Origin of the sequence: Nocardia otitidiscaviarum NBRC 14405, assembly GCF_000308635.1 — a bacterium.
GTDB classification, from domain to species: Bacteria; Actinomycetota; Actinomycetes; order Mycobacteriales; family Mycobacteriaceae; genus Nocardia; species Nocardia otitidiscaviarum.
The window spans coordinates 1-57,671 of sequence record NZ_BAGD01000050.1 but is presented as its reverse complement, the minus strand read 5'-3'; the positions used below and the strand labels follow the sequence as shown (position 1 = coordinate 57,671).

Annotated in this window: 52 protein-coding genes and 1 tRNA gene (1 of these 53 running past the window's edge); 23 read left to right on the top strand and 30 right to left on the bottom strand. The window is 69.6% G+C overall.

All coding sequences use genetic code 11. From position 1 onward, the window contains the following. Positions 1-564 carry the 5' portion of a YdcF family protein gene (locus tag ON31_RS09255; protein WP_039811593.1) on the bottom strand. The gene continues 450 nt to the left of window position 1, outside the view, so 564 of the gene's 1,014 nt are visible here — the first part of the coding sequence; it begins with the start codon at positions 562-564; its stop codon lies off the left edge, out of view. A 282-nt stretch (positions 565-846) separates the two neighbouring features. Here ON31_RS09255 and ON31_RS09250 point away from each other — a divergent pair, with 282 nt between their 5' ends. Both ON31_RS09250 and ON31_RS09245 read left to right on the top strand, forming a co-directional pair. Further along, a complete protein-coding gene (locus ON31_RS09250; protein ID WP_147287175.1) occupies positions 847-1,875 on the top strand; it encodes an FAD-dependent oxidoreductase in 1,029 nt (342 codons plus the stop codon). Positions 1,876-1,915: 40 nt separating this feature from the next. Continuing rightward, positions 1,916-2,842, top strand: coding sequence for an NAD-dependent epimerase/dehydratase family protein (locus ON31_RS09245; RefSeq protein WP_039811587.1), 927 nt, complete (start codon positions 1,916-1,918; stop codon positions 2,840-2,842). Positions 2,843-2,901: 59 nt separating this feature from the next. Here the strand turns inward: ON31_RS09245 and ON31_RS09240 are convergent, their stop codons facing one another. The 3 genes from ON31_RS09240 to ON31_RS09230 all read right to left on the bottom strand — a co-directional run bounded on the left by ON31_RS09240 (position 2,902) and on the right by ON31_RS09230 (position 4,366). Continuing rightward, positions 2,902-3,420 carry a DnaJ family domain-containing protein gene (locus ON31_RS09240; protein ID WP_039811584.1) on the bottom strand — a complete coding sequence of 173 codons (519 nt, stop codon included), beginning with the start codon at positions 3,418-3,420 and terminating at the stop codon, positions 2,902-2,904. A 13-nt stretch (positions 3,421-3,433) separates the two neighbouring features. Further along, positions 3,434-3,700 (bottom strand): DUF2277 domain-containing protein, encoded by a 267-nt coding sequence (locus ON31_RS09235; RefSeq protein WP_039811582.1) that lies wholly within the window; start codon positions 3,698-3,700, stop codon positions 3,434-3,436. Between the two features lie 78 nt (positions 3,701-3,778). Next, positions 3,779-4,366: a DUF4352 domain-containing protein gene (locus ON31_RS09230; RefSeq protein ID WP_039811579.1), complete on the bottom strand. Its 588-nt coding sequence runs from the start codon at positions 4,364-4,366 to the stop codon at positions 3,779-3,781. Positions 4,367-4,684: 318 nt separating this feature from the next. Here ON31_RS09230 and ON31_RS09225 point away from each other — a divergent pair, with 318 nt between their 5' ends. Next, a complete protein-coding gene (locus ON31_RS09225) occupies positions 4,685-6,712 on the top strand; it encodes a TerD family protein (RefSeq protein ID WP_085996365.1) in 2,028 nt (675 codons plus the stop codon). A gap of 46 nt (positions 6,713-6,758) precedes the next feature. Here the strand turns inward: ON31_RS09225 and ON31_RS09220 are convergent, their stop codons facing one another. After that, a complete protein-coding gene (locus ON31_RS09220) occupies positions 6,759-7,136 on the bottom strand; it encodes a hypothetical protein (RefSeq protein WP_147287176.1) in 378 nt (125 codons plus the stop codon). Positions 7,137-7,343: 207 nt separating this feature from the next. Between ON31_RS09220 and ON31_RS09215 the strand changes: the two genes are divergently transcribed. The 4 genes from ON31_RS09215 to ON31_RS09205 all read left to right on the top strand — a co-directional run bounded on the left by ON31_RS09215 (position 7,344) and on the right by ON31_RS09205 (position 8,829). Then, positions 7,344-7,655, top strand: a complete 312-nt coding sequence (locus ON31_RS09215) for a hypothetical protein (RefSeq protein WP_051037018.1) — start codon at positions 7,344-7,346, stop codon at positions 7,653-7,655. A 238-nt stretch (positions 7,656-7,893) separates the two neighbouring features. Continuing rightward, complete coding sequence (locus ON31_RS09210) at positions 7,894-8,226, top strand: hypothetical protein (RefSeq protein WP_147287177.1); 333 nt, start codon at positions 7,894-7,896, stop codon at positions 8,224-8,226. Between the two features lie 74 nt (positions 8,227-8,300). Then, on the top strand, positions 8,301-8,531 hold the full coding sequence (locus tag ON31_RS36555) for a hypothetical protein (protein ID WP_147287178.1): 231 nt from the start codon (positions 8,301-8,303) through the stop codon (positions 8,529-8,531). A gap of 16 nt (positions 8,532-8,547) precedes the next feature. Then, positions 8,548-8,829: a hypothetical protein gene (locus tag ON31_RS09205; protein WP_147287179.1), complete on the top strand. Its 282-nt coding sequence runs from the start codon at positions 8,548-8,550 to the stop codon at positions 8,827-8,829. A gap of 266 nt (positions 8,830-9,095) precedes the next feature. Here ON31_RS09205 and ON31_RS09200 read toward each other — a convergent pair. Then, a tRNA-Asn gene (locus ON31_RS09200) sits at positions 9,096-9,168 on the bottom strand. 186 nt (positions 9,169-9,354) lie between these two features. Between ON31_RS09200 and ON31_RS09195 the strand changes: the two genes are divergently transcribed. After that, on the top strand, positions 9,355-9,600 hold the full coding sequence (locus ON31_RS09195; RefSeq protein ID WP_029932092.1) for a hypothetical protein: 246 nt from the start codon (positions 9,355-9,357) through the stop codon (positions 9,598-9,600). Positions 9,601-9,617: 17 nt separating this feature from the next. On the opposite strand, the gene dnaG is transcribed toward ON31_RS09195, so the two are convergent. Further along, positions 9,618-11,534: a DNA primase gene (dnaG, locus tag ON31_RS09190; RefSeq protein WP_039811566.1), complete on the bottom strand. Its 1,917-nt coding sequence runs from the start codon at positions 11,532-11,534 to the stop codon at positions 9,618-9,620. 109 nt (positions 11,535-11,643) lie between these two features. Between dnaG and ON31_RS09185 the strand changes: the two genes are divergently transcribed. From ON31_RS09185 to ON31_RS09175, 3 genes are read left to right on the top strand one after another with little or no spacing between them, the layout of a single operon-like run. After that, a complete protein-coding gene (locus ON31_RS09185) occupies positions 11,644-12,234 on the top strand; it encodes an energy-coupling factor transporter transmembrane component T family protein (protein WP_039811563.1) in 591 nt (196 codons plus the stop codon). 60 nt (positions 12,235-12,294) lie between these two features. Continuing rightward, a complete protein-coding gene (locus tag ON31_RS09180) occupies positions 12,295-12,843 on the top strand; it encodes a biotin transporter BioY (protein WP_039811561.1) in 549 nt (182 codons plus the stop codon). Continuing rightward, on the top strand, positions 12,840-13,514 hold the full coding sequence (locus ON31_RS09175; protein ID WP_039811558.1) for an energy-coupling factor ABC transporter ATP-binding protein: 675 nt from the start codon (positions 12,840-12,842) through the stop codon (positions 13,512-13,514). The genes ON31_RS09180 and ON31_RS09175 overlap by 4 nt, the downstream gene beginning before the upstream one ends. A gap of 13 nt (positions 13,515-13,527) precedes the next feature. Here ON31_RS09175 and ON31_RS09170 read toward each other — a convergent pair whose 3' ends face one another. From ON31_RS09170 to ON31_RS09150, 5 genes are all read right to left on the bottom strand, one after another. After that, entirely contained in the window at positions 13,528-14,205 is a 678-nt protein-coding gene (locus tag ON31_RS09170) for a 2OG-Fe(II) oxygenase family protein (RefSeq protein ID WP_039811555.1), read from the bottom strand. A gap of 183 nt (positions 14,206-14,388) precedes the next feature. Continuing rightward, entirely contained in the window at positions 14,389-15,102 is a 714-nt protein-coding gene (locus ON31_RS09165; protein WP_039811552.1) for a HalD/BesD family halogenase, read from the bottom strand. Between the two features lie 125 nt (positions 15,103-15,227). Beyond that, a complete protein-coding gene (locus ON31_RS09160) occupies positions 15,228-16,481 on the bottom strand; it encodes a deoxyguanosinetriphosphate triphosphohydrolase (RefSeq protein ID WP_039811550.1) in 1,254 nt (417 codons plus the stop codon). A gap of 3 nt (positions 16,482-16,484) precedes the next feature. Further along, the gene (locus tag ON31_RS09155) at positions 16,485-17,150 is read right to left on the bottom strand and encodes a YdcF family protein (protein WP_051037031.1); all 666 of its coding nucleotides are present in this window, start codon (positions 17,148-17,150) and stop codon (positions 16,485-16,487) included. Positions 17,151-17,179: 29 nt separating this feature from the next. Then, positions 17,180-17,875: an MBL fold metallo-hydrolase gene (locus tag ON31_RS09150; RefSeq protein WP_039811547.1), complete on the bottom strand. Its 696-nt coding sequence runs from the start codon at positions 17,873-17,875 to the stop codon at positions 17,180-17,182. A 65-nt stretch (positions 17,876-17,940) separates the two neighbouring features. Between ON31_RS09150 and ON31_RS09145 the strand changes: the two genes are divergently transcribed. Together ON31_RS09145 and ON31_RS34565 are read left to right on the top strand one after the other, a co-directional pair. After that, entirely contained in the window at positions 17,941-19,941 is a 2,001-nt protein-coding gene (locus ON31_RS09145; protein ID WP_039811546.1) for a TPM domain-containing protein, read from the top strand. Between the two features lie 72 nt (positions 19,942-20,013). Next, positions 20,014-20,454, top strand: coding sequence for a DUF6247 family protein (locus ON31_RS34565; RefSeq protein WP_051037017.1), 441 nt, complete (start codon positions 20,014-20,016; stop codon positions 20,452-20,454). A 20-nt stretch (positions 20,455-20,474) separates the two neighbouring features. Here the strand turns inward: ON31_RS34565 and ON31_RS09135 are convergent, their stop codons facing one another. From ON31_RS09135 to ON31_RS09120, 4 genes are all read right to left on the bottom strand, one after another. Next, entirely contained in the window at positions 20,475-21,917 is a 1,443-nt protein-coding gene (locus ON31_RS09135; RefSeq protein ID WP_147287180.1) for a molybdopterin-dependent oxidoreductase, read from the bottom strand. A 79-nt stretch (positions 21,918-21,996) separates the two neighbouring features. Further along, positions 21,997-35,517: a non-ribosomal peptide synthetase gene (locus ON31_RS09130; protein ID WP_051037016.1), complete on the bottom strand. Its 13,521-nt coding sequence runs from the start codon at positions 35,515-35,517 to the stop codon at positions 21,997-21,999. 6 nt (positions 35,518-35,523) lie between these two features. After that, positions 35,524-36,171 (bottom strand): DUF6875 domain-containing protein, encoded by a 648-nt coding sequence (locus tag ON31_RS09125; protein ID WP_051037015.1) that lies wholly within the window; start codon positions 36,169-36,171, stop codon positions 35,524-35,526. Positions 36,172-36,429: 258 nt separating this feature from the next. Then, a complete protein-coding gene (locus tag ON31_RS09120) occupies positions 36,430-37,821 on the bottom strand; it encodes a glycine--tRNA ligase (protein WP_039811543.1) in 1,392 nt (463 codons plus the stop codon). Between the two features lie 201 nt (positions 37,822-38,022). On the opposite strand from ON31_RS09120, the gene ON31_RS09115 reads away from it, so the two are divergent. Beyond that, a complete protein-coding gene (locus ON31_RS09115; RefSeq protein WP_228807276.1) occupies positions 38,023-38,418 on the top strand; it encodes an ArsR/SmtB family transcription factor in 396 nt (131 codons plus the stop codon). Positions 38,419-38,420: 2 nt separating this feature from the next. Continuing rightward, positions 38,421-38,840 carry a Fur family transcriptional regulator gene (locus tag ON31_RS09110; RefSeq protein WP_172544842.1) on the top strand — a complete coding sequence of 140 codons (420 nt, stop codon included), beginning with the start codon at positions 38,421-38,423 and terminating at the stop codon, positions 38,838-38,840. Positions 38,841-38,948: 108 nt separating this feature from the next. Here ON31_RS09110 and ON31_RS09105 read toward each other — a convergent pair whose 3' ends face one another. Next, positions 38,949-39,917 (bottom strand): hypothetical protein, encoded by a 969-nt coding sequence (locus tag ON31_RS09105; protein ID WP_039811541.1) that lies wholly within the window; start codon positions 39,915-39,917, stop codon positions 38,949-38,951. 104 nt (positions 39,918-40,021) lie between these two features. Between ON31_RS09105 and ON31_RS09100 the strand changes: the two genes are divergently transcribed. Next, positions 40,022-40,639, top strand: a complete 618-nt coding sequence (locus ON31_RS09100; RefSeq protein ID WP_029932074.1) for a TetR/AcrR family transcriptional regulator — start codon at positions 40,022-40,024, stop codon at positions 40,637-40,639. Positions 40,640-40,660: 21 nt separating this feature from the next. On the opposite strand, the gene ON31_RS09095 is transcribed toward ON31_RS09100, so the two are convergent. From ON31_RS09095 to recO, 4 genes are all read right to left on the bottom strand, one after another. Next, positions 40,661-41,341, bottom strand: coding sequence for a TetR/AcrR family transcriptional regulator (locus tag ON31_RS09095; RefSeq protein ID WP_051037014.1), 681 nt, complete (start codon positions 41,339-41,341; stop codon positions 40,661-40,663). Between the two features lie 76 nt (positions 41,342-41,417). Next, positions 41,418-41,822 carry a CesT family type III secretion system chaperone gene (locus tag ON31_RS09090; RefSeq protein ID WP_039811540.1) on the bottom strand — a complete coding sequence of 135 codons (405 nt, stop codon included), beginning with the start codon at positions 41,820-41,822 and terminating at the stop codon, positions 41,418-41,420. Further along, on the bottom strand, positions 41,819-42,583 hold the full coding sequence (locus ON31_RS09085) for an isoprenyl transferase (protein WP_039811539.1): 765 nt from the start codon (positions 42,581-42,583) through the stop codon (positions 41,819-41,821). Before ON31_RS09085 ends, ON31_RS09090 begins: the two co-directional genes overlap by 4 nt. Before the next feature lie 152 nt (positions 42,584-42,735). After that, on the bottom strand, positions 42,736-43,512 hold the full coding sequence (recO, locus tag ON31_RS09080; protein WP_039811538.1) for a DNA repair protein RecO: 777 nt from the start codon (positions 43,510-43,512) through the stop codon (positions 42,736-42,738). Between the two features lie 365 nt (positions 43,513-43,877). Here recO and ON31_RS09075 point away from each other — a divergent pair, with 365 nt between their 5' ends. The 5 genes from ON31_RS09075 (at position 43,878) to ON31_RS09055 (ending at position 47,676) form a co-directional block, all read left to right on the top strand. Then, on the top strand, positions 43,878-44,375 hold the full coding sequence (locus ON31_RS09075; protein WP_039811536.1) for a methylated-DNA--[protein]-cysteine S-methyltransferase: 498 nt from the start codon (positions 43,878-43,880) through the stop codon (positions 44,373-44,375). After that, positions 44,372-45,106, top strand: a complete 735-nt coding sequence (locus ON31_RS09070; RefSeq protein ID WP_039811534.1) for a 2OG-Fe(II) oxygenase — start codon at positions 44,372-44,374, stop codon at positions 45,104-45,106. The genes ON31_RS09075 and ON31_RS09070 overlap by 4 nt, the downstream gene beginning before the upstream one ends. 43 nt (positions 45,107-45,149) lie before the next feature. Further along, the gene (locus tag ON31_RS09065) at positions 45,150-45,404 is read left to right on the top strand and encodes an Ada metal-binding domain-containing protein (protein ID WP_039811531.1); all 255 of its coding nucleotides are present in this window, start codon (positions 45,150-45,152) and stop codon (positions 45,402-45,404) included. Between the two features lie 174 nt (positions 45,405-45,578). Further along, complete coding sequence (locus ON31_RS09060) at positions 45,579-47,003, top strand: amidase (protein ID WP_039811528.1); 1,425 nt, start codon at positions 45,579-45,581, stop codon at positions 47,001-47,003. A 295-nt stretch (positions 47,004-47,298) separates the two neighbouring features. Beyond that, positions 47,299-47,676 (top strand): DUF1304 domain-containing protein, encoded by a 378-nt coding sequence (locus ON31_RS09055; protein ID WP_218007300.1) that lies wholly within the window; start codon positions 47,299-47,301, stop codon positions 47,674-47,676. Here ON31_RS09055 and ON31_RS09050 read toward each other — a convergent pair. Continuing rightward, complete coding sequence (locus ON31_RS09050; RefSeq protein ID WP_039811523.1) at positions 47,663-48,505, bottom strand: helix-turn-helix transcriptional regulator; 843 nt, start codon at positions 48,503-48,505, stop codon at positions 47,663-47,665. The genes ON31_RS09055 and ON31_RS09050 overlap by 14 nt on opposite strands. A 119-nt stretch (positions 48,506-48,624) precedes the next feature. On the opposite strand from ON31_RS09050, the gene ON31_RS09045 reads away from it, so the two are divergent. Further along, positions 48,625-49,689: an aldo/keto reductase gene (locus tag ON31_RS09045; RefSeq protein ID WP_039811520.1), complete on the top strand. Its 1,065-nt coding sequence runs from the start codon at positions 48,625-48,627 to the stop codon at positions 49,687-49,689. An 18-nt stretch (positions 49,690-49,707) separates the two neighbouring features. Here ON31_RS09045 and era read toward each other — a convergent pair whose 3' ends face one another. The 6 genes from era to ON31_RS09015 all read right to left on the bottom strand — a co-directional run bounded on the left by era (position 49,708) and on the right by ON31_RS09015 (position 55,128). Continuing rightward, a complete protein-coding gene (era, locus tag ON31_RS09040) occupies positions 49,708-50,634 on the bottom strand; it encodes a GTPase Era (protein WP_039811518.1) in 927 nt (308 codons plus the stop codon). After that, positions 50,631-51,041: a cytidine deaminase-like protein gene (locus ON31_RS09035; RefSeq protein WP_081592315.1), complete on the bottom strand. Its 411-nt coding sequence runs from the start codon at positions 51,039-51,041 to the stop codon at positions 50,631-50,633. Before ON31_RS09035 ends, era begins: the two co-directional genes overlap by 4 nt. Next, positions 51,034-52,410 (bottom strand): hemolysin family protein, encoded by a 1,377-nt coding sequence (locus ON31_RS09030; protein ID WP_039811517.1) that lies wholly within the window; start codon positions 52,408-52,410, stop codon positions 51,034-51,036. Before ON31_RS09030 ends, ON31_RS09035 begins: the two co-directional genes overlap by 8 nt. Further along, positions 52,407-52,961 (bottom strand): rRNA maturation RNase YbeY, encoded by a 555-nt coding sequence (gene ybeY, locus ON31_RS09025; protein ID WP_029932059.1) that lies wholly within the window; start codon positions 52,959-52,961, stop codon positions 52,407-52,409. Before ybeY ends, ON31_RS09030 begins: the two co-directional genes overlap by 4 nt. Positions 52,962-52,983: 22 nt before the next feature. Continuing rightward, positions 52,984-54,045: a PhoH family protein gene (locus ON31_RS09020; protein WP_029932058.1), complete on the bottom strand. Its 1,062-nt coding sequence runs from the start codon at positions 54,043-54,045 to the stop codon at positions 52,984-52,986. Between the two features lie 165 nt (positions 54,046-54,210). Next, entirely contained in the window at positions 54,211-55,128 is a 918-nt protein-coding gene (locus ON31_RS09015) for a LysR family transcriptional regulator (RefSeq protein ID WP_039811514.1), read from the bottom strand. Positions 55,129-55,231: 103 nt separating this feature from the next. On the opposite strand from ON31_RS09015, the gene ON31_RS09010 reads away from it, so the two are divergent. Further along, positions 55,232-56,416 carry an MFS transporter gene (locus ON31_RS09010; protein ID WP_039811666.1) on the top strand — a complete coding sequence of 395 codons (1,185 nt, stop codon included), beginning with the start codon at positions 55,232-55,234 and terminating at the stop codon, positions 56,414-56,416. Between the two features lie 5 nt (positions 56,417-56,421). Here ON31_RS09010 and ON31_RS09005 read toward each other — a convergent pair whose 3' ends face one another. Together ON31_RS09005 and ON31_RS09000 are read right to left on the bottom strand one after the other, a co-directional pair. Continuing rightward, positions 56,422-57,162, bottom strand: coding sequence for a 16S rRNA (uracil(1498)-N(3))-methyltransferase (locus ON31_RS09005; protein ID WP_039811512.1), 741 nt, complete (start codon positions 57,160-57,162; stop codon positions 56,422-56,424). Positions 57,163-57,166: 4 nt separating this feature from the next. Then, a partial coding sequence (locus ON31_RS09000; protein ID WP_039811511.1) for a DnaJ C-terminal domain-containing protein occupies positions 57,167-57,671 on the bottom strand: 505 nt, incomplete at its 5' end.

Here is a 57,671-nt window from a genome sequence, read left to right as displayed (position 1 = left end):
CTCGGCCGCGTACACCTCGAGTGCCTTGTCCAGACGGCTGGCCAGCAGCGGCGGCACCCGGGAGCCGATCAGCCCCGAACCGTGCACCACGATCGCGCCCGCACCGCGCGCGGCGGGCAGGCGCAGATAGACGAACGAGTACAGCAGGAAGGCCAGCAGCAGGAAGCCGATGAAGCTGACCACCAGCGTGCCCGAGGCCAGCACCACCGCCAGCCACAGATTCCCGCTGACGAGCGCCACCACGAACAGCACATACGGTGCGGCGAGGGCGATACCGAGTCCGAGGGACAGCAGGTTCGCCACCCGCCGACCCTCCCGACGCGCCATGTGCACGCCGTTCGCCATGAGCAGACCGGCGAGTACGAGCACCAGCAGCGGCGACAGCATCACCAGCAACGCGGCGAGAACGGCGAGCATGCTCTCGGAGTCGTAGTCCACCACGCCGATCACACCGAAGATGAGCGCGGCGAGCAGCACCACCCCGTTGACCAGCCGCCGCGGCTCCCGGACGACCAGGACAACGAATACCCCCAGCAGAGCGAGACCGAGCAGCAGCGCTATCACTCCGCCACGGTAGCCGCGCCGCAGCTCGCCGCCCCGGCTCGGCGCGCCGCATACGGAACGGTCACCGGAAATTCGCACGGCCGCATACCCGGCAATAACGGAGCGTAAGCCGCATAGCGGACAACATATTCCAACTCGACCGAAGAAAACCGGAATCCGACCTAGGCTCGATTCCAGCAACCCCGAGTGTGCTGGTCATTTGCTATGCGCTCGTACAGGGATCGGCTATCGTCGGGGAGGCCGGTCGGGAATGGTGTCGACCGGTAGCGGTCAGGAGGTGCTGTGGTCACGATCATCGGCGGCGGAATCGCCGGAACAGTACTGGCTGGAGCGCTGGCCTGCCACGAAAGGACGGCCCGGGTATTCGAGCGGCGCACGCCGGGCGGCGACGGGTCATTCCTTGTTCTGGACCGGCATGCTCATGATGTGCTGGCGGAACTCGAAGTACCGTCGGCCGCACTGATGGCGGCGTCGTATCCGGTCTCCGGGTTCCGCTTCCACTACCTGGCACCGGGCCGGGGCGAACTGAACAGTCGCGGGCATCGGCTGTATCGGCGACCCGAACTCATGCGCGCGCTCACCGAATTCGCCCGCGGCGCGGGCGCTGATCTGCATTTCGACACACCGGTCACCGATATCGATCCGACCAGCGGCACCGTGCGCAGCGGCAATCATGTCGTCGCCATCGACGATCTGGTGATCGCCGCCGACGGCGTCGACTCCGTGGGGCGCACCCGCCTGGAGCCGGAACGCACCCCCGAATACGCCGGGCAGGTCATCTTCTACGGCACCACGATCACACCCGTCCGCCTGTCGACCGAACCGTCGGTACTGCACTTCGACGGCCGCCTCGGCGCGGGCATCCTGCCGACCAGCAGTTTCGGACACCTCTGGAACGACGAGGCCGCCTTCTGGTTCGCGCGCCTGACCCGACCGCCGATACCTCAGCGGGAGACCGGATTCCATCCGGTCTCGGTCTGGGCCGAGCACATTCGCGCCGCCGCACCCGATACCGACATCATCGACCAACTGCTCGATCACACCGAGACCCTGCACGTCTCCAATGCTCGAACGGTCCCCTTCGACACCGCGAAGCCGCCGCAGCCGCCGCTGATCCTGTGCGGTGACGCCGACCACGCCATCACCCCTGCCGCCGGGCGCGGAGCATGCGAGGCCATCGACGATGCGGACGCACTGCATCGCGCCCTCCTGACCGGCTCGGATCCGGCCGCGGCCATGGTGGTGCGGCGGCGGCGCATCGCGGCCGAGCGGGAGGAGGCGCAGCGGCTGTACGCGCGGGCGCGCTCGTAGGGAGCGGGGCGTACGTTCTCCCGGTGGAGAGGAGTCGGTCGTGCGGGTACTGGTGACGGGGGCCGAAGGCTATGTAGGGCGGGCGGTCGTCGCGGCATTGCGGAGCAGCGGATACCAACCGGTCGCGATGGTACGCAGGCCGACTTCCACCTTGGAAGCGGTGCGCGAGCTGCCGACGGAGTGGGCGGATATCCGGATCGCCGAGCTGCTCGACGCGGCCGCGGTACGGGAGGCCGTGGAGAGCGTCGATGCCGTCTGCCATCTGGCCGGGCTGGGGCGCGCCCGCGAGTCACTGACCGATCCGCTGCGATATTTCCGAGTCAACACCGGGGGAACGGTCACCCTGCTGGAGGCCATGGCCGGTGCCGGTGTGCGCCGAATCGTGCTTGCCTCGACGGCTTCCATCTATGGGTCACCGGAGCTGCAACCCATGGGCGAGGCCCTGCCGGACGCACCGCCGCACCCGTACGCGAGCAGTAAGCTGGCGGCCGAACTCGCCGTCGAAGCGCAGGCGAGCACCGGTCGGCTCGGCGCGGCCGTACTGCGGCTGTCGAATATCGCGGGCGGTGCGGATCCGGACCCGACCAGGCTGATTCCGCGCGCCCTCGCCGCCGCTCTCGACGGCACTCCCCTGACGGTCAACGGTGACGGCACCGCGGTCCGCGACTACCTCCATGTGCGCGATGCCGCAACGGCTTTCGTGGCCGCGCTCGAGCAACTGCCGCCCCAGGGATCGTCACGCCGCTACAACATCGGCAGCGGGAAGGGCTCGAGCGTTCTCGATGTAGCCGCCGCCGTCGAGCGCGTCACCGGACGCCGCGTCCCCCTGGTCCATGGCCCGGCCGTTCCCGAACCGCGCACGCTGATCATCGACCCGGGCCGCGCTGTGGGTGAACTCGACTGGGCACCAAGTGCTTCCGATCTCGACGCGCTCGTGCAGGACTGCTGGGCACACCGTCGGAAGTAGGCCGCTGCCTCGTGTGGCCGCCACGGCGGCGCCGCTGGCTCTGTGGCCGCCACGGCGGCTCAGTGCCGTCGGCCGCCCCACAGCCGATGCCACCAGCGCGTCGGCGCATCGGTCCGGTCGCGGCTGGATTCGTCGGAGTCGGCGCGGACGGCTCCGATGGCCGTTTCAGTCGCCGTCAACCGGCCGCTTCGCCATCGCGCGACCACCTCGTCCGCATCCACGGGCCGGATCGGCACGGCCGGTCCGACCGGCATCCGCAGCCACTCCACAATGCGCCGATTGAGTTCTCCGACCGTTTCGCGCACCTGGGCCTCCGAGTTCGCGTCGCGCACGCTCTCGTCGATCCGCTCGATATCCCGCCGCAGCAGCAGCGCGGGCGGCAGCAGCGCGTCCCCCGACACTCCCTCCCGTTTCAGATACCCGTGCAACCACCAGTTCTCGTCGACCGGCGTCCCCTCCCCCGGGATCGGCTTCCCCGCCCCTTCCAGATCGTCGAACTCACCGCGTTCGGTCGCCTCCCGAATCTGCCGATCGATCCAGGATTCGAACCCCATCCCCGCCGGTTTCCGCTCAACCATGCGAACCTCCCGCTCAGGCGCGCTGCATTCGTGCCCTCACCTCGGGCCGCCGCAACGGCGGCACGGTCTTGGGCGGCACCCGCCGCTCCGGCAGCGCGTCCAACAGCCGCTCGGTGGCCGCCGCGATCTCCGCCACCGCGGCGTCCACCGCCGCCCGATTGGTGTCGGACACGCTCGACAGCCCGCCGACCTTCCGCACATATTGCAGCGCGGCCGCATTGATCTCCTCCGGCGTAGCCGCCGGTTCCAGCCCTCGCAGGGCGGTGATATTTCGGCACATAATCCGAGGCTAGCGCGCCGCACCGACACCCGGCAGCCCGTGATTCGAGCTGCTCGGTGCCGGTCGGCGCGGCCTTCGCTATTCGAGTGCGACCCGCGCACCCCCGGAGAACATCGAGTCATGGAACTCGATGGCAGTGATCCGGGAGCCGACCGGGATATCGAAGATGATCGTCTTCGATATCGTCAGGCCAGGGTTGAGTTCCTTGGGTCCGGAATCGATGGTCAATTCCGCCATCGTGTCATTGGTGAATTCCCGGCCCTGGTCGTCGATCGCCTTCTGGTTCTCACCGAAGTAGCTGCGCGGCTCGCCGCCGGTATTCGTGATATCGACATAGACGAGCAGGTATTCACCCTGGGCCGTCTCGGCCAGGTAACCCTCGCCGACCGTCGGTGTGCGCTCGGTGCCCGTCACCACGAATTCGAACTGCCCGTCCCGAACGGGCGAACCGGCGGGCGCGGCCGAGGTGCGGCGCTCCTCGCTCTTGGCCACTTCGTTGGCTGTTGTGCTGAAGAGTGCCACGCAGCCGCCGACGAGGGCGACGAAGGCCAGAAATACGGCGAGCAGCACCCACGGCCAGACCTTGCGTTTCCGCGGTGGCATCGGGTACGGCGCGCCAGCAGGTTGCTGTGCCGGGATGGGATAGCCCGGAGGCGGTGTGGTCATTGTTTCCCCACATGGTCGGGGCAGAAGGAGATCCTTCTGCGAAAAATCTGTACGGCGGGTTTGCCGTACCGGTGCTGAGACATCCGCCCGGACCGGAGCAGTCGTTATCCACGTCCGAGCGGCTGGCACAGGACGTCAGTGCAAACGACGCGGAATAGTGAATTCCTGGCTCAGGAAGTCAGCAGAGTTTTGTACTGAACACGATGTGTGACCTGTTTGCCCATTTGTGTCCCGACATATCGAAGACGAGATATGTAACGGGTCCTCGACCACCGTCGAAACCCATTGCACCGCAGTCGAAATTCGAAGGGTGAAACGGTGACGTCAGCAATGCTGTCCAAAGGTCAGAATCTGCCCCTGCCCGAGGATGTGGAACGCATCGATGTCGTCATCGGATGGACGGAATCGGAGATCGACGTCGACGCGTCGGCGCTATTGCTCGGCACCGACCGGAAGGTACGCGGCGACAGCGACTTCATCTTCTACAACCAACCCGAATCGGCGGACGGCTCGGTTCGCATGCTGGGCACGAGCGCGACCGAGGAGGGCGCGCAGACCCGCATCACGATCGATCTGACCGCCGTTCCGGAGGACGTCCACACGGTGGCGCTGGCGGGCAGTCTCACCACCGGCGCCTTCGGCGATCTGGGCAAGATCGCGTTCCGCATCGTGGACGGCACCGGGCATCCGGTGGCCGAGTACCTGTCGGGTGATGCCTCGTCGGAATCGGCGTTCCTGTTCGGCGAGGTGTACCGCCGCGCCGACACCTGGAAGGTGCGCGCGGTGGGACAGGGTTGGGATTCCGGGCTCGCCGGTCTGGCAACGGATTTCGGCGTCACCATCGACGACGATCAGGAACCGGAAGCACCGGTCGACGCGGCGGCTCCCTCGGTTGCGTGCGCGCCGTCCGGCGAAGCGGCCGCGCCATCCGACGAAGCGGTCACGCCGGAGGTCGGTTCCGCAGCCGCCGACGCGGTCTCGAAGCCGACGCGAACCCGGGGCGTGCGCACCGCCAAACGGGTCGCCAAGAAGGCCAAGCCGATCGAATTCCGGCTCGCCGAGAGCGATACCTGGCAACCGGCCCGACTGTTCTCGGTCGTCGGCGTCGGTGCGAGCGAGGAGCAGGAGCGCCGCGCCACCTCCGCCCTGATCGCCACCATGCAGGCGGTTCGCCCCTTCGCACGCGCGCTCAGCGCCCGGATGGGCGCTCCCGCAGGGGCTTTCGAAGGCTATGTCGAAGTGCAGTACGAGCGGGGTGATTCCAAGGTCATCCCCGACGCGGTTCTCAAGGTCGTACGCGGCAACCGAGTGTGGACGGGCCTGCTGGAGGTGAAGACCGGCACCGGCAAACTCAAGCGTGATCAACTGGAGAGCTACCTCGATGTGGCACGCCGGAAGAGGTACGACGCGGTCGTGAGCCTCTCCAACGATGTTCCCGCGGGCCCCGGCGAACTGCCGGTCGAGGTGGACCGCCGCAAACTCGCCAAGGTGGACCTGCGGCACCTGTCCTGGGCCGAGATCGCCCACGAAGCGCGCATGCTGCTGTCCCACGGCGGCATCGACGACGAACTGCGAACCTGGATCCTCGGCGAATTCCTGCGCTACCTCGAACATCCCCGTTCCGGAGCCACCGAATTCACCGATATGGGCCGCCATTGGGTCGCCGTGCGTGACGCCGTCACCGCGGGCACCCTGCGCGCCGGCGACCAGAAGGCGCTGACCGTCGCCGAACGCTGGGTGTCCCTGTCCCGCCACCTGGCCCTGCGCCTGACCGCCGAACTCGGCGTGGAGGTCAAACATCAGCTGCCGCGTCGGCACCGCACCGATCCCGCCGCCCGCAACACCGCCGTCGCCGAACGCCTGGCATCCGACGGCACTTTCGAAGCGACCCTGCGTATCCCCGACACCGCGGGCGACCTGATCGTCGTCGCCGACATCCGCACCAACAAGATCCGCTGCCGCACCACCCTGGAAGCCCCCAACGAAGGCACCGCCGGCCGCCGCCTCTCCTGGTTGCTCCGCCAACTCGCTGATGCCCCCGGCCAAGTCCAAGTCGAAGCGGTGTTCTCCGAGAAGGGTATGGAGACCTGCGAACACCTCGACACCATCCGCGCGAACCCGAAGATCCTGACCGACGGCCGTGCCGGAGAGATCGTCTCCTTCTCCCTGGAACAAACCTTCCCTCTCGGCAACCGCCGCTCCGGCACCGCGGCCAGTTTCATCACCAGCGTGACGACGGCGACCGATGCCTTCTACGGAGCGGTGGTGCAGCCGCTGCGGGAGTGGGTGCCCGCGGCCCCGAAGCAGTCGGACCAGCCGCAGGGCGACGGGCCGGACTTGACGTGAGGCACGCCGATGCCGCCGGTTCTCACCCCGGCGGTTCAAGCGGCCGTCACGGCTTGGGCAGTGCGTCCTTGACAGGCTTGTCCTGGACGTAATCCGACAGGCACAGCAGGTCCGCCAACGACACCTGATCATCGTTCTTAGCGGGATCGTCCCCGAAGATCGCCTGAATGACCTGCAACTGAGCCGCCTTGTCCAACTTCGTGAACTGCCCGCACGTCACACTCAGCGGATCGTCCACCGTCGCGGGCGGCGCCGCCTGCGCGGACATCTTCGCGGTGGTCGTGGTTGTACTGGTCGCGGCCACAGCGGTAGATGTCGAAGTCGATGCGGACGCAGGCGTCGCCTCATCCGTTGAACAGCCCCCCACCACGATCACCGCGAGAACCATCGCGGACAGGGCACATGCCGAACGTGCTGATTTCATGCGGCTCATCTTGCCCGAGGCGCGGGCGGCTTGCCGTCCGGGCCGGCAGGCTCGACTGTCTCCGCGAGTACCGGATTCATGAGTGCTGAATGGTTGCTACAGCAGTTCTACCAGCCATCGCCACGCACCCTGACCAGCGCCGCAGCAATCCGCACCTACCGACTATCCCTCGAGAGCCATGCTGGAAACGCCTGGAGAGGAGTCGCCGTGGCCATGTTCGAAGCTGATATCGAGCAGATCAACGGGCTTGCGCGCACTCTCGACGTGGTTGCCGCCACGATTGACGCCATAGACGTCCGCACCTCGGCGCAGTCAGTTGCCGTGGCATTGCCGGGAACTCCACTCGGTGCGGCCTGCGAGTTGGCAACCGAATACACCGAAGGTGCGTGGCTACGCGTCTCGCAGCGAATCGCGCAGATCTCGGCAGCGATGACACAGGTCGCGAATGACGTCGCGGCCACCGATGACGCGTTCCGCCGACGGTTGGAAGCGATGGGTTTCCACACCGGGGGCCGCTGATGAGCGGATGTACAGCTATGACCCCAAGTATCGCGAGGTCCCTCCAGAAATCCGGGTCGTGCGGATCAATCCGGTAGAAGGCCAGGGGCTGGTCCGGACCTCGCACTTCATCGAATAGCGCGATGTCAGCAATCCGCAATGGAACAACCCTGGTGGCAATCCCTTCGCACCGGGGTTGGCCGCGGACCCACCGATACTCGATGGCGACGGTACGACGGTCAACCTCGACGACCACAAAATGACCGTCAACGGCGACCTGGTCTTCACGCCCGGCCGCGACGGGGTCACACTCGCGGGCACCCGCACCGATTACCCGTCACTGGAGGCCCACCAGGATCTGCCCTCCGGCGCGACGCGCACCATCGCCATCGATCCCGCGGCTACCGGCCGATCGTGGGGTCCGGCTGTCAACCTGCCCTTCCACCACGACATCGGTAATCCCGACACCGTGTTTCCCAGGTTCCACGACTGGAACTACGAATATGACGTGCCAGGAAATCCGACACAGTCGACACCGTTCGGACCCGTCGACACCCCACCTCACGTACCACTGCCGAAGGGAATGAACTGATGGGGCACAGCGCAACTGGTTCCGATCACCGGTATTGGACGGCGGCGACGTGGAGTGTCGCCGGGTGGTTCGTCGTGAACACATTGGTTCTGCTCATCGCCGGGCGGCTCATCGACTCCGAGGCCACGGAGATTCCATTGGGAGCCTTCGTCATTGCCGCAGCGGTGTCGGCGGGATACGCGGCAGTGCTGTGGTGGTGGGGATCGGGATCCGTTCGCGCCGTCGCCACAGCCGCCGTGGTAGCTGCATCTGCTTGGAGTGCGGCTACGGTACTTATTGCGCTGCTCTACTTTTCGGCAAAGTAGGACAGGGGCCGCCGCAATGGTGAATATCGATCGCCCCAACTCGGGAGTGACTGCTTGGTTCGGCCCGGCGTCCGTGTCCACAGCGACGATCACCTTGACGATCAACCTGTTCCCGGTAACGATCGTCCCCTCGCTCGTCTTCCTCCTCGCTTTCCTCTACGTCGCCGAACTCGTCGCCGCGGCCATCCTTTGCTTGTCGGGCGGCCGTGCACGGCATACAGGAGCCGGCCTGCTCGTCGCCGTGATCGGCACACTGCTGTGCTTCGCGGCAGCAACGGTGATCAGTCAACTCTGGTGAGCTGTTGGCAGGCACAGCAGGAACCCGCTCGCAGGTTCTCGTCGAAGCCCGCTCCGACATTGAATGGATCGGCTTCGCGAACAACCAGTGGTGCGTCCGCCAGCACCAGTACCGCCAACGCTGTTGGACGACTTGGCCGGACTTCGACAGGACCGGTCGACGAAACATTCGGCGGTGAATTCTCGAGGCTTCTTGGTGCGGGTCCGATCAGTGGACCAAACGAATAAGGCCCCTGACCATGCCTACTGGTCAGGGGCCTATTCCTGCTCCCCCATCTGGACTCGAACCAGAAACCTGCCGATTAACAGTCGGCTGCTCTGCCAATTGAGCTATAGGGGATTGTTTCCCGTTCCGGCCTGGCGGGCCGAACGGATTGAAACTTTAGCGTACGTTCGCCGAAGTTCCCAAATCGCCCCTCTACCTGCGGACATGTGGTGGGTTGGGGGTGGGGTGCCGGATCGACAGGGGGTGGGGGGTTCGGGCAGGATGTAGGCGCGGACTGGCCTACGGGAGGAGCACTTCTCAATGCTGCGGTTGATCATCGGCGTCGCTGCCGGGTATGTGTTGGGCGCGAAGGCCGGGCGGGCTCGGTATGAGCAGATCAGCAAGACGGCGCGGGCGATCAATGAGAGTCCGGTCACGCGGAAGCTGGTGCTGGTGAGTCGGCAGAAGCTGGCGGACAAGTTGAGCACCCAGCCGAAGCTGGAGCCGATGGTGCCGCTGGACGAGCGCACCACCGTGATGGTGCCGCAGGATCAGCTGCGCCGCTGACGCGGGCTCGGGCAGGTTCAGCTGCCGATGGCGAAGTCGTCGGAGTTGCCCATGGCCTGGGTGAGCAGGCTCTTGCGGTATTGCTCCAGGGCTACCAGGTCGCCGAAGAGTTCCAGGTAGGCGTCGGTCTGCTCGGTGGAGGAGATGCGCTGGAGTTTGGACTTGAGCTGGGCGATCTGGCGGCCGACCCAGGCTTCCTGGGTGCGAGCCAGGACGCCGGTGATGACGCGGGGGACGTCGTCGGCGGATTTGACCGGGAGGGGTTCGGCGGCCAGTTCGGAGACCAGGGCGCGCAGCGTCAGGTCAGGGGTGTTGTCGGCGACCAGGGCGACCCATTCGGAGCCGCCGATACCGCTGGAGACACCGCCGGCGGCGGTGATGGCGGTGCGGACGGCGATGTAGGCGGGGTGGGTGAAGGCCTCCGGGTCGAGAGTGTCGAAGAGCGGACCCGCCAGGGCCGGGTATTGCAGTGCGGCGGCCAGGGATTGGCGCTGCGGGAGCAGGGTTGGGTCGTTGGGGTTGGGGCGGGCGGCGGGGTGCGCCATGACCTCCTGCGCCGCTTCGCGTCCCGGGATGCCGGGGCGCGCGCCGCCGCGGGCGATCTTGCGGGCCTCCTCGCCGACGCGGCGGACGACGAGCTGGATATCGTCCCAGCCGACCCAGCCCGCGAGTTTGGTGGCGTACGCCTTGCGTAGGGCGTTGTCCTTGATCTGGGCGACCACGGGGACGGCGCGGCGCAGGGCATCGACCTGGCCCTCGGGGGAATCCAGGTTGTGTTCGGCGAGCAGGCCGCGAATCACGAACTCGTACAGGGGGACTCGGCGGGCCACCAGGTCGCGGACCGCGCCGTCGCCGGAGCGCTGGCGCAGCTCGCACGGATCCATGCCGTCGGGGGCCACGGCGATATAGGTCTGCCCGGCGAGCTTCTGGTCGCCGCTGAACGCCTTGAGGGCGGCGGCCTGCCCGGCCGCGTCGCCGTCGAAGGTGTAGATGATCTCGCCGCGCCAGAAGTTGTCGTCCATGAGCAGGCGGCGCAGCACGGCGAGATGTTCCTCACCGAAGGCCGTACCGCAGGACGCCACCGCGGTTTTCACGCCCGCCAGGTGCATGGCCATCACATCGGTGTAGCCCTCGACCACCACCGCCTGATGTGCCTTGGCGATGTCGCGTTTGGCCAGATCGAGGCCGAACAACACCTGGGACTTCTTGTACAGCGTCGTTTCCGGGGTGTTGATGTACTTGGCGGTCATCTGGTCGTCGTCGTAGAGCCGACGCGCGCCGAAGCCGATCACATCACCGCTGAGATTGCGGATGGGCCACAGCAGTCTGCGGTGGAAACGGTCGATGGGGCCCTGGCGACCCTGCTTGGACAGGCCCGCGGCCTCCAGCTCCTTGAACTCGAAGCCGCGGCGCAGCATATGTTTGGTGAGTGCGTCCCAGCCGCCGGGAGCGTAGCCGCAGCCGAACTGGCGGGCGGCGTCCGCGTCGAAATTGCGGTCGGTGAGGTACTTGCGGGCGGCCTCGGCTCCGGGCTCGCCCAGCTGCGCCATGTAGAACTCGTGGGCGGCCTGATTGGCTGCCACCAGGCGGCTGCGGGTGCCGCGGTCGCGCTGCACCGAGGTGCCGCCGCCCTCGTAATTGATCTTGTAGCCGATCCGGTCGGCCAACTGTTCCACGGCCTCGACGAATCCGACGTGCTCGATCTTCTGCAGGAAGGCGAAGACGTCGCCGCCCTCACCGCAGCCGAAGCAGTGGAAGTGACCGTGCTGCGGACGCACGTGGAACGACGGGGACTTCTCGTCGTGGAATGGGCACAGGCCCTTCATCGAGAGCGGACCGGCCGCCTTCAGGGCGACGTATTCGCCGACGACATCCTCGATCCGGACTCGTTCACGAATCGCTGCGATATCACGATCAGGGAGTCGTCCGGCCACGCCGCGAGTCTAGCCGCGCCACGGCGACACGCGAGACCCGGACGCACCCGGAGATCGGCCCCGGCCCCCGCACCTCGGGAAAGGGTGGGCCGCATGCCACCATCTAGCGGTGCTCAGCCTCTATCACGACGCCCGGACGCCGGTGCATGCCGTGCCCGCCGGAGCGAAGCTGATCGTTTTGGCGACCACGGGCACCGCCCTGTTCTTCGTCACCTCGCCGGTGTGGCTGGCGGTGGCGCTGGGCGTCGTGCTGGCCCTGTACGCGCTGGCACGAATTCCCTGGCGAGCGACCGGACGGCAGGTGCTGGCCATCGCCCCGTTCCTGGTCCTGATCGCCATCGCCCAGCTGATGTTCACCGGCTGGGTGAGCGCCGTACTGGTGAGCGAACGGATCCTGGCGCTGGTGCTGCTGGCGAATCTGGTGACGCTCACCACGCGCACCTCGGCCATGATCGACACCATCGAACGGGTATTGAGTCCGCTGCGACCGGTCGGCGTGCGCCCCGAGCGGGTGGGCCTGCTGGTGGCCATGACCATCCGCTTCATTCCGGTCATCCGCGAACAGGCCGAGCTGGTGCGGGCGGCGCAGCGGGCGCGCGGCATCGAGCGCAGCACCGCCTTCCTCATTCCACTGCTCATCCGCACCCTGCGCATGGCGGACAATCTCGGCGAGGCCCTCGACGCCCGCGGGCTGCAGTAGCGCCGCGGCAAGCGAGACCGCCGTACCAGATCACACCCGTCCCTCCCCTACGATGCTCCGGTGCGTAGTAGGGATTTGGCGCAGGTGGCGCTGTTCACGGCGATCATGGTGGTGCTCGGGTTCTTCCCGCTCATCCAACTGCCGGGGGCGTTCGCGCCGTTCACCTCGCAAACCCTGGGCGTGATCCTGGCGGGATCGATCCTCGGCGCGAAACGCGGCGCCCTGGCGATGCTGTTGTTCGTCGTGCTGGTCCTGGTGGGCCTGCCGGTACTGCCGGGCGGACGCGGCGGACTGTCGGTGATCCTCGGTCCGACGGGCGGCTTCGTCCTCGCCTATCCGGTCGGCGCGCTGGTCATCGGTCTGCTGACCGAGCGACTGTGGCGGCGCTACAACCTGCCCGTCGCGCTGGCGATCAACTTCTTCGGCGGGGCGATCGTGTTGTACGCCATCGGCATTCCGTGGATGGCCGTCGCGGCCGACATCCCGCTCGGCAAGGCCATCGTCACCTCCGCGGCCTTCCTCCCGGGTGATGCGGTGAAGACGGTGATCGGCTCGCTGGCCGCGGTCGCCGTGCGCCGGGCCTACCCCCTCATCCCGGCCCGCGCATGATCGAACTCGAGGGTGTCGGCCATCGTTTCGGTGAGCGCGAGGTGCTGCGCGAGCTGAATCTGACGCTGAGCGAGCACCGCATCGGCGTCATCGGCTCCAATGGCTCGGGCAAATCCACCTTCGCCCGGTTGCTCAACGGCTTGCAGATCCCGACCGAGGGCCGGGTGCGAGTGGACGGGCTGGATACCCGCAAGCGGGGCCGCGAGGTGCGCAAACGGGTCGGCTTCGTCTTCCAGGACCCCGATGTGCAGATCGTCATGCCGACCGTGGCCGAAGACCTGGCGTTCGGGTTGAAACACCACGGGCTGGCCAAGCCGGAGATCGCCGCCCGCGTCACCGAGGTGCTCGCCGAGTACGGATTGAGCGACTACCGCGACCATCCCGCCCATCTGCTCAGCGGCGGACAGAAACAGCTGCTCGCCATTGCGGCGGTACTCGCGGTGCGACCCGACCACGTCGTGTTCGACGAGCCGACCACGCTGCTGGACCTGCGCAACAAGCGCCGCATCACTCGCTTGCTGCACACCCTGCCGCAGCGCGTGGTGGTTGTCTCCCACGATCTGGATCTGCTCGCCGACTTCGACCGTGTCCTGGTGTTCGACGAGGGCCGCGTCGTCGCCGACGGGCCGCCCGCCGACAGCGTCGCCCACTACCTCGCCATGCACCCGTAGCCGAACTCGCGCGTCAGCCGTGCGAGTTGGCGGCGAACCGCGGTGGCGCGGATCGGAATTCGACGGTCGATTCGACCGCCATGGTGACGGCGACCCGGCCCTTGGCGGCATGCGGGGACCACAGCCGATGCGCGGCGGCGCGCACCCGCCCCGCGGTCGCGGCCTCGGCCGCACCACCGACCGTCAGCAGCACCGAATTCTCCCGGGGCGGCACCTCCCGCCAGTGTCCGGCGGAGTCCTCGACCAGCAGGCCGCACAGCAGGTCCGGCAGCAGGAAGGTCAGGAAGCCGGTGTCGCCGTGGACGGCGGTATCCGGCGTGCGGCGCCGGTCCGGCTCCGGGCGGACGTGCACGAGCTGCGGGCGCACCGCCGTCACTCGCCCGACCCAGCGGTCGAAGTGATCCTCCGGATACCCCAGTGCCGAGGCGAGCGCGGCGAGCAGATCCGGTGACAGTGCCGCGAGGCCGCGCGCCCAGTCCGATACCGACTGGCGCAGCTGGGCGGTCGCGACATCGTCGGGCAGGTGCGCGACATCGATCACCCCCGAGGCGGCGGCGTGCGCGCAGAATTGCCTGGCCGCCGCGAGGACGTCGACGAGCGGGAGCTGCCTAATCTCGACGCCGATCAGATAACAGACACCGGTGTCCGCCAATGCGTCTCGGAGCCGGGTGCCGAAATCGGCCCGGTCCATTCGCAAACCGGCCACATCGAGCGTTGGTACGCGGAATCTATCGCCCACGGCGATCAGCCCCCCTCTGAATGCAGCGCACCCGAAAAACCAACTGGAACGAATCATTCGCGGGGGAATGATTCCGGGTGCAGAATGACACAGCCGAATGACACTCGACAAATCCTCGTCCCACGATTCGAGACCTCATGGTCGACCCTCCGCACCGAACCGGCGCCGACGGGCTTCCTCACCGAGGGTACGCCCGGGACGGGAATGGAAATCCATGGTCGCGCTCACGCGGGGCACCGGTCCCCGGCTCGGCGTCACCCGGTGCACCGACAGCCTGCCCGCGTGCAGCATCAGCGCACCGGGCAGGGTGGGCAGCACTCGCACCGAATGTCGGCGCGGACCCGCGATGAGCTGGGCCGGAAACGATTCCCCGGTCGCCCAGGGCAGCGGCACGTACTCGAACATGCCGCCGTACTCCGGGGCCAGGACATGCAGGGTGAGCGTGTAGTCAGCGGCATCGAAATGCCAGTTCTCGTCGGCGGGTTCGTGACCGTGCACCGTCACCGCCGCGCGGTCGTCCGCGGACCGGTAGGCATGCTCGCCGACCACACCGGAGACGAAATCGAGCAGTGGTTCCCAGCGGTAGAGAAGTTTCAGTGGCGAGGATTCGGGTATTCGGTCATAGGTCAGCGTGGTGACACTGACGGTCGAGTCCGCCACGGAATCGTCCGATTCCACGACCATCTCGGCTATTTCGATAATGGCTCCCCTTTTCAAGAAGTCGCGCAGCAGCACCGTGCCCGTGGATTCGAATTCCGCGCGCCACTGTGCCATCAGGGTTTTCAGGACCGCGGGGTCACGGCGGTCCAACGGATACCGATCCAGGTCGACGGCTGATTCGAGTCCCATCGGCATCGTGTCCCCTGCTCGCCGAATTACCGCCGCGGGAACGATTGGGCGCGACGGTCTCTCACCTTCCAGGGTGACATATCGTCCGGCGGCGGTTCGAGGTTTCGCGACCGGTTAGGGGTGCGCTAGGGGATCGCGGCCGCGACGCGCTCCAACCGGCTCTCGGTGTAGGACGCGATCTGATCCACGATGACGCGCACCCGGGCTGCGTCGTCGGCGGCGACCTCCCACCAGGGCAGCAGTACCGGATCCAGCCCGCGCGGCGCGGTGGCGAGCAGGTGGTCGGCGACCGACAGGATGCGTTCGCGCTGGTCACGCTGGCGATCCTGGTGGCCACGGTCGGACATGACGTAGCGCAGGGCGACCGTCTTCAGCACGGCGACCTCGGCGGCGACGATCGGGGGGACCGCCAGGTCGGCGGCGTAGCGGCACAGTCGGCGACCGCCCCACGCCTCCCGGGTGGCCTCCACCGCGGCGGTGGCGAAGCGGCCGACCAATTCACTGGTGAGGCGTTTGAGCGCCACCGAGGCCGCCAGCGACGCGTCGTAGTCGCAGGCGGCGGCCACCACCGGCAGCTCGGACAGGCGCTGCGCCGCGGCCACGAGCTCGTCCGGATCGAGTGAACGGTGCTGTGCCGCACCGAGTTCGGCGAGGGCGGCCTGCTCCACCGGATCGCCCAGGGCGCGCAGATCGATGCGGCCCGCGATCACACCGTCCTCCACATCGTGCACGGAGTACGCCACATCGTCGGACCAGTCCATGATCTGGGACTCCAGGCACTGGCGGCGCTCCGGGGCATTCCGGCGCACCCACTCCAGCCGCTCCATGTCCACGTCGTACGCGCCGAACTTGCCGCCGGGAGCGGTTCTCCCCCACGGGTACTTGATCACCGCGTCGAGGGCGGCGCGGGTGAGGTTCAGACCCGCGCTCACCCCGTGCTCGTCGACGACCTTCGGTTCCAGGCGGGTGAGAATCCGCAGGTTCTGGGCATTGCCCTCGAATCCACCGTAGGCGTCGGCGAACTGGTCGAGGGCGTGCTCACCATTGTGGCCGTACGGCGGATGGCCGATATCGTGGGCCATTCCGGCCAGATCGACCAGATCCGGATCGCAGCCCAACCCGTCGGCGATACTGCGGCCGATCTGCGCGACCTCGAGCGAATGGGTGAGCCGGGTGCGCGGGGTGTCGCCCTCGCGCGGACCCATGACCTGTGTCTTGTCCGCCAGTCGCCGCAACGCGGCGGAATGCAGCACTCGCGCGCGGTCGCGAGAGAAATCGGTGCGGCGCGCCGGCGTCGACGACCAGCTGAGCCCGGCCGTCTTGGCGGATTCGGTGACCAGGCGGGCCCGGTCGTCGTCGGTGTACGGATCGGCGCTCATGGCTCACTGCTCCGCGGTGTACTCGAAATCGGCCGAGTAGTGCGTGATCCGGTACCAGATCAGGGCGAAGGTCTCCCGGAAGATGCCGTGCGCCTGCGACTCCCGGGTGTAGACGGCCGGACCGGTGCGCGTGGGTGCGGTCCACGCCTCCAGCCCCGCGTCGCGGGCCATGGTGCGGGTACGCAGCGAGTGCCACGGATCGCTCACCAGCACCGTCGACGTCTTGTCCCGGGCCCGGAGGGCCTTGGCGACGGCCTCCACGCTCTGCAGGGTGTCCGAACCGGTTTCCACGGCCAGGATGCTGTCGGCCGGGACACCGCGGGACTTCAGGTAATTCTTGCCCGAGGCGGCCTCGGTGTAGTTGTCGCCCAGCTGTTTTCCGCCCACGGTGACGATCAGCGGGGCCACGCCGCGCTGGAACAACCGGTACGCCTGGTCCAGGCGCGCCTCGAAGACCGTGGACGGGGTGCCGTCGTATTGGGCCGCGCCCAGCACCACGATGGCGTCGGCCTTCGAGTAGTCGCTGATCCGGGCGACCTGCCAGACCCGCACGGCCGTCCCGCCGACCACGACCAGCCCGGCCAGCACCGCCCCCATCAGTAGCCGCGCGGTCCAGCGCCAGATGCCGCGCGCGCAGCCGCCCCGCTCGTCGGCGGCCGCCCGCCGCATCGGGTCGGGGTAGCCGCGCTGCTGGATGTTCACCAACCGCGTCGCCGCCACTCGGGCAACTGCGGACGCTCCGCGCCGAGCGTGGTGTCGTCGCCGTGGCCCGGGTAGACGACCGTGTCGTCACCGAAGCGGGCGAACAGCTTGGACTCGACATCGCCGAGCAGGGAGGTGAAATCCTCGGGGGTACCGGTCTTGCCGACACCGCCCGGGAAGAGCGAGTCGCCGGTGAAAAGGTGGGTGCGCCCCGCGCCGTCGGTGAGGGCCAGCGCGACCGATCCGGGGGTGTGGCCGCGCAGATGGATCACCTCGAGGTCGAGTTCGCCGATGCGCACCGTCTCGCCGTCGGCGAGCAGCCGGTCCGGGGGCACGGGCAGGGCGGGGGCGTCGAGTTCGTGGGCGGCGGTGGGGATCTCGGTGGTCGACGCCACCTCCTTCAGCGCCCACCAGTGGTCCGGGTGCTGATGCGTGGTGATGATGAGCTCGACCCGGCCGGGGGCCTCCTGCTCGATGAGTTCCAGCAGGCGTTCGGCCTCGTTGGCGGCGTCGATCAGCAGGGTCGCGCCGGTGGCGGTACACCGCACCAGATAGACGTTGTTGTCCATCTGGCCGACCGACATCTTCACGATGCGCGCGCCCGGAACCTCCCGCTGCTGCGGATTGCTGCCGGGGGCGACATGGCCCGTATAGGTCGAATCGATCGTGATCACACTGCCGATGGTAGTCATGGCCGCCGACACGGGTGGTAGGAAGAAAACTCACGCACCCCTTCCCTGCGGATAGATTCGAGACCATGGCGCTACCGAAGCCACTGATCCTGGTCCTGACCGGCTTTCTGCTGGCCTTCACACTGCTGACCGCTCAGCCCGCTGCGGTGCGGGCCGAGCAGCCGACGCGGCTGCCCGGGTACGTCACCGACACCGCGCAGGTGTTGAGCGACGCGCAGGAGGCCGAGGTCGCGGCGGCCGTGGAGGAGCTGTACGGCGCCGAACGCGAACGGCTGTGGGTCGTCTATGTGCGCGACTTCGCCGGGATGGACCCCCGGGAGTGGGGTGAGCGCACGGCGGCGGCCTCCAATTTCGGGGATCGGGATGTGCTGCTGTCCGTCGCCGTGGACGACCGCGCCTACGCGTTCACCGGCAGCCTTCCCCAGGATGTCGGCGAGAGCGACCTGGACCGCATGCTCACCGATGACGTGGAACCCAGACTGCGCGCCGAGGACTGGGCCGGGGCCGCGGTGGCGACCGCGCACGGGCTGGCGGCGGCCATGAATCCGCCCGGGATCAATCCGCTGCCGCTGCTGATCGTCGCGGCGGTGGTGGTGCTGCTGGTGGCGGGGCTGTGGTGGTGGTCGCGGTCCCGGCGGGCCGAGCGGGAGCGGCGGGAACTGGAACGGGTGCGGGAGATCGACCCGACCGACACCGGCGCGCTGACCGCACTGCCGCTGCCGACCCTGGACACGCGCTCGCGGGAACTGCTCGTGGACATCGACAACGCGATCCGCACCAGCACCGAGGAATTGCGTTTGGCCACCGACGAATTCGGCAACACCACCACCGCACCCTTCGCCGCCGCGCTGGAGGCCGCGAAACACGCATTGGCCACAGCGTTCTCGATCCGCCAGCAGCTCGACGACGCGATCCCGGAGTCCCCGGATCAGCGCCGCGGCATGCTGGTGGACCTCATCGCCACCTGCGGGCGCGCCGACCGGGAACTCGACGCCAAGGTCGACGAATTCGACGCCATGCGCAATCTGCTCATCAATGCCGGAGACCGGCTGGACGCGCTGACCCGGAGCCTGGTGGAGCTGACGGCGCGGATGCCGGGCGCGGAGACGACGCTGGACACGCTGGTGCGGGAGCATCCGGCATCGGTGATCGCGCCCATTCGCGACAATGTGAACATGGCGCGCGAGCGAATCGCGTTCGCGGAGCACAATATCGAGCAGGGCCGGGCTGCGGCTGCCCGGCCGGTGGGTGAGCAGGGCGCCGCGGTCGGAGCCATCCGCGCCGCCGAATCGGCGGTGGACGCGGCGCGCACGCTGCTGGACGCCGTGGACACCGCCGCCACCGATATCGCCGCCGCGCGATCCGGACTGGCCGCGATGGTGGCGGAGCTGCGGCGCGATCTCGCCACGGCCGAAACCCTGGGCGCCCATGGGGGAACCGAACTGCCCGCGGCGACCGCCGCGGCGCGCGACGCCCTGAACGACGCCACCGCCAACGGCGACGCCAACCCGCTCGGGGTCTTCCAGCGGGCGGTGGCCGCGGACACCGCCCTGGACAAGGCGATCGCCGCCGCCACCGACCGCAAGCTGGCCGCCGACGATCTGGCGCGACGGCTCGATCAGGCCATGACGGCCGCGCGGGGACGCATCAATGCCGCGGCCGATTTCATCAGCACCCGGCGCGGCGGCGTGGACGCCGAACCCCGCACCCGATTGGCCGAGGCCCAACGTCATCTGGACCGGGCGCAGGAACTCGCCACCACGAACCCCGGCGAGGCGCTGCAATCGGCCCAGCGCGCAGTGGAACTCGGTGCCAGCGCCCTGCACACCGCCGAGGCGAACGTGCGGTCCTGGCAGGCCAGCCACACACCCACCGGCGGCTCGCAGACCGGCGCGGTGCTGGGCGGCATTCTCATCGACGGCATGCTGCGCGGGATGGGCACCGGGTACCGGCGCGGCGGTGGGTTCGGCGGCGGATTCAGCCGTGGTGGCGGCCGCGGGATGGGGCCCGGATCCTTCGGCGGGTCGCAGGGTTCGCGGCGCATCAGCCGCGGCGGGCGTTTCTGACGTCGGCTCCGACTTGCGGGCATGCGCACCGTTTCGCAACCGGAGATCGGAGACGCGGACTAGCGTGGGTTCATGACAGCCGAGCATGGTTACGCCAAGTTCGAGCACGGATTTCCGCTACCCGCACATGCCAGCCCGGCCGCGATCCGGTCCTGTCTGGATCCGGCGGATGTGCAGCGCTTCGATCGCGAATACTCCGACGCCCTCGACGTGGCGCGCGAAAGTCTCGACCTCACGGGATTGTTCGACACCCTGGCCACCTGGCGGCACACCGCCGATCGCGCGCTGCTGCCCGACGGCCGGGTGCCGGTGCGCTGCGTGCTGCTCTTCGGCGACGAGGCCCGTCTCGTCACCCCCTGGCATCTGGGCCGGGATCTGCTGCGCCTGCCCGCCTCGGTGATCGCCCGCGCCTGCGATATGCCCGCCAACGAACTACCGGGGCGCTACTTCACCGCCACCGGGGACCGCGACAACCTGCACGACTTCCGCCTGGTCAACGATCCGCGGCTGTGATCCGCCGCGGGCCGTCCGGCTCAGGCGTCGACCGTGACCCGGTGCAGACCGCCCGGGCCGAGCGGATACGGCGGGCGCACGTCGGCGTCCTGGACCTCGCCGGAGCGGCTGGTGACGCGGGCCTCCACGGTGTGCGGGCCGGGTGGGAGGTCGACGACGGTGCGCCAGCGCCGCCACGCGGCCGGGGCGAGTTCGGCGCCGAGTTCGGCCGGGAGCCATTCGGTTTCGTCGATGCGGATCTCGACGCCCGCCACGCCGTGCGGCGGCGCCCAGGCGACGCCCGCGACGGTGCATTTGCCGGAGCCGGGGCTGCCGACCGAGGCGACGTCGATGCGGGCCTGCGGGCGCACCCACAGCGGCTCACTGGTCCAGCCGCGCTTCCACCAGTAGTCCAGGTGGCTGTCGTCGGTGAGTTCCAGTTCGGTGAGCCATTTCGCGCCGGTGTACTGACCGTACAGGCCGGGCACGAAAACCCGGGCCGGGAAACCGTGTTCGGGGCTGAGCGGTTCGCCGTTCATACCGATGACCAGGTACCCGGGCCACTCGCCCGTGCGCAGCGGGGCCAGCGGCAGGGAGATGGTGAATCCGTCGCTGGCTCGGGTGACCAGGCGGGTGGCACCGGTTTCGGGCAGGGCGTGGTCGAACAACGTGGTCAGCGGCACCCCGAGCCAGCGGGCGTTCCCGGCGCGCCCGGCGGCGACGGTATTGTGCACGCACACCATGACCGCGTCGAATTCCTCGGCCTGTTCGGCCAATTCACGCAGCGACAGGCGCAGCGAGTGCGCGACCATACCGCTGATGGACAACCGCCAGTGTTCGGGATCGAGCCGGGGCGGGCGCGAATTCACGTCCGCTACATAGAACTTCGTGCTCGTTGTGATGAGCGGTGACAGTCCGGGTTCGATGCCGAGGCCGTCGTCGGGGATCGGCTGGTGGGCGCCCATGGGACCGACTCGCTGCGCGCGCTCGCGGTAGCGGCGGTCGGCCCGGCGCAACAGGGTCTCCGCACCCGCGAGGAGACCGGCACCGGCGGTGGCCCAGAGCAAGCGGGCGCCCGGCCCGCGTGGCGGACGCCGCAGTCCGGCGCCGAGCACGGCGGCCGCGGCGACGCTTCCGGCGACGGCCGACCCGGAACGGCTGGGCCGCCGCAGCGACAACGCGCCGACCCCGGCCCCGGCGGCGAGTGCGGCGGGGACGCGCAACCGTTCGGGCAGCGCTGACAGTCCAGCCGCGGCGGCGACACCGCCCAGTACGGTGCCGATGCGGGTGGTCTCCTTGTCGTGTTCACCCGACATGGCCACGGTGGCCTCGACCACGGGGGTGGGCGCGGTGTCGACCAGCAGCCGACTCACTCCGTCGATGAGCGAACCCCCGCCGCTCGCGGCGATCAGCTCACCGGCACCCAGGGCACCCAGTCCTACCGCGGCGGCCCCGAACACCCGGCGCTTCCCGTTCCTCGACACAGTCGAACCTGCTTCCCACACGATCGGTCGTCTCGGCCCATTGTTCCCCAACCCGGGGAGCGCCTCGCGAGGTTCGCCGTCATCGGCCGGAAATCCGGCGCGTGCTCAGTCTCGCCGGTGCCGACGGTGAGCGGTGGCCCGCCAGGTACGCGTCCACGCGCGGGCCGATGTCGGCCAGCGCCTCCGGTGTGATCAGCCGGTTGTGCTCGAAATCGAGCGTGACCTCGTGTATTTCGCCGTCGACATGCGGAATCCAGGTGTCCACGTTGGGTTCGGGCGGCCCGGCCGCGGCGGTGAAGAACAGCACATCGCCGTCGAATACCTCGGGGCGGTGGGCGCCGATGCGGTGGAGCAGGTGGCGTAGGTCACGGTAGAGGCGGTCGAGATCGGCGGCCGTGAGGGCGCTGGCCGCGCCGGTGGTCGAGTGCAGCAGATCGGCCGCGCGTTCGGCGGTCAGGGCGACGCCCTCCGGGACGTCCACCCCGCCGAACTCGGCGAGCAGCAGTTCGGGGGCGGGCATGCGATCGTCGGTGACCTCGACGTCGGCGCGGGCATCCATCATGATCAGCGAGGGCACCGGTGCGCCGCGGCGGCGCAACTCCACCGCCACGGCGTGGGCCAGCAGCCCGCCCGCCGAATAGCCGAGCAGATGGTAGGGGCCGTGCGGTTGGGTTCGCTGGATCTCGTCGGCGTACCGGGTGGCGAGATCGCCGACCGTGCCGCCGTCGGGAATGCCCGGTGACTGGATCCCGTGGACGGGCCGCGCCGGGTCGATGTACCGCACCAATCCCGCATAGCACCAGGCCAATCCGATGGCAGGGTGGAGGCAGAACAGCGCCGGTGCGGTACCGGTCGACCGCAGGGGCAGCAGTATGTCCGCGGCGGAATCGGGGGTGCTCTCGCTCAGGCGGCGGGCCAGTGCGGCCGGGGTGGGTGCGGCGAACACCAGGTGCAGCGGTACGGCGTTGCCCGTGCTGGCACCCAACCGCTCGGCCAGTCGAACCGCCGCCATGGAGTTGCCGCCGTGGTCGAAGAAGTTGTCGTCCACGCCGATTCGCGGATTCTCCAGCACGGCCTCGAAGGCGTCGACGACCAGTCGTTCCAGTTCGGTACGGGGTGCACGGTAGGGACGCGGCGGGACCGGTTCGGGGCGGCCGTGCACCGTCGGGACAGCGGTCGCCGTGGCCGCGCCGGACCAGCCGGTGAGTTCGGCGAGGGTGCTCTCGGGCGCGGTGGTCGCTGCCTCGATCAGGCGCTCGAGGCCATCGGCCATGGTCTGGGCGGTGGTGCGGTCGAACAGGTCGGTGGCGAAGATGAGCGAGCCGGTGATGCCGGCGGGCTCTCCGGCGGGGCCGAAGTGTTCGGCGAGCATCCATTCCAGATCGAACTTGGCGCCGGGGGCCGCGGTGTCGAGTGGTCGAATGTGCAGACCGGGCAGCGCGGTCGCCGCCGGGGGCAGGTTCTGGAATGCCAGCAGCACCTGGAACAGCGGATGATGCGCGGTGTCGCGGGTCGGTGCCAGGGCCTCGACCACCTGCTCGAAGGGGAGGTCGAGATTGCCGTAGGCGGCCAGGTCGGCGCGGCGGGTGTCGGACAGCGCGGCGGTGAAGCTCAGTGCCGGGTCGAGATGGGAACGCAGCACGACGGTATTGACGAACATGCCCACCAGATCGTCCAACTCCCCGTCGCCGCGGCCCGCGACCACCGAGCCGATGGCGATATCGGGGACACCGGACAGGCGGGCCAGCAGGACCGCGAGTGCGGTGTGCGCCACCATGAACGGGCTCGCACCGACTGCCCGGGACAGCACGTGGACGCGGTCGTGCACCTCGGCCGGAATGGTGAAGGCGATGCGGTCGCCGCTGCCCGAGGGGGTGGCCGGGCGGGGCCGGTCGGTGGGGATGGTGTGCCGTTCGGGCAGGCCGTCGAGGGTGGTGCGCCAGAACTCCAGCTGGCGGTGGGCGAGACCGGCCGGATCGTCGGCGGCGCCGAGCAGATCGTGTTGCCAGAGGGCGTAATCGGCGTATTGCAGGGGCAGCGGCGTCCACCGGGGCGGTTCACCGGACAGGCGGGATGCGTACGCGGCCAGCACATCTCGAGCCAACGGTCCCATCGACCAGCCGTCGGCGGCGATGTGGTGGACCGCCATGGCCAGCACGGCGTGTTCGGGTGCCAGACGCAGCACCCAGACGCGCAACGGGGTCTCCCGGGTGAGATCGAAGCCACGGGACAGCCGGGCCGCCAGCATGTCGTCGAGTTCGTCTGCGGCCACCTCGAGTTCGCGCACAGGGGTCATTCCCGGTGCGGGAGCCAGGATCTCCTGCCGGGGCAGGCCGTCCGCATCGACCGGGTAGCGGGTGCGCAGGATCTCGTGCCGTGCCACCACATCATCCAGCGCGGCGCGCAGCGCCGAAACATCCAGTGCCCCGGTGATGTCGAAGGCGGCGGGGATGTTGTAAGCGGGCGATTCCGGGTCGTAGCGGTTCAGGAACCACATGCGCCGCTGCGCCGCCGACAGCGGGATACGTTCCGGACGCGACCGCGGACCGGGCCGGGTGCGGCCGGACGTGGTACCGGAGGTGACGAGTTCGGCCAGCTCTGCCACCGTGGGCGCGTCGAACAGTGCCCGCACCGGTACGGCGGCGTCCAATGCCGCGCCGAGGCGGGCCACCACGCGGGTGGCGATGAGCGAATTGCCGCCGAGGGCGAAGAAGTCGTCGTCGAGCCAGACTCGCTCGACCGCCAGCACCTCCTGGAACGCGGTCGCCACCGCGCGCTCGGCGGCGGTTTCGGGGGCCCGGCGTTCGGCGGCGGTGTGCTGCGGCGCGGGCAGTGCGTCGAGGTCGAGTTTGCCGTTGGCGGTGCGTGGTAGGGAGTCGAGCGCCACGATGGCCGAGGGCACCATATAGGACGGTAGTCGCTGCGCGACAGCGCGTTTCAGCTGCGCGACATCCGGTGGTCCGGCCGCGCCCAGCACGTAGGCGACCAGCGCGTCACCGCGGCCGTCGGCACGGACGACGGCCACCGCGTGGGCGACGGCCGGGTCGGCGGTCAGCGCCGCCTCCACCTCACCGAGTTCGATGCGCAGGCCGCGCAGCTTCACCTGATTGTCGGTGCGGCCCAGGTATTCGAGCTCGGTGCCGCGCCGCCGCACCAGATCACCGGTGCGATACATGCGCTCCCCCGCGGCGCCGTACGGATCGGCGACGAAGCGGGCCGCGGTCAGGTCGCCGCGCCCGAGGTAGCCACGGGCGAGGGTGATCCCGGACAGGTACAGCTCCCCCACCACACCGTCGGGGACCGGGCGCAGCCGGGTATCGAGAATCACGGCCCGCACACCGGGTGCGGGCGTGCCGATGGTGACGGTGTCCCCCGGATGCAGTGCTGCGCTGCCGGTCGCCCACACCGTCGCCTCGGTCGGGCCGTAGTCGTTGTAGTGCGCTCGACCCGGGGCCGACCAGGCGGCCACCAGCTCCGGTGGGCAGGGCTCGCCGCCATTGATGATCACTTGCAGCGCGTCGAGTCCGGCCGGATCGACCGTGGCCAGTGCCGACGGGGTGAGCGCGATATGCGATACCCGTTCGCGCGCCAGCAGGTCCGCGAGTTCGCTGCCCGCGAAAACGGTCGGCGGGGCCACCACCAGGGTCGCCGCCGCACCCGCCGCCATGATCAACTCCAGTACCGAGGCGTCGAAACTCGGTGAGGCGACGTGCAGTACCCGCGAGTCGGAGGTCAGGTGGCACCGCTTCCGCTGTGCGGCCGCCATATTCGCCAGCCCGGCGTGGGTGACCATCACGCCCTTCGGGGCACCGGTCGAGCCGGAGGTGAACAGCACGTACGCCGGGTGCTCGGGGCGGATCCGAGGCGGGGGACGGTGCTGCTCGGCCGCGGTCGGCCCGATGTCCGCGTCGTCCGGATACCGGCTGTCCAGGTTCCACCAGTGCACGGTGGCGGGCAGGCGGTCTCGGCAGGCGGGCACGGTCAGACCGAGGCGCACCCCGGCCGTGTCGATGATGTGCGCGATCCGCTCGGGCGGATAGGACGGGTCCACGGGGACGAAGGCGGCCCCGGTGCGGGTGACGGCCCAGACGGCGAGGACCGATTCGAGCGAACGCGGAATACCTACGGCCACCACGGTTTCCGGTCCCGCGCCCGCGCGGGTCAACTGCCGGGCCAGCCGTTCGGCGCGAGCGTCGAGTTCCCGATAGGTGAGCTGGCGGTCCGCACAGCGGACGGCCACGCCGTCCGGGTTGGCGGCGACGGCCTCGGCCAGGAGATCCGCCAGCGGACGCGGCGTCGCGACGGGCGGGGTGTGCGTGCGCAGGTGGCGCAGTTCCGTCTCGGTGCACAGCTCGATATCGCCCACCGGCCGGGCCGGATCGGCCGTGACGGCGGTGAGCAGTCGCACCAGTCGCCGCAGGAGCATGCGCACGGTAGTGGCGTCGAACAGGTCGGTGGCGTAGTCGCAGCGCAGCTCCATGCCGTCCGCGCCGCCGGAGACGGTGAGGCTCAGGTCGAATCGGCTCACGGTCCGGGGCAGCTCCAGGGGTGCCACCCGCAGGCCCGGGAGGGTGAACTCCGGGTGGGTGAGGTTCTGGAACACCAGCATGACCTGGGTGATCGGGTGCCGGGCCGCGGACCGGGCCGGTGCCAGCTCCTCGACGAGGCGCTCGAAGGGCAGGTCCGCGTGGCCGAAAGCATCCAGGTCGGTGCGGCGCACGCGTTCGAGCAGTGCGCCGAAGCCCTCCTCGGCGCGGATATCGGTGCGCAGGGCAAGGGTGTTGACGAACATGCCGACGAGGTCGTCCAGTTCGCGGTCACCGCGTCCGGCGATGGGCGTGCCGATCACCACGTCGCGGGCACCGCTGAGCCGGGCCAGCAGGATCGACAGCGCGGCGTGCAGGACCATGAACGGGGTGGCGCGCCAGGTTCGGGCGCAGTGGTCCACGGCCGCCGTCAGGTCGGCGTCCAGGCGGTCGGATACCTCGGCGGCGCGATGCGAGGCGCGGGCCGGGCGAGGTCGGTCGGTGGGCAGGTCCAGCTGATCGGGTGCGTCGGCGAGGACTTCGGTCCAGTATCGAAGCTGGTGGTGCAGTAGAGATTCCGGGTCGTCGGCGGCGCCCAGGCGGGTGTGTTGCCAGAGCGCGTAATCGGCGTACTGCACGGGCAGCGGCTGCCACGCGGGTGCGGCACCGCGCACGCGTGCGGTGTAGGCGGTCACCACATCCCGGACCAGTGGTGTCATCGAATACCCGTCCAAGGCGATGTGGTGGGCGACCACCACCAGGACGAAGTCGTCGGTCCCCTCGACCCGGAACAGCCGCAGCCGCAGGGGAACCGAGGCGGTGACATCGAACCCCGTGCCGACGGCGGATGCCACCGCCGCGCCGATATCGGCCGCGCGCACGGGGATCGGGGTCAGGTCGAGTTCCACCGCCGCGGCCGCCACGATGCGCTGGCTGCCGACGCCATCGATGTCCGGATAGACGGTGCGCAGTGCTTCATGCCGTTCCAGCACGTCGGAAAGTGCGTGACGCAATGCTGTTCGATCGAGGTCGCCCGAGAGTCGCAGGGCCAGCGGGATGTTGTAGGCCGGGGATGTCGGGTCGTAACGATTGACGAACCACATGCGCTGCTGGGCCGGGGACAGCGGTATCCGGTCGGGCCGCGTGCCCCGCACCAGCGGCGGTGCGGTGGCGGCCACGGTGGCGGTGTCCAGACGGCGGGCGAGATCGGCCACCACCGGTGCCTCGAACAGGGCCCGCACCGGGATCGCGGTGCGCAGGGCCGCGCTCAGCCGGGCGGCCACCCGGGCGGCGAGCAGTGAATCGCCGCCGAGAGCGAAGAAGTCGTCGCGGGCGCCCACGCGTTCGGCGTGCAGGACCTCGGCGAAGGTAGCGGCCACGACGGCCGCGGTGCCGGTCGGAGCCACATACTCCGTGTACGGCGCTTCGGGTTCGGGCAGGGCGCGCAGGTCGACCTTGCCGCTCGCGGTGCGCGGCAGCTCGGGCAGCACGGTAATGCTCGACGGCACCAGATAGCGCGGCAGCCGCGCGGACAGCCACGCTGTCAGTTCGGTGACCGACGGCGGCACACTCGACCCAGTGCCCGACAGCGGCACACTCGACCCGGCGAACAGCGAAGGCTCGGCGGCTGTCGGGGTGCGGAAGGTGATGTAGGAGCACAGTGCGGTCGTGCCCGCGCGGGTGGGCCGGGCCACCGTGACGGCCGACTCCACCTGGGGATGCGCGGTGAGCGCGGAATCCACTTCCCCTGGCTCGACCCGGATTCCGCGCACCTTGACCTGGGAATCACCGCGCCCCACGTATTCCAGGTTGCCGGGCGTGATGTAGCGCACCAGATCACCGGTGCGGTACAGCCGTTGGCCATCCGTGAACGGGTCGGCTACGAAGCGGCTCGCGGTCAGGGCGGTGCGCCCGGCGTATCCGCGGGCCAGGCCCGGGCCGCGCACGTACAGTTCGCCGACCGTGCCCACCGGAACGGGCCGCAGCCAGCGGTCGAGCACCAGCAAGGTGGCACCCGGTACCGGCGCGCCCACGATGGCGGCGGTGTCGGGGGTCATGGGGTCGCCGAAACTCACCGCCACCGAGGTTTCGGCCGGGCCGTAGGAATTCACCAGGGCGCGAGTGGAACCCAGCCGCGCGACCAGCGCGGGCGGGCAGGGTTCACCACCGATGATCGCCGTCGCCACGCCGCGCAGCTGTTCGTCGCGCAGGGTGGCGAGGACGCCGGGCGTACAGATCAGGTGGGTCGGCGCGCCGGTTGCGATGGAGTCGGCCAGTTCACCGCCCGCACTCGCCTCGGGCGGGGCGATGACGAGCGTGGCCCCGACGGCGAAGGCGCTCAGCCACACCAGGATCGCGGCGTCGAAACTCGGGTTCAGGGCGTGCAGCAGGCGGGAATCGGGGCCGATGCGGCCGTTGGACGCCGCTGCGGCGACCAGGTTCACCAGGCCCGCGTGTGTGACCACCACGCCCTTGGGGGTTCCGGTGGAACCGGAGGTGAACACCACGTAGGCCGGATGCTCGGGCCGCAGCGGTGCGAGCCGGGCGGCGGCGTCGACGGCAGCGCCCGATACGGCAGCGGTGGCCGCGCCGGTCTCGGGATCGTCGAGTAGCAGCCAGCGCACCGAGTCCGGGAGTGCCGCATCCGCTCCCGCCGCGCTGATGCCCAGGACCGCACCGCATTCGGCGGCGATGGCGGCCGTCCGCGCGGCGGGCTGCTCGCAGTCCACCGGCACGAACGCCGCGCCGGTCTTGGCGACCGCCCACAGCGCGATCATCTGGTCGACCGAGCGCGGCAGTGCGAGCAGCACGGTTCGCTCGGGTCCGGCACCAGCCCGAATCAGCAGGCGGGCAAGGCGATTGGACAGCTCGTCGAGCTGGGCGTAGGTCACCGCCGTCGCACCGAACCCGACGCCGCCGTGAACATTCGAGCCCGGCGTCGCGTGCCCGCTCGAACCCGGCTCCGCGCCTCCGTCCCGACCGAAGTCCCCAGCGACGGGCTCGCCGCGCCGCGCGGGCACGGTCGGCTTCGGGGTGGTCATGGTCGCGGCGAGGGCGTCCGGTGAACCGGTGGCGGTCAGGAGATCCGGTAGGAGACGTGGCGGAAGTGCGGGAGAGCCGGACCATTCCGTGTGTCCGCGATCGGCTGTGCCGCGTATCTCGGCGGTGCGGAGGTTGTCGCCGTCGGCCAAGGTGGTGAGGATGCGGGACAGGGCGCGGGCCATCGACTCGGCCTCGTCGGCGTCGAAGTGGCGGGGTGAGCGGCTGAGGACCAGGCGCAGGCCGTCACCGGCGTAGGTGGCCAGGGCCAGCGGGTAGTGGGTGCCGTCGTGACCGCGGATGCCGGTGACGCGCAGGCGGGCCTGGCGGGTCGCGGCGGTGAGGGCCGCGGCGTCGACCGGATAGGACTCGAAGACCGTCGCCGTATCGAAGAGCGGGCCGATCCCGGCCAGCGCCTGGATCTCGTCCAGCCCCAGCGTGTGATGTTCGGCCAGGGCGCTCTGCTCGGCTCGGACGCGGGTGAGCAGGTCGGTCACGGATTCGGCGGGTCGCAGGGTGATGCGCACCGGGACGGTGTTGACCAGCATGCCGATCATGCGATCGGAGCCGGGCAGCTCCGGCGGGCGGCCGGAAACCGTTGCGCCGAAGACGATATCGGTGTCACCGGTCAGCTCGGCGAGCAGCAGCGCCCACGCCACCTGCACCAGGGTGTTCACGGTGACCTCGCGGTCGGCGGCGGCGCGGCGCAGCCTCGCCGCACAGCCCTCGGGCAGCGGCACCTCGTGGGCGACGGGCGCAGTGGCCGCCTCGCCCCGGGGCGCGGACGGTGCGGCCAAGGTGGGGCCGTCCAGTCCGGCCAGGGCCGAGGTCCAGGCGGCGCGAGCCGGGTCGCGCGGACGGGCGGCGAGCCATTCCAGATAGTGGCGCGGCGCGGGCGGCTCCGTGAATCCGGTGTCGCTGCCACCCGTTTCGTAGAGGGCGACGAGGTCACCGAACAGCAGCGGCATGGACCAGCCGTCGAGAATCAGGTGGTGGTTGGTGATGACGAGCCGGAACCGGTTCGGGGCCAGCGCGATACAGGCGAAGCGCAGCAGCGGTGGGCGATCCACCTCGAACGGGATGCGCAACTGCCGTGCCGCGAGCTCGTCGAGTTCGGGGTCGGTGGCACCGTGCGCGTCCAGTTCGGTCCAGGGCACCTCCACGTCCGAGACGATCACCTGCACAGCCGTTTCCGCGGTCTGCACGAAGGCCGCCCGCAGGGCCGGATGGCGACGCACCAGGGCGGCGGCCGCGGCGGTCAGCCGATCACGATCGAGTTCGGCCTCGATATCGATGACGGCCTGCACCGAATAGCCGTCCAGCCCGTCCGGGGCGAGCTGAGCTTGGAACAGCAGGCCGCGTTGCAGCGGCGTCAGCGGCCACACATCGTCCAGGTGTCCGAAACGCGCCTCCCAGGAATCGATCTCGGCCTGCGTGGTGGCGATCAGCGAAAGGTCGCTCGGCGTGCGGCCGCCCGCCTCCGGCTCGGTCAGCCGCCGCGCGATCTCGGTCACCGCCGCCAGCCAGTCATGGGCGAGTTCGTCGGCGGCCTCGTGGTCGATGGCCACGCAGGCGTACTGCCAGACGGCGTGCAGCCGGGTGCCCCGCTCGGTCACCAGGGCGGCGGCGTCCACCGACACCACCGCGGCCAGCGGCATATCCGGATGCGCGTGCCCGCCCAGCCGATCCGTCATCCCCACCGGCATCCAGTCGGCCTCGACTGCGGCACCGGGTATCTGACCGAGATAGTTGAAGCCGATTTGCGGCTCCGGCAGCGCGGCGAGGTCGCCCCCGGCCGGGTTCAGATAGCGCAGCAGACCGTAGCCGACACCGCCCGCGGGTACCGAGCGCACCTGCTCCTTGACGGTCTTCACCACCGCCGCAACGGTTTCCGCGGCGGGCCCGATCCGCAGCGGCACCTGCCGGGTGAACCAGCCGACCGTCCGCGACAGCTCCGCGCCGGGAGCGACGGCCTCGTCCCGGCCGTGCCGCTCCACGGTCACCACGGTCTCGGCATCGGGCCGCCCGCGGCGCGCGCGGAACCGCGCCAGCGCCAGCACCAGTCCCGCCAGCAGCGCCTCCTCCACGCCGCAGCGGTAGGCCGCCGCCACCCGCGTGAGCAGCACCTCGGTCTCGGCCTCGGGCAACTCCACGCGAATCCGGCCCGCCGTCCGATGCGTATCCACGGCCGGGTCGAGCCGGCGGCGACCGAGCACCGGGTCCGGGGCCAGGACGGCACGCCAGTGCTCGAGGCCGCCGAACCGGTCGGCGAAACCCTCCGGCAGCCCGTCCGCGTCCTCATCGACGGCCAGGGCATGCAGGACATGCGCCCAGGTGCGTACGGACGTTCCCGTCCCCGGCAGGTCGGCGGCATGTCCGGTGCAGGTTCGCGACCACGCGGTCATGAGATCCGGCAGCAGGATGCGCCAGGAGACGGCGTCGCAGGCGAGATGGTGAGCGGCGACGATCAGGCGTCCCGACGCCGCCGGCCCCGGATCCAGCCAGGTCAGGGCGAGCATCCGGCCGCCACGGGGATCGAGCCGCCGCACGGCCTCGGCGAGTTCGCAGTCGACGCGCAGGTCGGGATCACCGCACGGCACCCGGGTCAGCAGCCGTTCCGCGTCGGCGACCTGCGGCGGCGGCACTTCGAGCACCGGTCCCGTCACCGATTCCACCACCCGGGCGCGCAGCATATCGTGGCGATCCAGCAGTCCCTGCACCCTGCGGGCCAGGGCCGCGGGTTCGATGCCGATGGGTAGCCGCACCACCATGGACTGGGCGAAGCGCTCCCAGCCCGGACGCGCCAGCAGCCAGGCGGCGATGGGGGTGAGCGGCATGCGACCCACTCCCCCACCCGGCAGCTCCGGGAGGCGGCGCGGCCCATCGGACGTCCGGTGCGCGGCGGCGGCCAGGGCGGCCGGGGTGCGGCGTTCGAACACGTCGCGCGCGGAGAACACCAGCCCGGCGGCGCGGGCGCGCGACACCAGGCCGATGGCCATGATGGAATCGCCGCCCAGGGCGAAGAAGGAGGACTCGGGGTCCACCGGCCCGGAACCCAGTACCTCACCGAACAATTCGCACAGCAGACGCTCGGCCTCGGTGGCCGCCGCGCGCCGCCGCACCGGCGACGCCACCACCGGTTCCGGCAGGGCCGCGCGGTCTACCTTGCCGTTGCCGGTGAGCGGCAGCGCACCCAGCACCGTCACGGTGGCGGGCACCATGTACGGGGGCAGCCGCCGGGCGGCGTGCTCGAGCAGTTCCGGCTCACCGATCCGGGCGCCCGCCACCGGTACCACATAGGACGCCAGGGCCGTCCCGGCGCCGACCGGACGCGCCACCGTCACCGCGATCTCCACACCGGGGTGGGCATCCAGCACGGCGTCGATCTCACCGAGTTCGATCCGCATCCCGCGCAGCTTCACCTGGAAGTCGCCGCGGCCCACGTATTCCAGGACACCGGGGGCGGTCCAGCGCACCAGATCGCCGGTGCGGTAGACGCGTTCGCCCGATGGCGCGGCCACGAAACGCTGCGCGGTGAGTCCGGGCCGCCCGGCATAACCGCGCGCCACGCCCGCACCGGCCACGTACAGTTCGCCGACCACGCCGATCGGGACCGGGCGCAGCAGTCGGTCCAATACCAGCACTCCCACGCCGGGGATCGGATTCCCCAGGCCCGCGGGAACTCCCGGCAGCAGCGCGTCGGTGTAGGTGACGGCCACCGTGGTCTCACTGGGGCCGTAGGAATTCAACAACCGCCGCCCGGGACCGAAGCGGGCCACCAGCTCGGGCGGGCACGGCTCCCCACCGGTGGATACCGCCCGCACCCCGTCCAGCGCACCGGGATCCAGGGTGGCCAGCACGGCGGGTGTCGAACACACCTGTGTCACACCGTATTCGCGCACGATACGGGCCATGTCGCCACCGAGCACCGGGTCGGCGTCGGCGACCACGAGCGTCGCTCCGGCCGCGAACGCCTGTAGCCATTCGAGGACGGCGGCGTCGAAACTCGGGTTGAGAGATTGCAGTACACGTGAGCCGGGGGTGACGTCGTAGGCATCGACGATCGCGGCGGCCAGGCCAGCCAGTCCGCGGTGGGTCACGACGACGCCCTTGGGCACGCCGGTCGACCCGGAGGTGAACACGAGATAGGCGGGATTGTCGATGCGGGCGTGGGGCAGCGGCCACGGCGACTCCACCCCCCGCGGCCCCCGGCTCTGCGGCTCCGGGCCATCCCCTGCGACCTCGACTGGTTCGCCGGAATCGGCTTCCAGCACGAGCCAGCCGACCGAACCCGGCAGTCCCGGAAGCGTTTCCGCGACCGTCAGACCCAGGCGCGCATCGCACTCCCCGGCGATCCGCAGCACGCGATCACCGGGTAGCGCGGTGCCCAGCGGCACGAAGGCGGCCCCGGTCTTGGTGACCGCCCAGACGGCGACCACTGCGGCCACCGAGCGTGGGAGGGCCAGCAGCACAGGTGTTTCCGGACCCACCCGCACCCCGGTCGCGGCACCCGCGGCGATCAGCCGGTGCGCCAGGCGGTCCGAGCGCGCGTCGAGTTCGCCGTAGGTGAGCCGACGGTTCCCCGACACCACCGCCACGGCGTCGCGCCCGGCGCGACGCAGACCGTCCCGCAGGATGTCCGGCAGCAGCCGCGGCCGCGGCGGTCGCGGACCGAACGCGCCCCGCGATACCGCCTCGTCGGCCGGACCGCGGTAGGCCAGCTCCGACAGCGGTGTCGCCGGAGCCGTGTCGAGCAGCGATTCCAGCAGTGTCAGGAAGCGGCCGTGGTGGCGGCCGAGCGAATCCTCGTCGTAGAGGCGGGGATTCGCGGCGAAATCCACATGGATCGGCGCGTCGGCGCCGTGCTGGTAGAAGTTGACGAACAGATCCTCGATGGGTCCGGAGGTGAGCACGTGCAGGCTCGACTCCACCCCCTCGAAGTCGATCCCGCGCGGGAACAGCATGATGTTGACGACCGGGCCGACCAGACCCCGACCGAACTCGGGCTGATCCTCCGCGCCGTCGCGCATATCCTCGTGCCGGAAGCGCTGATGGCGCAGCGCACCCGACGCCGCCACCCGCAACGCCTCCATGACCTCACCGACGGTGCCGCGGTCGGGGACCGGGACCCGCAGCGGCACCACATTGGCGATCATGCCGCCCGACCGCCGCAGCAGCGCGGTGGTACGACCGGAGACCGGCAGGCTGATGACCACCTCGTCCATGGCGGTCAGCCGCGCGTAGTACAGCGCCAGCGCCGCCATCACCAGGGTGGCGGAGCTGGTGTCGAAGCGGCGGGCCGCGGCCTCGAGCCGCGCGGCCGTCTCCGGCGACAGTTCACCGCGCTGCTCCCGGGCCAGCGCGCAGGCCGGTGCGGTCGCCGAGACCAGCGAGCAGCGGTCGGGCATACCCGCCACGATCTCGCGCCAGTACCGCTGATCGGCGCGGTAGCGGCTCGAATTCCGGTACGCGACTTCGGCTTCGTGCACCTCGAGCAGCGAGGCGGCGCTGCTCGGCGGCGCCGACTCCCCGCGCGTCGCCGCGTTGTACAGCTCGGCCACCCGATACAGCATGCTCACCGAGCCGAAGCCGTCGATGAGGATGTGGTGCGCCCGCGAGTACCAGAGGTGATGGTCGGCGCCGACCTTCAACACCACCGTCATCCCGACCCGGTCACCCAGCAGGTCGATGGGCTCGGCCACCTCGGCGCGCATCCACTCCAGTGCCGCCGCCATGGGATCCGGCCGCCCGCTGAGGTCGAGGTATCCGACCGCGGTCTCCAGGCCGGGGTCGACCACCTGGTGCGGCTCTCCGTCGATCTCGACGAGACGCAGCACCCCCGAACCGAATTCGCGAGCGGCGGTGATCGCGGCCGTGCGCAGCCGCTCCCGATCCAGTGGTCCGCGCATCTCGATGTACTGGGCCTCCGAGAGCGGAACGCTCGGGTCCAGCTGCTGTGCGTACCACATGCCGGACTGGGCCGGGGACAGCGGAAATACCGTGGCGGTCGCCTGCGCCGTGACTTCGCGCGTCATGGCCGGTCACCGGGCGGGCAGCGGGCAGGCGGAATCCTCCGGCTGCACCTCGTAGGCGGGTACCGGTGCGTCGGCGCGGGAGGTCAGGCGTCCCACCACCACCGATCGCACATGCGCCGGAATCATGGGCGCGAACTTGCGGACGTAGGCGTCCATCCATTCCGTACGGTCGAGTAGGAATGGGAAATCGGTGGTCATCATGGTGCGCACCACCAGCATGGGCAGCGGTGCGTCCAGGGGCCGAAATTCCTTGTTCCACAATCCCGGTTGATCACAGCCGGGATAGAACTGTCCCAGCATGAATCCGCGTTCCACGAAGCTGCTCTTGAATTCCGCGTGCAGATCGTCGATCAGCGAATAGTCCCCGAGGTTCGGGAACACCGTGATCAGTCCGCGCAGCACCGAGGTGGAACTACCGTTCCCGGTGGGTAATTCGGGATAGATTTCCAGGGCGTCCTCGATGATCGTGCGCATCCAGCTCAGCCGCGGCCGGACGGCCGGGACCTGTCCCAGCCAGAGCAGATCACGCCGGGTGGAGGGCCGGACGTACGGACATACCGGTCCGTCCCGACCCAGGTCGTCGCAGGGCTGGGTCAGAAAACGATCCGCCCAGGATTTGAATGAAGTTACAGTGGACCGCGCCGCGGTACACATGGATAATGACTTGTCCCCCAATGAGACCCATTGCAGGCCCGAGCGGGGACCGATTACTCGCTCGCTCATGACTCACCTCAGGCAGATAGAGCTACAGCGTCAGGCGCCGATGCCCACACACATAAATAGTGCGACGGTCATGGGTTGTTAACACGAGTAGTCGCATACCCGAATTTCTGCGTATGCCCCGAATTCTTGGGGCAGAAAGCAAAAAGAAAGGACCGGTCGATTTCGACCGATCCTTTCCTGTGATCTTATTCAGGCACCCAGCAGCCGCGTGGCCAGGTAGTTCTCCACTTGATCGAGGCCGATCCGCTCCTGCGCCATGGAATCCCGTTCCCGAACCGTTACCGCCTGGTCCTCCAAGGTATCGAAATCGACAGTGATACAGAACGGGGTACCGATCTCGTCCTGGCGGCGGTAGCGGCGACCGATGGCCTGGGCGTCGTCGAACTCGACATTCCAGTTCTTGCGCAGCCGCGCCGCGAGATCCTTCGCCTTGGGCGAGAGGTCGGCATTGCGCGACAGCGGCAGCACCGCCGCCTTCACCGGCGCGAGGCGGCGATCGAGCCGCAGCACGGTGCGCTTCTCCATCACGCCCTTGGCATTGGGCGCCTCGTCCTCGCTGTAGGCGTCGATGAGGAAGGCCATGAGCGAACGGGTCAGGCCCGCCGCGGGTTCGATGACGTACGGGGTGTAGCGCTCACCGGTGGCCTGGTCGAAGTAGTTCAGATCGTTGCCGGAATGCTCGGAGTGGGTCTTCAGGTCGAAGTCCGTGCGGTTGGCGACGCCCTCCAGTTCACCCCACTCGCTACCGGCGAAGTGGAAGCGGTACTCGATGTCGACCGTGCGGGTCGAGTAGTGCGAGAGCTTTTCCTTCGGGTGCTCGTAGAGTCGCAGGTTCTCCGGGGCGATGCCCAGATCGGTGTACCAGGCCAGCCGGGTGTCGATCCAGTACTGGTGCCACTCCTCGTCCTCGCCCGGCTTGACGAAGAACTCCATCTCCATCTGCTCGAACTCGCGCGTGCGGAAGATGAAGTTGCCCGGGGTGATCTCGTTGCGGAAGCTCTTGCCCATCTGGGCGATGCCGAACGGCGGCTTCTTGCGCGCGGTGGTCATGACGTTCGCGAAGTTCACGAAGATGCCCTGCGCGGTCTCCGGCCGCAGGTAGTGCAGGCCCTCCTCGGACTCGATCGGGCCCAGGTAGGTCTTGAGCATCATGTTGAAGTCGCGCGGCTCGGTCCACTTGCCGACGGTGCCGCAGTCCGGGCACGCGATGACCTCCATGGACACGCTGTCCGGATCGTCGATGCCCTTCTTCTCCGCGTAGCCCTCCTGCAGGTGGTCCTGCCGGTGCCGCTTGTGGCAGTTGAGGCATTCCACCAGCGGGTCGTTGAAGACCGCGACGTGACCGGAGGCGACCCACACCTGCCGCGGCAGGATGATCGAGGAGTCGAGGCCGACCACATCCTCGCGGCTGGTGACCATGGAACGCCACCACTGCTTCTTGATGTTCTCCTTGAGCTCGACTCCCAGCGGGCCGTAATCCCACGCCGACCTGGTGCCGCCATAGATCTCACCCGACGGGTACACCAGGCCCCGGCGCTTGGCCAGGTTGGCGACGGTGTCCACCTTCGACTTGGGTGCCACTCGAGATTTCTCCATCCGGTCCGGAAGATTGCAAGGGATTGGCTCCAGACTATCGGCACCGACCAAGCGGATTTGCACCCACTCGCCTCCGATGTCGCGGCCCCCACATATCCTGCCGGTGCCGACTCTCCGCGCGCCTGTTTGACATGCGCACCTGTGCATACCAATAATGGCAGTGGTTTCCAATAAGGAGTTGGTTCGATGACCGCCGACAGCGGCGCCCCCACGCGGCGATCCCGCGTGGACACCGAAGCGCCGACCGCGATCCCACACGACCCGTACCCGTACCGGTCGCCCACCCCACCTGCCGTCCCACCGCGCGGCATCCTCGACAATGCCGGGGAACTGCTGCGCGCACTGGCCGCACCCGTGCGCATCGCCATCGTGCTGCAACTGCGCGAATCGCCGCGCTGCGTGCACGAACTGGTCGACACCCTGGGTGTCACCCAGCCACTCATCAGCCAGCACCTGCGGATTCTCAAGTCCGCGGGCGTCGTGCGCGGTGAGCGGACCGGGCGCGAAGTGATCTACGAACTCGTCGACGAGCATCTGGCGCATATCGTGGTCGATGCCGTGGCGCATGCGGAGGAAGGGTGATCGTGGCGGGAAAGTCGGAAGCCAAGACGGTCGGGGTCCGCAGCACCCGTCAGCGCAGCGCCATCTCGGCGCTGCTGTCCGATATCGAGGAGTTCCGGTCGGCGCAGGAACTGCACGACGAACTGCGCAAACGAGGCGAGGGCATCGGGCTGACCACCGTCTACCGGACGCTGCAGTCACTCGCCGACGCCGGGCACGTGGACGTACTGCGTACCGACTCCGGCGAATCGGTGTACCGGCAGTGCTCCAAGGGCCACCACCACCATCTGGTCTGCCGCCACTGCGGGCGCACGGTCGAGGTGGAGGGGCCGACCGTGGAGGCGTGGGCCGACACCGTCGCGGCCGAACACGGATTCAGCGATATCAGCCATACGGTGGAGATCTTCGGCTGCTGCCGCGCGTGCGCCAACGGCAAGCGCTGAGCGCGATCGGCGACAGCCGCCACGCCGCAAGGTCGACGCACAGCACGCGACGGCGCAGCGCCCGCTCCCGAAGGAGCGGGCGCTGCGCCGATTTCGCCGGGTGATGCCTCAGGCGGCGACCGGGACCGGGGCACCGGCCGGGGCCTCGACCCGGCGGGCACGCACGGCACCCAGTCCGAGCAGGGCCAGGGCCGCGGCGGCCCAGACCAGCAGGACGGTCAGCGGTGCCGCCGCACCGGCACCGTCGAAGAACGCCACCGAGCGGAGCAGGCTGGCCGCCGCGCCCGGCGGCAGCAGCTGACCGAGGGCGCCCCAGGGCTGCGGCAGGAGTTCGGGAGCGGAGGTGGCCCCGGAGAAGGGGTTGCCGATCAGCAGCAGGGTGAGCGCGGCCAGCCCGATACCCGCGCGGCCGACGGCGGTGGCCAGTCCGACCACGGTTCCGGCGACGGTGAAGGAGACCAGACCGGCGATGGCGGCGAGTGTCCAGTAGGACCCGGGCAGGATCGACAGCCAGCCCTGCACGATGGCCATGCTCAGCAGTCCACCGGTGACGGCGAAGCCGAACAGTCCCGCGACGCGTCCGCCGACCGCGGGAATCAGCAGGGACAGCAGCACCCCGGCGGCGAGACCGGACATCACCAGGGGCAGCACCATCGCGCCGAATCCGGCACCGCGCGGATCATCGGGATCGGCGGCCACCACATCCTCGACGGGAGCGGCGGGGGTGCCGGCGAGCTGCTGACCGATGGCCGTGAGCTGTTGCGCCACCGCGGGACTCGCGCCGGAGGCGATCAGCACCCGGGGTTGTCCGTCCCCGGTCACGATGGCGCCGTACACCTCGCGCTCGTCGATGGCGGTGCGGGCGGCGGATTCGTCCGCGACGGTGGTGATCTCGAAGGCGTCCGCGTCGCGCTGGGTGAGTTTGTCGGCCACCACGGCCGATTGCGGTCCGGTCACGGCGATGGGCAGCTCCCGCGCCCCGATATTGACGGCGGGCCAGGCGAAGGCGATAAGCATGACGGCCTGGATGAGGGCGGCGGCGATCCCGAGGGCGATGGCGCGCTGGGTGGTGTTCATCAGGTGGCTCCCAAGAAAATCGGAGGCTCGTTCTCTTTGATGGGACAACCCTGACATCCGGTTGTCAGCTTGTCAAGAACGGATATTCGTTTTACTTTTGAACCATGCCCAGAGTCAGCGAAGAACACCTGGAACGCCGCAGGCAGCAGATCCTCGAAGCCGCCCAGACCTGCTTTGCCCGCAAGGGCCTGCACACCGCCACCATGCAGGACGTCTTCGCCGAGGCCGGACTCTCCGCGGGGGCCGTCTACCGCTACTTCAAGAGCAAGGACGACATCGTCGCCGCGCTCATCTACCAGGCCAGCGGCGGACTGCGCGAGTCGCTCACCGAGGCGGTGCACCGCGATCCACTGCCCACTCCACCGGAGCTGGTTCGCCTCATGGCAGAGACGATCACGCAGCAGGCCCAACCCGGCGGTCCGGTGCGACTGCTCCCCCAGGCGTGGTCGCTGGCGCTCACCAATCCCCATATCGCCGACTTCGTGCGCACCAATATCGGCAGTATCCGCGGGCTCTGGATGGAGTACGCCCGCCGGATGCGCGAGGTCGGCTGGCTACCCGAGAACGCTGACATCGAGGCCGTCGCCAAGACGCTCATGGGCATCCTGCCCGGCTACATCCTGCAGCACCTCATCATCGGCGACACCACGCCGGAAGACATCGCCCGCGGCACCGAACTGCTGTTCCCGCAGTACCGGGCCGACGAAATCGCTCCCGCCTGAACGAGATTCGCGGCGGTGCGCTCAGTCCGCGGGCTCGTCCGGCCGCAGCATGGGCACCAGGAAGCGCCGCGCGATCTCGGCCAGCCGCTCGTCGTCGTCCAGATCGACGATCCGGCTCGGGATCGCCAGGAACGACGCGCAGGTGCGCACCATGAGTTCGGCCACCAGATCGACCTGAACCGCCTCCGACACCGTGCCCGCCCGCTGCTCCTGACGCAACTGACCGGCCACGAATTGGCTCACCATGGCCACGGTGCGCCCGTCGTCGCCGATGAGCGAACTCACCAGGTGATTCGGCTCCGCGGCGATCAGGCCGCCGATCAGCGGGTTGTTCCGGATGGTGCGCAGGGAACTCACGAATCCGAGCACCACACGGTCGGCCGCGGACTCGGCGGGCGCGATATCCAGGAAGAACTGACGGAAGTACCGGCGGAACTCACGCAGTATCACCTGTTCGACCAGCAGGTCCTTGGTGGCGAAGCGGCGGTAGAGGGTGATGCGGGAGACCCCGGCGCGCCGCGCCACATCCTCCATGGTCGAGCGCTGGATGCCCAGCCAGCAGAACTGCTCGAAGGCCGCGTCGAGCAGTTTCGCCCGGGTGGGATCGGGGTCGTCGACGCGCGCGACGACCTGCTGATAGGCGCGTTCGAGCAGCGTCTCCGCATTCGGGTCCGGATTGTGAACGGGCAGCGCAGATTCCACGTGTCCTCCTGAGAGAGACAATGGTACACAGATGCGGCAGCTGTTTCATTACGTCACGGCCGCCGTATCCGAATCGCTACGGCAGCAGTCCCTGCCGGGCGCGCCCCGCCCCCGACAGCACCAGCAACAGCATGGTCGCCAGCGCCTCATCGTCCAACCCGGCCGCCGGGAAGGTGTAGCGCAGGATGACATCGGCCTGCTTGTCGTGGCCGATGACCGTGATGGAACCGAACTGGAGCCCGGCATTGCGCTCGGCGACGCGCTTGTGCAGCTGCGGTTTCAGCGGCCGGTCCCAGGCCAGCACGCAGGTCAGGGTGAGCACGTCCAGGCCAGGAGCGAGGTTCACCCCGCGCAGTGAACAGAGCGCGCCGTCGTATTGGAAGCCCAGACCGCCATCCTCCACCTGCACCGGGACGTCGTAGCGCTCGAGGCACGCACCGGCGCGGGCCTGGAGTTCCTCGGCGGTGGTCGTCTCGCTCACTTCACCCCACCGAACCGGCGGTCGCGCTTGGCGTATTCCAGGCATGCGGCCCACAGATTGCGGCGGTCGAAATCCGGGAAAAGCGTGTCCTGGAAGACGTATTCGGCGTATGCGGACTGCCACAGCAGGAAGTTGGAGCTGCGGAACTCACCCGAGGGACGCAGGAACAGGTCCACGTCCGGCATATCCGGCTCGTCCAGGAACCGGGCGAAGGTATCTTCGTTGATCTTCTCCGGATCGATCTCACCCGCCTGCACCCGGCGCGCGATTTCCCTTGCCGCATCGGCGATCTCGGCGCGACCGCCGTAGTTCACGCACATGGTCAGGGTCATCACCGTATTGTCCCTGGTGAGTTCCTCGGCGACCTCGAGTTCCTTGATCACGCTGCGCCACAGCCGCGGTCGCCGCCCCGCCCAGCGCACCCGCACCCCCATCTCGTGCATCTCGTCGCGCCGCCGCCGGATCACATCCCGATTGAAGCCCATGAGGAAGCGCACTTCATCGGGGCTGCGCCGCCAGTTCTCGGTGGAGAACGCGTACGCCGACAGCCACTTGACCCCGATCTCGATACAGCCCTCGACGGTATCCATGAGCACGGCCTCACCCCGCTCGTGCCCCGCGGTCCGCGGCAAACCCCGCTCCTGCGCCCACCGACCGTTGCCATCCATCACCAGCGCCACATGCCGGGGCACGAACTCGGCCGGAATCTTGGGCGGCGTCGCCCCCGACGGATGCGGCGACGGCGGACGCACGGCAGGCATGGCTACGGAGGACTTGCGATTACCGATCACGCCCCCAATCCTGCACCACGCCGCACAGCGCCCGACCGAGACCGTCGCTATCGCCGCCAACTCTCCACAAGTCGGCCGCGCTGCTCGCGGTCCGGAGTGCTGGCGGACACCGGGGTCGAAGATCAACCCACCTGGGAGGGGGCCGAGGCTTCGAGGGGTTCGTGGGGGCGGGTGCGTTCGATGAGGGGGAGGGTGCGGAGCTGGCGTTCCAGGTGCCATTGCAGGTGGGCGGCGATGAGGCCGGTGGCCTGGCGGCGCAGGTGGTCGGGGACGGTGTCGACCACCGACCAGTCACCGCGCTCGAGGGCGTGCATGTGGTCGAGGACGCCGAGGGCGGGGGTGGCGGCGCCGGGTGGGCGGCAGTGCACGCAGACCGCGCCGCCGGCGGCGACGTGGAAGGCGCGGTGCGGGCCGGGGGTGGCGCAGCGGGCGCAGTCGGTGAGGGCGGGGGCCCAGCCCGCGAAACCCATGGCGCGCAGCAGGAAGGCGTCCAGGATGAGTTCGTGCGGGCGGTGGGCGGCGGCGATGGCGCGCAGGGCGCCCGCGGTGAGGGTGTGCAGGCGGGGGGCGGGGGCGCGTTCCTCGCCCGCCAGCCGCTCGGCGGTCTCGAGCACCGCGCAGGCGGCGGTGTAGCGGCCGTAGTCGGCGACGATATCGGCGGCGAACGCCTCCACCGTGTGCACCTGGGTGATGGTGTCGAGGGTGCGGCCGGGATACAGCTGCACGTCCACGTAGGCGAACGGCTCCAGCCGCGCCCCGAACTTGGACCGGGTGCGCCGGGCACCCTTGGCGACCGCGCGCACCAGCCCGTGCTGGCGGGTCAGGAGCGTGACGATGCGATCGGCCTCGCCCAGCTTGTGCTGGCGCACCACCACGGCATGGTCCCGATACAAACGCACGCGGGTAAGTCTCCCACGTCGCCCCGACGAATCGCGATGTCGGCCGGAGGCGGGTCGCGACGCGGGCGGGATGGACAGCGCGGCGGAACCGGACCTGCCGACTGCGGGCGCCGGCTGGGTTCGTTCGCGGCAGCGGATCGGGCGGGGGTTCCGGACGGGCACCGCGGCACGGCGATCGTGATCACGGGGCGGCGGGGTATGGCCGGATAACGAGGCGAATTCGCTCCGGCAACGCGGAGCCGCCGTCATTCGGCCCACCGTCCGCCGGGATCTCACCCAAGGGAACGACATGTCTTATTTCCGCCAGTCATGCGGTTGCCGGGGCGGCAGAGTCGATGGGGAACGACGAGTGAGAGGAGACGGTCATGACCGTCTACACGACAATGGACAGCCCGCTCGGCGAGCTGCTGCTGGTTGGAGAGCCGGTGCCCGGGGGTGTCGCGCTCGCCTCGGTGTCGGTGCCGGGGCAGAAGGGCGGGGCGATCGTGCTGCCCGAGTGGACCCCGGACGCGGCGGCGTTCAGTACGGTCGCCACGCAGCTGCGGGAGTACTTCGACGGGACGCGCACCCGGTTCGAGCTCGAATTCGGCGGCGGTGGCAGCGAGTTCCAGCGGCGGGTGTGGCGGGCCGTCGAGGAGATCCCGTACGGCTCCACCGCCACCTACGGCGAGATCGCGGCGCGGGCGGGGGAACGGCGGCAGCGGGTACGGGTGGTCGCCGCGGCCGTCGGGGCGAACCCGCTGCTCATCGTGCGCCCATGCCACCGGGTGATCGCCGCGAACGGGGCGTTGACCGGGTACTCCGGTGGGCTACAGCGCAAGCAGCGGCTGCTGGCGCTCGAGCACGTGCTGCTACCGGCATGACCGCGGCCCGGCTCGATACCGCCGCGCAGCGGGAATACGCGGTGGCACAGCAGGATTGGGCCGGTATCGCGGCCGAACTCGACGCGTACGGCAGCGCGCTCACCGGGCCGCTGCTGGACGTCGACGAATGCCGGGCACTCACCGGCCTGTACGAGTGCGACGAACTGTTCCGCACCACCGTGAACATGCAGCGGCACCGGTTCGGTTCGGGCGAGTACCGGTACTTCACCCACGACCTGCCCGCGGTGGTGCGGGAGCTGCGGGAAGCGCTGTATCCGAGACTGCTCCCCATCGCCCGGGAGTGGGCGCGGCGGCTGGAACTGCCCGCGCCCTGGCCGGATTCGCTGCCGGAGTGGATCGCGATGTGCCACCGCGCGGAACAGTCGCGGTCGGCGCAGATCCTGCTGCGCTACGGGCCCGGCGATTGGAACGCCCTGCACCGAGACGTCTTCGGCGACATGGTGTTCCCGCTCCAGGTGGTGATCGGCCTGGACCGCCCCGGCGTGGACTACACCGGCGGCGAATTCCTCATGGTCGAACAGCGCCCGCGCGCCCAGTCCCGCGGTTCGGCGACCGCCCTGCCGCAGGGCCACGGACTGGTGTTCACCACCCGCGACCGGCCGGTGCGCTCCAGCCGGGGGTGGTCGATCGGCCCCATGCGCCACGGCGTGAGCACCGTGCGCTCGGGCCGCCGCCACACTCTCGGCCTGGTGTTCCATGACGCGGCCTAGCGGTGCATCGCCCGCCCGTGACCGCGTCCCGGCGGCTGACCGGTTGGCATACATCCTCGTAGGCGCGGACGGGCAGCCATACCCGAGCACCACCCCCGGAACACTCGGCGGACATCGCCGTGCGCGGATCTACGGCCGCCTCGACTGCCCGTCCGCCCTGCGCGCTCTGGCCCACGGGAACTATCGACGGCATCGCGTCTTCTTCGCCGACGATCACACCGCCGTCGCCGCTGGATACCGCCCCTGCGCCCGCTGTCTGCCCGCCGCCTACCGGCGCTGGAAGATCGCGCACCGTTAACAGCACCCCGGCGAGTCGCGCTCCTGTTCGCGAGGGGGAACTGGTGGCGGGACCTTCTTGCGCGATGCCGCCACCGGTTCCCCCTCGGCGCGCGGGACGGGAGGGCGGACACATTGGACGTGTGACCAGAATCGCGCTACCTTGCGAATGGGATATCAGGGAGACGGGAATCACATGACGATGGCGGCCGTGGGCGAATTGGGCTTGGCGGAACTCGCGGCGGCGCTGGCCGCCGGACAGATCGGCTCGGTCGAGGCGACCACGGCCGCGCTGGATCGGATCGAGGCCAGCCAGCCCACGCTCAACGCGTTCCGGGTGGTGGTGCGCGAGCGGGCGCTCGCCGACGCGGCGGCGGCGGATCGGCGGCTGGCCGCCGGGGAGCGGCTGCCGCTGCTCGGTGTGCCCATCGCCATCAAGGACGACACCGATCTCGCCGGTACCCCAACGGCTTTCGGCTGCGGCGGCGACTTTCCCGCCAAGACCGAGGACGCCGAATCGGTGCGGCGACTGCGCGCGGCCGGAGCGGTGATCGTCGGCAAGACCAATACCTGCGAACTCGGACAGCTCCCGTTCACCAGCGGAGACGCCTTCGGGCACACCAGGAATCCGTGGAGCGCCGAGCATACGCCGGGCGGCTCCTCCGGTGGTTCCGCCGCGGCGGTGGCGGCCGGATTGGTTCCCGCCGCACTCGGTTCCGACGGCGCGGGTTCGGTGCGCATCCCCTCGGCCTGGAACAACCTGGTGGGCATCAAACCGCAGCGCGGACGCATCTCCACCTGGCCGCTGGCCGAGGCGTTCGAGGGGCTCACCGTGAACGGCCCCCTCGCCCGCACCGTCGCCGACGCGGCGCTGCTGCTCGATGCGGCCGCCGGGCCGCATCCGGGCGACAAGCACGTCCCGCGCGCCCTGCGCGTCTCCGAGGCCGTGGGCCGCGATCCCGGCCGCCTGCGCATCGCGCTGTCCCTGCGCATCCCCTTCACCGCGACCAGGACCGCACTCGATCCGGAGGTGGCGGCGCGCGTCCATGCCCTGGCGGACACCCTGCGCGGCCTCGGCCACGAGGTGACGACGGCCGATGTGGATTACGGCGTACTCCTGGGCGCGAGCTTCCTGCCCCGCTCCATGGTGGGTATCCGGCACGCGCTCGACCGACTGCCGGGCGCGGCCGTCGACCCGCGCACCAGGCACAATGCCCTGCTCGGCCGCGTGCTCGGCCCGGCCCTGTTCGCCGCCCGCGCCGCCGAACCCCTGCTGCGCATGCGCATCGGCGCCATATACGACAGGTTCGACGTGGTGCTCTCCCCCACCACCGCCACCCCACCCCCGGGCGTCACCGAGATCGACGGCATCGGCACCATGGCGACCGACGCCCTCATCACCGCCGCCTGCCCGTACACCTGGCCGTGGAATGTGCTGGGCTGGCCCAGCGTCAACGTCCCCGCGGGCTTCACCGCCGCCGGACTGCCGGTGGGTGCGCAGCTCATGGGTCCGGCCAACTCCGAGGAGCTGCTGGTTTCGGTTGCGGCCCAACTGGAGTCGGAGCTGAAGTGGTACGAGCAGCGGCCCGCGCCGTGGTGGCTGGAGCATCCGGCGGCGTGAGCACCGACAGGCGGTAATCGGCCGGGATCGTCGATTTCCGGCCGTGTCGACGATGCTGAGGCCATTCGGCACCGCCGAAGCCACGCCGCCACATCGACGGCGCGCCCGCACCCGCTGGGCCGCGCCGAGGCGGCGTGCCTGCGGGGTGACCAATGCCGCGCCCGGTAGCATCCGCACGACCGGGCGCCCGACCGGAACCCAGATCCCTGACCCCCATCCCTGGTGAGCCGCTCGGTCCGGGTGTCTGAGACCGGATCGCTGGGAGCGAGTCCCCGACTTCGAGGAGGCCGTCGTGCTGGCAGTCGTACAGATCCTGGCCGCGCTCGCGGGTCTGGTGCATGTGGCGATCTTCTACATGGAGGCGGTGCGGTTCACCGACCCGAAGGTGCACCGCGGCATCTTCGGCGTCGCCGAGGACGAGGTGGCGGCCACGCAGCCGTGGGCGTTCAACCAGGGGTTCTACAACCTGTTCCTCGCCGTCGGCGCATTCGTCGGCGTGGCCCTGGTCCGCGCCGACGCCTCGGCCGGTTGGGCGCTGATCCTGATGAGCTGCGGCTCCATGCTCGCCGCGGCCGTGGTGCTGGTCGCCCGCTACCGCGACAAGGCGAACGCGGCCGCCAAGCAGGCTCTCTTCCCGGCCCTGACGCTGCTGGCCGCGCTCACTCAGCTGTAGGCCCGGCCGTCAGCCGGTGCAGCGCGGCCCGGCTCTCCTCGTCGGCGGCGCGATAGATCACCAGGCACTGATCCGGATCCTGCAATGGCATGAGCTGCTCGTAGCGCACGGTGAGCACGCCGAGTTCGGGGTGGTGGAACACCTTGTGGCCGCGACCGTTCACCCGCACATCCCGCTGCGTCCACCAGTGTTCGAACTCCGCACTCCCGGAACGGAATTCCTCGATCCGTTCGACCAGCACCGCATCATCGGGATGCGCGGCCCAGGCCGCGCGCAGCCCCGCGATGCCCTCGCGCATGGCGCGCTCCCGGTCACCGAAGAACTCCCGCAGGTCCGGGTGGAGCACGCACAGCCACATGGTGTTGCGCTGTCGCGGCGGCAGGGCGTCGAAATCGAGCAGCAGCAGCGACATCTCGCGGTTCCAGGCGAGGATGTCGTAGCGATGGTTGACCACCATGGCCGGTAGCGGCGACAGATCCGCCACCAGCAGCGCCAGCTCCGGAGCCGCCGTGGTGGCGGATTTGCCGTCGTCGGGACGCCGCTGCCGGGCCAGGTCGAACAGGTAGTCGCGCTCCACCTCGTCCAGACGCAGCGCGCGGGCCAGCGCCTCCAGCACCTCCGGGGACGGCCGCAGGCCGCGGCCCTGCTCCAGCCGCACCACGTAGTCCGTGCTCACTCCGGCCAGTTCGGCGACCTCCTCGCGCCGCAGGCCGGGGGTGCGCCGGTGCTGTCGCCGCGGCGGCAGACCGAGATCACGCGGGTCGAGACGTTCGCGCCGGGATCGCAGGAAGGCGGCGAGTTCCCGGGTCGTATCCACGGTGCCAGTCATCGCCCTCGATCCTACGGCCAGGGTAGGACGGGCGTTCCCAGGAAGACTCCTCCCTTACCGCCCGGTGGCCACCGCCGCAGACTCGTTGTCGACCACGACCGACGAGCACAGGAGGACCGATGACCCTCACCCTCGACACCTACCGGACGCTGGGCCGCTCCGGACTGCGGGTTTCCCCGCTCGCCCTGGGCACCATGACCTTCGGTTCGGACTGGGGCTGGGGCGCGGAGGCGAGCGAGGCGCGCAAACTGCTCGACATCTACACCGAGCGGGGCGGCAACTTCATCGACACCGCCAGCATGTACACCGGCGGCAGCTCCGAGCGGCTGCTCGGCGAGTTCACTCGCGACAACCGCGAAAGTCTGGTGCTGGCAACCAAATACACCATGCTGCGGCGGCCGGGCGACCCGAATTCCGGCGGCAATCACCGCAAGAGCATGTTCGCGTCGGTGGAGGCCAGCCTGCGCAACCTGCGGACCGACTACCTCGACCTGCTGTACCTGCACGCCTGGGACTTCCTGACCCCGGTCGAGGAGATCCTGCGCGGCATGGACGATCTGGTGCGCCACGGCAAGGTGCTGTACGTGGCCATCTCCGACGCCCCGGCCTGGCAGGTGTCACGCATGCAGACCATCGCCGACCTGCGCGGCTGGTCCCCGCTGGTGGCGTTGCAGATCGAGTACAGCCTCATCGAGCGCACGGTGGAGCGCGATCTCATCCCGATGGCCCGCGAGCTGGGCCTGGGCGTGATCCCGTGGTCGCCGCTGGGCAGCGGCGTGCTCAGCGGTAAATACAGCCGAGCCGATCTGGGTGCACCGGGTGTGGGTTCGCCCGAGGGCACCCGCAAGAACGTCGCCCTCGCCAGTGGCGCGCTCACCGAACGCGGGCTCGCCATCGCCGAGGTGGTGAAGGAGGTGGCGGCGCAGCTGGGCCGCACCCCGGCGCAGGTCGCGCTGGCCTGGACGCTGCGTAACCCTGCCGTCACCGCGCCGATCATCGGCGCGCGGACGCCCGAACAGCTCGAGGACAATCTCGGGGCGCTGACCGTGGAGTTCGATGCCGGGCAGGTGGCGCGACTGGAGGCGGCGAGCGCCGTCGACCTGGGCTTCCCGCACGAGTTCCTGACCCGCGAGATGACGCGCACCGTGACGACCGGCGGACTGACCGTCCAAGCGCGGCGGTGAGACCGCCGCGCGACCGGCTCAGAAGCCCAACTTGCCCAACTGTTTCGGGTCTCGCTGCCAATCCTTGGCGACCTTGACGTGCAGGTGCAGGTAGATACGGGTGCCGAGGATGTGCTCGATCTGCTTGCGCGCGTTGGTGCCGACCTCTTTGAGGCGGGCGCCGCCCTTGCCGATGATGATCGCCTTCTGGCTGGGGCGTTCGACGTAGAGGAGGGCGTGCACGTCGAGCATGTCCTTGGCGGACTTGGCATTCGGGTCGTCGGCGTCCACCTCGCGGGGCAGGATCTCCTCGATGACCACGGCCAGGGAGTGTGGGAGTTCGTCGCGCACGCCTTCGAGGGCGGCCTCGCGGATGAGCTCGGCCATGAGGGTTTCCTCGGGCTCGTCGGTGAGCTCGCCGTCGGGGTAGAAGGCCGGACCCTCGGGCATCTTCGAGGCGATCACATCGACGAGGGTTTCCACCTGCTCGCCCTTGACCGCCGATACCGGCACCACGTCGGCGTCGGGTCCGAGCAGTTCCGAAACCGCGACCAGTTGGTGGGCGATCTGGTCGCGGCTCACCTTGTCGATCTTGGTGACTACGCCGAGCAGGGTGGTCTTGGGGGCCATGAGCTTGATCTGCTCGATGATCCAGCGGTCGCCGGGGCCGATCTTCTCGTCGGCCGGAACGCACATGGCGATCACGTCGACCTCGGAGTAGGTGTCGCGCACCAGGTCGTTGAGCCGCTGCCCGAGCAGGGTGCGGGGCCGGTGCAGGCCGGGGGTGTCCACCAGGATCAGCTGGGCGTGCTCGCGGTGCACGATACCGCGAATGGTGTGCCGGGTGGTCTGCGGCCGCGAGGAGGTGATGGCGATCTTCTGCCCCACCATGGCATTGGTGAGCGTGGACTTGCCGGTATTCGGCCGTCCCACGAAACAGACGAAACCCGAACGGAATTCACTCATTCGAACACCTCGGATCCGGTATGTGCGTCGGAGCTCTCCGGTACGCCGGAGCGCTGGGCGGGATCGCCCTCCACGGGCCCGTCGACAATGTCGAAGACCTTGCCCTTGGCATCGGAGAAGATGATCCTCGCCGTCTCCGACACCTCGCGTACGGCGGCCACCCCCCGGTCGGAGAACGGGCTGCCGACCACCACCGCCGCCTCGAAACCCTCGGCGCCACTGGAGATCGCGGCCGCGACGGCGGCCTGCAGCGCGGTCAGCCGCAGGGCGTGCAGCGATACCTCACCGGCGGCGTAGGTGCGCCCGTCGGTGTCCCGGATCGCCGCCCCGCCGGACCACCCGGTGCGGCCCATGGCCCCGCGCGCCAGGATCAGCAGCTTGTTGTCCTCGGCATCCAGTTCAATCATCGGCCTCTCCATCCTCATTCGCGCCGGACCCGCCGACGCCGTTCACTCCGGCCGATTCGCCGTCGACCCGTTCCGATGTGGACCTACCGGCATCGGATTTCTCGGCACCGGTCTTCTCGGCGGCCCGCTTCACCACGACCGTGTGCACCCGCACCCGGCCGCGGGCGTCGGATCCGCCCTCCCCCTTCAGCACCAGTCCGTGCGCCACCGCTTTCGAACCCGGCAGCGGCACGCGTCCCAATTCGTGTGCGAGCAGCCCGCCGACGGTGTCGACGTCCTCCTCCTCGATCGCCATACCGAACAGCTCGCCCAGGTCCTCGACCGACAGTCGGGCGGAGACGCGGTATTTGCCGTTGCCGAGGTCCTCGACGTCGGGCACCTCGTTCTGGTCGTACTCGTCCACGATCTCGCCGACGATCTCCTCGAGCACGTCCTCGATGGTGACCAGTCCGGCGATGCCGCCGTATTCGTCCACCAGCACCGCCATGTGATTGCGGCGGCGCTGCATCTCGTCGAGCAGATCGTCGAGCGGTTTGGAATCCGGTACGAAGACGGCCGCGCGCATCACCTCGTGCACGCGGACCTTCCGGCTGCGATCCGCGTAGGGCACCATATCCTTCAGGTACACCACGCCGACGATGTCGTCGACGTTCTCGCCGATCACCGGAATCCGGGAGTGCCCGGACCGCACCGCCAGCGACATCGCCTGCGCCACGGTCTTCTCCGACTCGATCCACACCATTTCGGTGCGCGGCACCATGACCGCGCGGGCCGCGGTGTCGCCGAGTTCGAAGACCGACTGGATCATGCGGCGTTCGTCGTCGGCCACCACGCCGCGCTCACCGGCGAGGTCGACCACCTCGCGCAGTTCGATCTCGGAGGCGAAGGGGCCGTTGCGGAATCCCTTACCGGGGGTGATGGCATTGCCGATGAGAATGAGCAGCCGGCTCACCGGACCGAGCAGGGTGCCGATCGCCTGCAACGGCAAGGACGCCGCCAGCGCGAGCGAATACGCGTGCTGACGACCCAGTGTGCGCGGCCCGACCCCGATCACCAGGTAGTCCACCAGCACCATGACGGCGGCGGTGACGACCAGCGCCCACAGCTGATCCATCCAGTCCAGCAGGACCGCGGCCAGCAGGACCGTCGCGGTGATCTCGCACAGCACCCGCAGCAGCACCATGAGGTTCACATAGCGGGGCCGATCGGTGATGATGTGTGCCAGCCGCGCCGCGCCGGGCCGCTCGGCCCGCACCATATCGTCCACCCGGGCCGCCGAAATGGTGTTCAGCGAGGAGTCGAGCGCCGCGAAAATACCACCCAATGGCACCAGCACGATCGCCAGCGCCAGCAGAAACAGTGAATTCACGCCGGGTCCAAGGGATCTCCGGGCGCGGTGAAGCCGGTCTTGCCGAGCAGCCGCGCATCCCGCTCGGCCAGTTCGGCGCGCCGCTGGGCCTCGCGCACACTCTCGTACCAGCCCTCCAGCAGCGACGCCTGCAGGGCGAACATCTCCTTCTCCTCCTCCGGCTCCGCGTGGTCGTAGCCGAGCAGGTGCAGGACGCCGTGCACGGTCAGCAGCGCCAACTCGTGGTCGACGGAATGTCCGGCCTTGGTGGCCTGCTGGGCCGCGAATTCGGGGCACAGCACGATATCGCCCAGCATGGAGGGGCCGGGCTCACCGGCGTCGGGACGCCCGCCCGGCTCCAGTTCGTCCATGGGGAACGACATGACGTCGGTGGGACCGGGCAGGTCCATCCAGCGCATGTGCAGATCGGCCATGGTGTCGAGATCGACCAGCACCATCGACAGTTCGGCCGCCGGATGCACGTCCATCTGGCCGATCACGAAACGCGCGACACTGACCAGCTCCTCTTCGGATACGTCCATACCCGATTCATTGGCGATCTCGATGCTCACCCGCTCAGCCTATCGGCCGAGTTCAGCGCCGCTCCGCTCGGCTCGCGGCACGCCGCTGCGCGCGATTGCCCGGATAGTGCGCCGTCACCTGCGGGCGCGTCTCCGCCTCGAACCGGTCGTAGGCGTCCACGATCTGCCCGACCAGCCGGTGGCGGACCACATCCGCGCTGGTGAGCTCGGAGATATGGATGTCCTCGATGCCGTCGAGGATCTCCGTCGCCGCCCGCAGCCCCGACCGCGCACCACTGGGCAGATCGACCTGGGTGATGTCACCGGTCACCACGATCTTGGAACCGAAGCCCAACCGGGTGAGGAACATCTTCATCTGCTCGGCCGTGGTGTTCTGCGCCTCGTCCAAGATGATGAAGGAATCATTCAGCGTTCTACCACGCATGTACGCCAGCGGCGCGACCTCGATGACGCCCGCGGCCATGAGCTTGGGAATGGCCTCGGGATCCATCATGTCGTGCAGGGCGTCGTAGAGCGGGCGCAGGTACGGGTCGATCTTCTCGTTGAGCGTGCCCGGCAGGAAGCCCAGCCGCTCCCCCGCCTCGACCGCGGGCCGGGTCAGGATGATGCGGTTGACCTGTTTGGTCTGCAATGCCTGCACGGCCTTGGCCATGGCGAGGTAGGTCTTGCCGGTACCGGCCGGACCCACGCCGAACACGATGGTGTGCTCGTCGATGGCGTCGACGTAGCGCTTCTGATTGAGCGTCTTGGGCCGGATGGTCTTGCCGCGCCGGGACAGGATGTCCAGGCTCAGCACCTCCGCCGGGGAATCCGAGGAACCCTCGGTGAGCATGGAGTACGTGTGCCGGACCGCCTCGGGGGTCACCACCCGGTTGCGCGCGGTGAGCGCCACCAGCTGGGCGATGACGCGCTCCGCGAGAGCCACGTCGGCCGGTTTGCCGGTGAGAGTGACGGAATTGCCGCGGACATGGATGTCGGCGTCGAGCAGGCGTTCGAGTTCACGCAGGTTCTCATCCGCCGAACCCAGGAATCCGAACACCGATTCCGGTGCGAGTTCGATGCTCGAACGTACGGTCCGCCCCGCCGGTCCGGACCCGTTGCCGCCGGCCCCGATGCCCGCGACGGGAGTGGTCTGGTCGCCGTTTTCGCCTGGTGTTCTCAAAAGTGGCTATAGCCTGCTTTCCGGTCTCGAACGTCACCTTCGTTGATGAAAGTTTAGCGCCGTCCACCGACAGCGCCCAGTGAATATGCTGCTACCGGCAGTGCCGCTGCGAGACCGTCACCCGGTCGAGGCGGGCTGGTGACCGGGGCGCGCCGCCGCCCAGTCGAGGGTGAAATCGCGGAACCGCCGCACCGCCTCCGACGGCGCGGCGCCGGGCACCCAGATCATGCCGACGGTTCGCAGGGCATTCGAATCGGTCAGCGGCAGCAACGTCAGCCCCGGCTGGAGGCCGGTGATACGCGGGTCCTCGAGCGGCAGCAGCGCCACCCCGAGACCCACCGCGACCAGACCCGCGATGGTGCCGAGATTGCTGCATTCGAAGCCGATGCGGGGGCGGAAGTCGGCGGCGGCGCACAGGTCGTCGAGCACCCGACGCATGCCGAAACCCGGGTGCATGGCAATGAATTCGGCATCGGCGGCATCGGCCAGGCCGACCTGTCGCCGCCCGGCGAGCCGATGGTCGGCGGGCACCGCCAACGCCAGCTGCTGGCGCAGCAGCGGCCGCCAGCCCAGTCCGGGCGCGGCCGGTTTGGGCGAGACCAGGCCCAGATCGGCGCGGCCGTCGAGCACCGCCGCGGTCACCACATCGGCCGCGTCCTGGCTCAGGGTGAAGGTGATGCGCCCGGTGCGGCGACGGAAGCCCGCGATCAGTTCGGGGACCAGACGCGCGCCCAGAGAATGCTGAAAGGCCAACCGCACCACGCCTTTGGCGGGGTGCGCGAGGTCGGCGAGTTCCCGCTCCGCGGCCTCGAGTTCGGCGCGGGCGCGTCGTGCGTGCTCGTAGTAGACGCGCCCGAAGTCGTTGAGCGTGAGGCGTTTTCCGTGCCGGTCGAACAGGTGCACACCGAGGCGGCGCTCCAGGCGGGCCAGCATGCGCGACAGGGTCGGCTGGGTCAGGTGCAGGCGTTCGGCGGCCGCGCCCACCCGCTCGAGTTCGGCGAGCGTGATGAACCAGTGCAGATCGTCACTGCCCATACTCGTCCCTCCGCCGATTAGCTGCACAAATACCGATTCAGCATCAACTTCCGATTCATTATGCATTTCCTTTGTCATGCCCGGTGTGCGCATGGTGGGCAACATGAGCATCGCGGCGGCCACCGAGACCGCGTCCCGGGACAAGCGCATCATCCTCGCCCTGTTCGCGGCGGGTTTGACCACCTTCGCGTCGATGTACAGCGCCCAGGCGCTGCTGCCCAGCCTGTCGGCGGCGTTCGGGGCGGCTCCGGCGCATGCGGCGCTGGCGGTCTCGCTCACCACGGGACTGCTGGCGCTGGCGATCGTGCCGGTGAGCGTGCTGTCGAACCGATTCGGGCGCACCCGGGTGATGCGGGCGTCGGCGGTGGCGAGTTGCGCGATCGGGCTGCTGCTGCCCTTCGCGCCGACGCTCGACGTGCTGTTGGTCGGGCGCGCGCTCCAGGGGCTCGCGCTGGCCGGGGTGCCCGCCGTGGCCATGGCGTATCTGGCCGAGGAGATCGGCGGGGCCGGATTGGGCGCGGCCATGGGCGTGTACGTGTCCGGGACCAGCGTGGGCGGTCTGGCCGGGCGGCTGATTCCGGCGGTGACCCTGGAGGCGGCCTCGTGGCGCTGGGCGGGGGCGATGCTGGCGGTGGCGGCGGCGCTGTGCACGGCGTGGTTCGTGCGGGTGCTGCCACCCTCGCGGCACTTCACCCCGGTCGCCACCGATATCCGCACGCTCGCAGCGGATCTCGCGGGCCATCTGCGCCACCGCACCCTGCTTCCGCTGTTCGGCACGGCCTTCGTGCTGGCGGGCGGATTCACCGCCATGTACAACTTCCTGGGGTTCCGCCTCACCCGACCGCCGTTCGAATTGTCCGAGTCCGTGGCGGGTTCGGTCTTCGCCATGTATCTGGCGGGCACCGCGGCGGCCACCCTCGCGGGCCGCTGGGCCGACCGCCACGGTCGGCACCGCGTCCTGGTCGCGGCGATCCTGGCGATGGCGGTCGGCGTCGCATTCACCCTGCCCGACCGGCTGCCGCTGCTCCTGCTCGGCGTATTGCTCTGCACCGCGGGCTTCTTCGGCGCGCACGCGGTGGCCAGCGGCTGGGTGGGCACGGCCGCCGCCGGCAACCGCGCCGCCGCGTCGTCCCTCTACGTCTTCGCCTACTACCTGGGCAATTCGGTCATCGGCGGCGCGGCGGGCCTGGCATTCGGCCACCGGGGGTGGGCCGGGCTCGCCGCCTACGTGGCCGTACTCATCGGCGCGGCGGCGCTGCTGGCGGTGCCGCTGCGCGAACGCCCGTGATCCGGCTACCAGCGGGGTGTCAGCGCGCCCAGTGCGCCGAGGGCGACGGCCGCGGCGGTGGAGGTGCGCAGCACGGTGGGGCCGAGTAGGACGGTGTCCGCGCCCGCGGCGGCGAGGGCGGTCAGTTCGGTATCGTCCAGGCCGCCTTCGGGGCCGACGATGAGCACGATCTCGGGTGCGTCGGCGAAGGGCAGGCGGGTGAAGCGGCCGGTGCCGGATTCGTGCAGGGCGGCCACCACCGCGCCCGCGGCCTTGGCCGTGCGGACCAGGTCCAGCACGTCGGCGGTGCGGTGCAGGTCGGCCACGTCGGGGATGTAGGCGCGCCGGGACTGGCGGGCGGCCTGTTTGGCGGCACTGCGCCATTTCTCGACGGCCTTGTGCGCCTTGGCTTCCCAATTGGAGACGCAGCGGGCGGCCTGCCAGGGGACGATGGCGTCCGTGCCCGCCTCGGTCATGAGTTCCACGGCCAGTTCGGAGCGGTCGCTCTTGGGCAACGCCTGGACGACCGTCACCTGCGGGGTCGCCGGATCGGCGACCCGGCGGCCGAGGACCTTCAGTTCCAGCCGATCCTTCTGTGCCGCCACCACTTCCGATTCGGCGAGGACCCCGTGCCCGTCGGAGAGGGTGATGGGCTCACCCACCCGAATGCGACGCACCGTGGCGGCGTGCCGCCCCTCCGGACCGTCCAGGACGGCGGTGCCGCCCGGTTCGGGGACCTCGTCCAGGTAGAAGACGGTGGCGGCCACCGGGTCAGCGTCCGCTGAAGGAGGCGCGCAGCCGGGCGAACAGTCCGCTGTTGTGCTCGGACTGGGCCGTCAGCACCTCGGTGCGCTCGTTACCGCGCAGGCCCTTGTACTTGCGCAGCAGATCGGTCTGCTTGCCGTCCAGCTTGCTCGGGATGACGATGTCCAGGTGTGCGATCAGATCGCCGCGGGAGTTGGCACGCAGCTTGGGCATGCCGTGGCCGCGCAGCACCGACACCTCGCCGGGCTGGGTGCCCGCCGGAATGGTGAGCTCCACCGGACCGTCGAGGATGGTGTCGATGACCACCGTCGCGCCCAGCGCCGCGTCCACCATGGGTACGCGGATGGTGCAGTGCAGATCGTCGCCGTCGCGCACGAAGGTGTCGTGCGGCTGCTCCACGATCTCGACGTACAGATCACCGGCCGGGCCACCGCCGGGGCCGACCTCGCCCTGCGCGGCCAGTCGCACGCGCATACCGCTGGCCACACCCGCGGGAATGGGCGCGGCGATC

What these genes read in the sequence shown, in the direction of transcription:
- ON31_RS09105 (WP_039811541.1), bottom strand. Translation starts at nt 39,917, where the DNA reads ATGAACACCACCCAGCGCGCCATCGCCCTCGGGATCGCCGCCGCCCTC.
- ON31_RS09075 (WP_039811536.1), top strand. Translation starts at nt 43,878, where the DNA reads ATGACCGTCTACACGACAATGGACAGCCCGCTCGGCGAGCTGCTGCTG.
- ON31_RS09175 (WP_039811558.1), top strand. Translation starts at nt 12,840, where the DNA reads ATGATCGAACTCGAGGGTGTCGGCCATCGTTTCGGTGAGCGCGAGGTG.
- ON31_RS09015 (WP_039811514.1), bottom strand. Translation starts at nt 55,128, where the DNA reads ATGGGCAGTGACGATCTGCACTGGTTCATCACGCTCGCCGAACTCGAG.
- ON31_RS09035 (WP_081592315.1), bottom strand. Translation starts at nt 51,041, where the DNA reads ATGATTGAACTGGATGCCGAGGACAACAAGCTGCTGATCCTGGCGCGC.
- ON31_RS09220 (WP_147287176.1), bottom strand. Translation starts at nt 7,136, where the DNA reads ATGAAATCAGCACGTTCGGCATGTGCCCTGTCCGCGATGGTTCTCGCG.
- ON31_RS09150 (WP_039811547.1), bottom strand. Translation starts at nt 17,875, where the DNA reads ATGACTACCATCGGCAGTGTGATCACGATCGATTCGACCTATACGGGC.
- ON31_RS09160 (WP_039811550.1), bottom strand. Translation starts at nt 16,481, where the DNA reads ATGAGCGCCGATCCGTACACCGACGACGACCGGGCCCGCCTGGTCACC.
- ON31_RS09170 (WP_039811555.1), bottom strand. Translation starts at nt 14,205, where the DNA reads ATGGACCGGGCCGATTTCGGCACCCGGCTCCGAGACGCATTGGCGGAC.
- ON31_RS09130 (WP_051037016.1), bottom strand. Translation starts at nt 35,517, where the DNA reads ATGACGCGCGAAGTCACGGCGCAGGCGACCGCCACGGTATTTCCGCTG.
- ON31_RS09010 (WP_039811666.1), top strand. Translation starts at nt 55,232, where the DNA reads ATGAGCATCGCGGCGGCCACCGAGACCGCGTCCCGGGACAAGCGCATC.
- ON31_RS09195 (WP_029932092.1), top strand. Translation starts at nt 9,355, where the DNA reads ATGCTGCGGTTGATCATCGGCGTCGCTGCCGGGTATGTGTTGGGCGCG.
- ON31_RS09125 (WP_051037015.1), bottom strand. Translation starts at nt 36,171, where the DNA reads ATGTGTACCGCGGCGCGGTCCACTGTAACTTCATTCAAATCCTGGGCG.
- ON31_RS09115 (WP_228807276.1), top strand. Translation starts at nt 38,023, where the DNA reads ATGACCGCCGACAGCGGCGCCCCCACGCGGCGATCCCGCGTGGACACC.
- ON31_RS09210 (WP_147287177.1), top strand. Translation starts at nt 7,894, where the DNA reads ATGACCGTCAACGGCGACCTGGTCTTCACGCCCGGCCGCGACGGGGTC.
- ON31_RS09205 (WP_147287179.1), top strand. Translation starts at nt 8,548, where the DNA reads ATGGTGAATATCGATCGCCCCAACTCGGGAGTGACTGCTTGGTTCGGC.
- ON31_RS09045 (WP_039811520.1), top strand. Translation starts at nt 48,625, where the DNA reads ATGACCCTCACCCTCGACACCTACCGGACGCTGGGCCGCTCCGGACTG.
- ON31_RS09070 (WP_039811534.1), top strand. Translation starts at nt 44,372, where the DNA reads ATGACCGCGGCCCGGCTCGATACCGCCGCGCAGCGGGAATACGCGGTG.
- ON31_RS09165 (WP_039811552.1), bottom strand. Translation starts at nt 15,102, where the DNA reads ATGGGACTCGAATCAGCCGTCGACCTGGATCGGTATCCGTTGGACCGC.
- ON31_RS09085 (WP_039811539.1), bottom strand. Translation starts at nt 42,583, where the DNA reads ATGCCTGCCGTGCGTCCGCCGTCGCCGCATCCGTCGGGGGCGACGCCG.
- ON31_RS09145 (WP_039811546.1), top strand. Translation starts at nt 17,941, where the DNA reads ATGGCGCTACCGAAGCCACTGATCCTGGTCCTGACCGGCTTTCTGCTG.
- ON31_RS09240 (WP_039811584.1), bottom strand. Translation starts at nt 3,420, where the DNA reads ATGGTTGAGCGGAAACCGGCGGGGATGGGGTTCGAATCCTGGATCGAT.
- ON31_RS09230 (WP_039811579.1), bottom strand. Translation starts at nt 4,366, where the DNA reads ATGACCACACCGCCTCCGGGCTATCCCATCCCGGCACAGCAACCTGCT.
- era (WP_039811518.1), bottom strand. Translation starts at nt 50,634, where the DNA reads ATGAGTGAATTCCGTTCGGGTTTCGTCTGTTTCGTGGGACGGCCGAAT.
- ON31_RS09155 (WP_051037031.1), bottom strand. Translation starts at nt 17,150, where the DNA reads ATGCGGCGGGCGGCCGCCGACGAGCGGGGCGGCTGCGCGCGCGGCATC.
- ON31_RS09060 (WP_039811528.1), top strand. Translation starts at nt 45,579, where the DNA reads ATGACGATGGCGGCCGTGGGCGAATTGGGCTTGGCGGAACTCGCGGCG.
- ON31_RS09235 (WP_039811582.1), bottom strand. Translation starts at nt 3,700, where the DNA reads ATGTGCCGAAATATCACCGCCCTGCGAGGGCTGGAACCGGCGGCTACG.
- ON31_RS34565 (WP_051037017.1), top strand. Translation starts at nt 20,014, where the DNA reads ATGACAGCCGAGCATGGTTACGCCAAGTTCGAGCACGGATTTCCGCTA.
- ON31_RS09050 (WP_039811523.1), bottom strand. Translation starts at nt 48,505, where the DNA reads ATGACTGGCACCGTGGATACGACCCGGGAACTCGCCGCCTTCCTGCGA.
- ON31_RS09100 (WP_029932074.1), top strand. Translation starts at nt 40,022, where the DNA reads ATGCCCAGAGTCAGCGAAGAACACCTGGAACGCCGCAGGCAGCAGATC.